The 56,785-nt window shown below is 62.2% G+C and carries 53 protein-coding genes (1 of these 53 cut by a window edge); 15 read left to right on the forward strand and 38 right to left on the reverse strand.

All coding sequences use genetic code 11. The features are described 5' to 3' along the window. Positions 1-274: 274 nt before the first annotated feature. The 22 genes from QSJ34_RS11205 to QSJ34_RS18565 all read right to left on the reverse strand — a co-directional run bounded on the left by QSJ34_RS11205 (position 275) and on the right by QSJ34_RS18565 (position 18,053). Positions 275-946: a DUF4145 domain-containing protein gene (locus tag QSJ34_RS11205; protein WP_285575187.1), complete on the reverse strand. Its 672-nt coding sequence runs from the start codon at positions 944-946 to the stop codon at positions 275-277. A gap of 730 nt (positions 947-1,676) precedes the next feature. Continuing rightward, a complete protein-coding gene (locus QSJ34_RS11210; protein WP_285575189.1) occupies positions 1,677-2,009 on the reverse strand; it encodes a YbjQ family protein in 333 nt (110 codons plus the stop codon). A gap of 531 nt (positions 2,010-2,540) precedes the next feature. Further along, positions 2,541-3,047 carry a hypothetical protein gene (locus tag QSJ34_RS11215; RefSeq protein ID WP_285575191.1) on the reverse strand — a complete coding sequence of 169 codons (507 nt, stop codon included), beginning with the start codon at positions 3,045-3,047 and terminating at the stop codon, positions 2,541-2,543. A 577-nt stretch (positions 3,048-3,624) separates the two neighbouring features. After that, positions 3,625-4,350, reverse strand: coding sequence for a GIY-YIG nuclease family protein (locus QSJ34_RS11220; RefSeq protein ID WP_285575193.1), 726 nt, complete (start codon positions 4,348-4,350; stop codon positions 3,625-3,627). A 563-nt stretch (positions 4,351-4,913) separates the two neighbouring features. Further along, entirely contained in the window at positions 4,914-5,315 is a 402-nt protein-coding gene (locus QSJ34_RS11225) for a VOC family protein (RefSeq protein ID WP_285575195.1), read from the reverse strand. Positions 5,316-5,475: 160 nt separating this feature from the next. Beyond that, a complete protein-coding gene (locus QSJ34_RS11230; RefSeq protein WP_285575198.1) occupies positions 5,476-5,985 on the reverse strand; it encodes a hypothetical protein in 510 nt (169 codons plus the stop codon). 551 nt (positions 5,986-6,536) lie between these two features. After that, on the reverse strand, positions 6,537-7,004 hold the full coding sequence (locus QSJ34_RS11235; RefSeq protein WP_285575201.1) for a hypothetical protein: 468 nt from the start codon (positions 7,002-7,004) through the stop codon (positions 6,537-6,539). Between the two features lie 142 nt (positions 7,005-7,146). Continuing rightward, positions 7,147-7,680 (reverse strand): hypothetical protein, encoded by a 534-nt coding sequence (locus QSJ34_RS11240; protein ID WP_285575203.1) that lies wholly within the window; start codon positions 7,678-7,680, stop codon positions 7,147-7,149. A gap of 135 nt (positions 7,681-7,815) precedes the next feature. Then, positions 7,816-8,367: a hypothetical protein gene (locus tag QSJ34_RS11245; RefSeq protein ID WP_285575205.1), complete on the reverse strand. Its 552-nt coding sequence runs from the start codon at positions 8,365-8,367 to the stop codon at positions 7,816-7,818. Positions 8,368-8,505: 138 nt separating this feature from the next. Further along, entirely contained in the window at positions 8,506-8,811 is a 306-nt protein-coding gene (locus tag QSJ34_RS11250; RefSeq protein WP_285575208.1) for a hypothetical protein, read from the reverse strand. Positions 8,812-8,911: 100 nt separating this feature from the next. Continuing rightward, positions 8,912-9,238, reverse strand: coding sequence for an Ig-like domain-containing protein (locus QSJ34_RS18560; protein ID WP_420798845.1), 327 nt, complete (start codon positions 9,236-9,238; stop codon positions 8,912-8,914). 790 nt (positions 9,239-10,028) lie between these two features. After that, the gene (locus tag QSJ34_RS11255; RefSeq protein WP_285575209.1) at positions 10,029-10,388 is read right to left on the reverse strand and encodes a hypothetical protein; all 360 of its coding nucleotides are present in this window, start codon (positions 10,386-10,388) and stop codon (positions 10,029-10,031) included. Between the two features lie 156 nt (positions 10,389-10,544). Further along, on the reverse strand, positions 10,545-10,919 hold the full coding sequence (locus QSJ34_RS11260) for a cupin domain-containing protein (RefSeq protein ID WP_420798847.1): 375 nt from the start codon (positions 10,917-10,919) through the stop codon (positions 10,545-10,547). A 790-nt stretch (positions 10,920-11,709) separates the two neighbouring features. Beyond that, positions 11,710-12,111, reverse strand: coding sequence for a hypothetical protein (locus QSJ34_RS11265; protein ID WP_285575214.1), 402 nt, complete (start codon positions 12,109-12,111; stop codon positions 11,710-11,712). Between the two features lie 127 nt (positions 12,112-12,238). Beyond that, the gene (locus tag QSJ34_RS11270) at positions 12,239-12,565 is read right to left on the reverse strand and encodes a hypothetical protein (protein WP_285575216.1); all 327 of its coding nucleotides are present in this window, start codon (positions 12,563-12,565) and stop codon (positions 12,239-12,241) included. 140 nt (positions 12,566-12,705) lie between these two features. Then, positions 12,706-13,128 (reverse strand): hypothetical protein, encoded by a 423-nt coding sequence (locus QSJ34_RS11275; protein WP_285575219.1) that lies wholly within the window; start codon positions 13,126-13,128, stop codon positions 12,706-12,708. Positions 13,129-13,298: 170 nt separating this feature from the next. After that, entirely contained in the window at positions 13,299-13,832 is a 534-nt protein-coding gene (locus QSJ34_RS11280) for a hypothetical protein (protein WP_285575221.1), read from the reverse strand. A gap of 154 nt (positions 13,833-13,986) precedes the next feature. After that, positions 13,987-14,505, reverse strand: coding sequence for a hypothetical protein (locus QSJ34_RS11285; RefSeq protein ID WP_285575223.1), 519 nt, complete (start codon positions 14,503-14,505; stop codon positions 13,987-13,989). A 167-nt stretch (positions 14,506-14,672) separates the two neighbouring features. Then, positions 14,673-15,638, reverse strand: a complete 966-nt coding sequence (locus QSJ34_RS11290; RefSeq protein ID WP_285575225.1) for a hypothetical protein — start codon at positions 15,636-15,638, stop codon at positions 14,673-14,675. Positions 15,639-15,793: 155 nt separating this feature from the next. Next, a complete protein-coding gene (locus QSJ34_RS11295) occupies positions 15,794-16,291 on the reverse strand; it encodes a hypothetical protein (protein ID WP_285575227.1) in 498 nt (165 codons plus the stop codon). 123 nt (positions 16,292-16,414) lie between these two features. Then, positions 16,415-17,206 carry a DUF3800 domain-containing protein gene (locus QSJ34_RS11300; protein WP_285575228.1) on the reverse strand — a complete coding sequence of 264 codons (792 nt, stop codon included), beginning with the start codon at positions 17,204-17,206 and terminating at the stop codon, positions 16,415-16,417. A gap of 439 nt (positions 17,207-17,645) precedes the next feature. Next, positions 17,646-18,053, reverse strand: a complete 408-nt coding sequence (locus QSJ34_RS18565; protein WP_420798846.1) for a VOC family protein — start codon at positions 18,051-18,053, stop codon at positions 17,646-17,648. Between the two features lie 636 nt (positions 18,054-18,689). On the opposite strand from QSJ34_RS18565, the gene QSJ34_RS11305 reads away from it, so the two are divergent. Continuing rightward, complete coding sequence (locus tag QSJ34_RS11305; RefSeq protein WP_285575230.1) at positions 18,690-19,703, forward strand: integron integrase; 1,014 nt, start codon at positions 18,690-18,692, stop codon at positions 19,701-19,703. A 655-nt stretch (positions 19,704-20,358) separates the two neighbouring features. Beyond that, entirely contained in the window at positions 20,359-20,730 is a 372-nt protein-coding gene (locus QSJ34_RS11310) for a metallopeptidase family protein (protein WP_285575232.1), read from the forward strand. A 148-nt stretch (positions 20,731-20,878) separates the two neighbouring features. Here the strand turns inward: QSJ34_RS11310 and QSJ34_RS11315 are convergent, their stop codons facing one another. Beyond that, a complete protein-coding gene (locus QSJ34_RS11315) occupies positions 20,879-21,676 on the reverse strand; it encodes an SHOCT domain-containing protein (RefSeq protein WP_285575234.1) in 798 nt (265 codons plus the stop codon). Between the two features lie 141 nt (positions 21,677-21,817). On the opposite strand from QSJ34_RS11315, the gene QSJ34_RS11320 reads away from it, so the two are divergent. Then, complete coding sequence (locus QSJ34_RS11320) at positions 21,818-22,708, forward strand: acyltransferase (RefSeq protein ID WP_285575236.1); 891 nt, start codon at positions 21,818-21,820, stop codon at positions 22,706-22,708. Between the two features lie 331 nt (positions 22,709-23,039). On the opposite strand, the gene QSJ34_RS11325 is transcribed toward QSJ34_RS11320, so the two are convergent. The 7 genes from QSJ34_RS11325 to QSJ34_RS11355 form a co-directional block, all read right to left on the reverse strand. Further along, on the reverse strand, positions 23,040-24,734 hold the full coding sequence (locus QSJ34_RS11325; protein ID WP_285575239.1) for a hypothetical protein: 1,695 nt from the start codon (positions 24,732-24,734) through the stop codon (positions 23,040-23,042). A 272-nt stretch (positions 24,735-25,006) separates the two neighbouring features. Continuing rightward, complete coding sequence (serC, locus tag QSJ34_RS11330) at positions 25,007-26,107, reverse strand: 3-phosphoserine/phosphohydroxythreonine transaminase (RefSeq protein ID WP_285575240.1); 1,101 nt, start codon at positions 26,105-26,107, stop codon at positions 25,007-25,009. Positions 26,108-26,204: 97 nt separating this feature from the next. Next, positions 26,205-27,077, reverse strand: a complete 873-nt coding sequence (locus QSJ34_RS11335) for an NAD(P)-dependent oxidoreductase (RefSeq protein WP_285575241.1) — start codon at positions 27,075-27,077, stop codon at positions 26,205-26,207. A gap of 11 nt (positions 27,078-27,088) precedes the next feature. Then, entirely contained in the window at positions 27,089-28,339 is a 1,251-nt protein-coding gene (locus QSJ34_RS11340) for a DUF1015 domain-containing protein (protein WP_285575243.1), read from the reverse strand. 201 nt (positions 28,340-28,540) lie between these two features. After that, positions 28,541-29,275 (reverse strand): response regulator, encoded by a 735-nt coding sequence (locus tag QSJ34_RS11345; protein WP_285575245.1) that lies wholly within the window; start codon positions 29,273-29,275, stop codon positions 28,541-28,543. Positions 29,276-29,306: 31 nt separating this feature from the next. After that, on the reverse strand, positions 29,307-30,581 hold the full coding sequence (locus QSJ34_RS11350; protein ID WP_285575247.1) for a glycoside hydrolase family 113: 1,275 nt from the start codon (positions 30,579-30,581) through the stop codon (positions 29,307-29,309). 111 nt (positions 30,582-30,692) lie between these two features. Further along, on the reverse strand, positions 30,693-31,940 hold the full coding sequence (locus QSJ34_RS11355; RefSeq protein ID WP_285575250.1) for a hemolysin family protein: 1,248 nt from the start codon (positions 31,938-31,940) through the stop codon (positions 30,693-30,695). Positions 31,941-32,036: 96 nt separating this feature from the next. Between QSJ34_RS11355 and QSJ34_RS11360 the strand changes: the two genes are divergently transcribed. After that, positions 32,037-32,270 (forward strand): hypothetical protein, encoded by a 234-nt coding sequence (locus tag QSJ34_RS11360; protein ID WP_285575252.1) that lies wholly within the window; start codon positions 32,037-32,039, stop codon positions 32,268-32,270. Here the strand turns inward: QSJ34_RS11360 and QSJ34_RS11365 are convergent. The 3 genes from QSJ34_RS11365 to QSJ34_RS11375 all read right to left on the reverse strand — a co-directional run bounded on the left by QSJ34_RS11365 (position 32,267) and on the right by QSJ34_RS11375 (position 35,865). After that, on the reverse strand, positions 32,267-33,826 hold the full coding sequence (locus tag QSJ34_RS11365; protein ID WP_285575254.1) for a heparan-alpha-glucosaminide N-acetyltransferase domain-containing protein: 1,560 nt from the start codon (positions 33,824-33,826) through the stop codon (positions 32,267-32,269). The two genes, QSJ34_RS11360 and QSJ34_RS11365, sit on opposite strands and share 4 nt — an antisense overlap. Before the next feature lie 31 nt (positions 33,827-33,857). Continuing rightward, the gene (locus tag QSJ34_RS11370; RefSeq protein ID WP_285575256.1) at positions 33,858-34,283 is read right to left on the reverse strand and encodes a GxxExxY protein; all 426 of its coding nucleotides are present in this window, start codon (positions 34,281-34,283) and stop codon (positions 33,858-33,860) included. A gap of 73 nt (positions 34,284-34,356) precedes the next feature. Continuing rightward, a complete protein-coding gene (locus tag QSJ34_RS11375) occupies positions 34,357-35,865 on the reverse strand; it encodes an amino acid permease (RefSeq protein ID WP_285575258.1) in 1,509 nt (502 codons plus the stop codon). 244 nt (positions 35,866-36,109) lie between these two features. Between QSJ34_RS11375 and QSJ34_RS11380 the strand changes: the two genes are divergently transcribed. Further along, positions 36,110-36,679 carry a ComF family protein gene (locus tag QSJ34_RS11380; RefSeq protein ID WP_285575260.1) on the forward strand — a complete coding sequence of 190 codons (570 nt, stop codon included), beginning with the start codon at positions 36,110-36,112 and terminating at the stop codon, positions 36,677-36,679. Positions 36,680-36,853: 174 nt separating this feature from the next. Here the strand turns inward: QSJ34_RS11380 and QSJ34_RS11385 are convergent, their stop codons facing one another. Next, the gene (locus QSJ34_RS11385; RefSeq protein WP_285575262.1) at positions 36,854-37,936 is read right to left on the reverse strand and encodes an NADH:flavin oxidoreductase/NADH oxidase; all 1,083 of its coding nucleotides are present in this window, start codon (positions 37,934-37,936) and stop codon (positions 36,854-36,856) included. 66 nt (positions 37,937-38,002) lie between these two features. On the opposite strand from QSJ34_RS11385, the gene QSJ34_RS11390 reads away from it, so the two are divergent. Then, positions 38,003-38,668: an ERCC4 domain-containing protein gene (locus QSJ34_RS11390; protein WP_285575264.1), complete on the forward strand. Its 666-nt coding sequence runs from the start codon at positions 38,003-38,005 to the stop codon at positions 38,666-38,668. A gap of 22 nt (positions 38,669-38,690) precedes the next feature. On the opposite strand, the gene QSJ34_RS11395 is transcribed toward QSJ34_RS11390, so the two are convergent. Further along, entirely contained in the window at positions 38,691-40,022 is a 1,332-nt protein-coding gene (locus tag QSJ34_RS11395) for a cyclic 2,3-diphosphoglycerate synthase (RefSeq protein ID WP_285575266.1), read from the reverse strand. Positions 40,023-40,174: 152 nt separating this feature from the next. On the opposite strand from QSJ34_RS11395, the gene QSJ34_RS11400 reads away from it, so the two are divergent. The 4 genes from QSJ34_RS11400 (at position 40,175) to QSJ34_RS11415 (ending at position 48,256) form a co-directional block, all read left to right on the forward strand. Then, on the forward strand, positions 40,175-43,057 hold the full coding sequence (locus QSJ34_RS11400; protein WP_285575269.1) for a DUF748 domain-containing protein: 2,883 nt from the start codon (positions 40,175-40,177) through the stop codon (positions 43,055-43,057). Between the two features lie 161 nt (positions 43,058-43,218). Beyond that, positions 43,219-43,812: a YfiR family protein gene (locus QSJ34_RS11405; protein WP_285575271.1), complete on the forward strand. Its 594-nt coding sequence runs from the start codon at positions 43,219-43,221 to the stop codon at positions 43,810-43,812. Between the two features lie 5 nt (positions 43,813-43,817). Continuing rightward, the gene (locus QSJ34_RS11410; RefSeq protein WP_285575273.1) at positions 43,818-46,025 is read left to right on the forward strand and encodes a sensor histidine kinase, YfiR-like protein-associated; all 2,208 of its coding nucleotides are present in this window, start codon (positions 43,818-43,820) and stop codon (positions 46,023-46,025) included. A 182-nt stretch (positions 46,026-46,207) separates the two neighbouring features. Further along, the gene (locus QSJ34_RS11415; RefSeq protein WP_285575275.1) at positions 46,208-48,256 is read left to right on the forward strand and encodes a TonB-dependent receptor plug domain-containing protein; all 2,049 of its coding nucleotides are present in this window, start codon (positions 46,208-46,210) and stop codon (positions 48,254-48,256) included. A gap of 17 nt (positions 48,257-48,273) precedes the next feature. Here the strand turns inward: QSJ34_RS11415 and QSJ34_RS11420 are convergent, their stop codons facing one another. The 3 genes from QSJ34_RS11420 to QSJ34_RS11430 all read right to left on the reverse strand — a co-directional run bounded on the left by QSJ34_RS11420 (position 48,274) and on the right by QSJ34_RS11430 (position 50,906). Continuing rightward, positions 48,274-49,617, reverse strand: coding sequence for a protoporphyrinogen/coproporphyrinogen oxidase (locus tag QSJ34_RS11420; RefSeq protein WP_285575277.1), 1,344 nt, complete (start codon positions 49,615-49,617; stop codon positions 48,274-48,276). Positions 49,618-49,627: 10 nt separating this feature from the next. Further along, complete coding sequence (locus QSJ34_RS11425; protein ID WP_285575279.1) at positions 49,628-50,227, reverse strand: lysophospholipid acyltransferase family protein; 600 nt, start codon at positions 50,225-50,227, stop codon at positions 49,628-49,630. A gap of 97 nt (positions 50,228-50,324) precedes the next feature. Next, on the reverse strand, positions 50,325-50,906 hold the full coding sequence (locus QSJ34_RS11430; RefSeq protein ID WP_285575281.1) for a peroxiredoxin: 582 nt from the start codon (positions 50,904-50,906) through the stop codon (positions 50,325-50,327). Between the two features lie 250 nt (positions 50,907-51,156). On the opposite strand from QSJ34_RS11430, the gene QSJ34_RS11435 reads away from it, so the two are divergent. The 5 genes from QSJ34_RS11435 to lon form a co-directional block, all read left to right on the forward strand. Continuing rightward, positions 51,157-52,458: an arginine deiminase gene (locus QSJ34_RS11435; RefSeq protein WP_285575283.1), complete on the forward strand. Its 1,302-nt coding sequence runs from the start codon at positions 51,157-51,159 to the stop codon at positions 52,456-52,458. Positions 52,459-52,571: 113 nt separating this feature from the next. Beyond that, on the forward strand, positions 52,572-53,519 hold the full coding sequence (locus QSJ34_RS11440) for a lysophospholipid acyltransferase family protein (RefSeq protein ID WP_285575284.1): 948 nt from the start codon (positions 52,572-52,574) through the stop codon (positions 53,517-53,519). An 81-nt stretch (positions 53,520-53,600) separates the two neighbouring features. After that, a complete protein-coding gene (locus QSJ34_RS11445) occupies positions 53,601-54,071 on the forward strand; it encodes a GreA/GreB family elongation factor (protein WP_285575286.1) in 471 nt (156 codons plus the stop codon). 18 nt (positions 54,072-54,089) lie between these two features. After that, complete coding sequence (clpX, locus tag QSJ34_RS11450; protein WP_285575287.1) at positions 54,090-55,334, forward strand: ATP-dependent Clp protease ATP-binding subunit ClpX; 1,245 nt, start codon at positions 54,090-54,092, stop codon at positions 55,332-55,334. 32 nt (positions 55,335-55,366) lie between these two features. Then, positions 55,367-56,785, forward strand: the 5' portion of a protein-coding gene (gene lon, locus QSJ34_RS11455) for an endopeptidase La (RefSeq protein WP_285575289.1). The gene runs 1,038 nt beyond the window's last position; the window shows 1,419 of its 2,457 coding nt (coding positions 1-1,419); the start codon lies at positions 55,367-55,369; its stop codon lies off the right edge, out of view.

A 56,785-nucleotide genomic window follows, 5' to 3' on the forward strand; every position in this document is an offset into this window, starting at 1 on the left:
GTTGATGAGTAAGCAATAACGCCATTCTTGGATTGCTGAAGTAATGAGAAATCGCACGGATCGGCGCTGGTAAATGACGAGACGACGGGCCTGCGTGACCCGCGCGCACCCAGAAGACCGCATTGAACGGGCGAACGAGGCCTAACGAAAACGGCTAACCGGCACCGCCTGCGCCGAGGCGCTGAACGAAGCCGAGGAAGCAGGGAGATGAGAGAGAGCGGAAGGTAATGCAGGCGGGGTCCGAGTTGAGCTAGGGGTTAGCACCTGACGGAACCTACGACTTATTCTCTGCGGCCTGGATAAGGGCGGACATTCTGATTTTTCGCTCTTCCCTTGCTATGTACCATTCACGTAATAGGGTTTCGACCAGTCCAATGAGTAACTCGGCTTCTTGAGGGTCGACATCGACTATTGTGTCGATGTCCTTTTCCATGTGTGCTCCAATGTTCCCCAGCTTCCTGAGGGAGTCGATTGCACTCCATGTGAGAGGATCAATGCGATCTCTGATTTGATCTATTTCATTTACCAATCGTCCCGGCTTAACTGACCAGAAATCTCGAAGAATTCCCTGCAAGCATCGTCGTGAAAGCGTTGCTGACGCTTTAGGGCTCAAGTCACGAATTAGGCAGGCTTCACGGTAGTCAGACAGAATAGCTACCGGAATATAAGTGGGGAAACTTTTTATGGCTGCACTTGGGACCAGATTCCAACTCTGAAGTTTTTCTCCCAAATCTTGATTGCCTGCTTGAAGGTTCTTTACGTGAAGTGCGGCAGTCAATGTGAACTTGTTACATTCTGGGTTTGGGCAAACGAAATAATAGGAGGCAAGAGACCGTGGCCCATCTGCGTTTGGAATCCATAGGCGATGCTCATTCGCCGAGAATCGATCATCGGTGATGGTCACATGTCTTTCGCAATGGGGGCAGGTCCAGTTTACGCCTGACATGTGGACTCCATTTGGAAAGTGCTAACGAATGAAGCTAAGCGGCCGCGCCTGCACCGAGGCAATGAGCGAAGCAGGGATAGCGAAATGTTGAGAGAGAGCGGAAGGCAATGCAGGCGGGGTCCGACTTGAGCGAGAGGTTAGGCGCTTTACTGAATTTTTGGTTAAGGTGAACGAAGGAGTTTGATGAGCCCTATAATTCCAGCCGGAATGCCGATTATTAGAGTTATCGCTTCGAATAACCATTTCCACCTTTCCCACCACGCTTTAAGTCTAGCGGCCTTGCGTGCGTTTTCTGGTGGGAATGGGTGATCTCTCCAACCCTTGAACCACGCCCATCTAGCTTCCTCAGCAGAATTGAAGATCTTGCTCTCATGGCTTGGATGATGGAGCCACCGCGGATAGAGTTTAGGGCTTTTTGCCATGGGAATAGCCTAGCGAATCGGGGGCTGTAGAGGATCTAGCGAATGAGCTAATCACCTTTCTTATGCTTGTGAGGCTTGAGCGATGGCGTATTCTTTGGAGTTTCTTTGTTATCGCGTTGACGCCGATCTGGCTTACCCGTTGATTTGGCGATTTTTTTTGGACCTGGCTTGATTCCCATGGTTTTCTCCTTTTTGGTTTTTCCGATGAAGAATCTACTCGACGTGGATGGTGAGCGCCTAACGAATGAAGCTCAGCGGACCAGGCGCTTGCGCCTGGGTCCGTTGCAGCGAGAGGTTAGGCGTTTTATTCACGACGCCCGCTTGGTAATCACGACAGCAGTTCCATAGCAAAGGACTTCTACGGCGCCGCCGCGAGGTTCGACGGATGAAGCATCGTAACGGACACCCACGATTGCGTTAGCGCCCATGGCTTTGGCGTGGGCGACCATTTCGTCGTAGGCCTGTGAACGAGTCTGTTCGCACATTGTGGTGTAAGCACCGATCTGCCCACCAATGATGTTCTTAAGTCCACCCAAAATGCCTTGTGAAATCGTCGGTGAGCGGACGATGATGCCCCGGACTAGACCCTTCGTTTCCACGATGTCATAGCCATCAACGGTGAAGGTGGTGGAGGCGATCATAAGAATCCTTTTAGTGGGAATTGGGTGAGGTTGGGTAAACGCCTAACGATTCGAGCTAACCGGATCCCGCCTGCGCCGTGGCGCTGAACGGAGCCGAGGAAGCGGGTGGATGAGAGAGAGCGGAAGGGAATGTAGGCGGGGTCCGAGTTGAGCGACCGGTTAGGCCGAACGCCGACCGACTGATGAACCGAGACCAAGTGACGGGCACGTTAGGCGGAGGTGGGCGGGTAAGGCCACGCAGCCGAATCCAACGGCCCAAGCGCTGAGAATGGAAAAGAGCGGAAGAACGGAAAGCCTGAAACAGTGGGAAGTGACGGTGAATAGATAACCCACTCTAGCGCGACGGGACCTCGGGGAAGTCATACCAGAAGAGGTTTTGGCCGAGCCCGCCCACGTCGGCCTAACGAAAGCAGCTAAGCGGCCCCGCCTGCGCCGAGGCGACGAGCGGAGCCGCGATAGCAAAACGATGAAAGAGAACGGAAGGCAATGCAGGCGGGGTCCGACTTGAGCGAGAGGTTAGGCGTGTGGACCCTATTTGGCTGCTGCTACGTGAAACTGCCAGTTTTCGGTGTCTGATACCAAGGCGTAGTCACCAGGCGTAAGAGGTTCAGGAAGGGTTAGAGTCCAAATTCCATCCGGTTGCTTAACTGGCTCTGGTGCTTTCTTGCCCGGATAGGGGATGGATTCTTCGTAGGCGCTGAACCCAGACATACCTTCCTTCAGGACGGCCTTAAAGTATTCCCCATCTTTCGACAAGCGGACCAAAACTGTATTGCGACCCTTCGTGGGGCGGATCTTTCCGAAAGAGATAGTTTCTGGCTGTGCCTCTACGGTCTTTTCCGCCGGTTTCATGAATGCAGTAAACGTCTTGGTGAAAAGCTGGACCACCTTGTTGTGATGGTGCGACCCAGGTGTTAACTCGACAGACCCAGTCTTAGAAATGAGTGTGATCTTCTCGTTGGTTCCACCCGGATTAAGGTTGATTGTGATCTGGGCGGCCAAGGGAACCGCAAGCAAGAGAGAGAAGAGAGCTTTCATTCTTAATCCTTGAGAGTTGCCCGGAGCCCGGGTTTGGTTGTGGAGAGTTGACGCCTAACGAAAGAAGCTCAGCGGACCAGGCGCTGGCGCCTGGGTCCGTTGCAGCGAGAGGTTAGGCCGAGCCCGAAGTAATGGTGCCCCGAGGGTGCACCACCTTGGGATTTGAGCCTGAATGGATGGGAGCGAAAGTTCATGCCGACGACCCCAAAGGGAAAGTGCCGGAGTTATTGCGTGGAGTTGAAGGATCAGGCGCAGAAGCGGCTTCAATGATGGCAGAAATCCATGGGCCGACTGTTGATGAGTAAGCAATAACGCCATTCTTGGATTGCTGAAGAATGGGGAATCGCACGGATCGGCGCTGGTGCATGACGAGACGACCGGGCCTGCGTGACCTACGCACACCCAGAAGACAGCATTGAACGGGCGACCGAGGCCTAACGAATGAAGCTAAGCGGCACCGCCTGCACCGAGACGATGAGCGGAGCCGGGATAGCGAAATGCTGAGAGAGAACGGAAGGCGATGCAGGCGGGGTCCGACTTGAGCGGAGGGTTGGGCGACTTGAGAGCGGACAAGAACTTAGGCTTTCATGTTTAAACCAAGTGGCCAAAGTGTTGATTTAGAAATCAACTCTGACTCGTAGGCCTTGGCTTCGGCTTCTGTAATGCCGAACGCAGATACATCATGGACTTGAATGACCCGCTGCCCTTGCATTTTTCTCATTGCTTCATGGAAGCGGGTTGATGACGCCTCCTTTGCCTTTTCAACATGCTCGCCGTATCTTTCCTGCCATGACCGTTTCGTGATGCCAACGTAGCTCATCCCAGGAATCGATTCGTAACCATTTCTGGATTTTGTCAGGAAGAAGATTCTTAGTTGCTCCTCAGGGCTGCCCGAAGCCATTATTTGGCGCACCTCATTTTCATCAAAAGCGGGTCGCTTATAGGTATGGCGGTAGACAAGGTAGTTACCAGTTGGCTGATAAACCGAGGAACAAAAAACCAGTGGAATGCAGGTAAGCGTGCTTCCACCAAAAACACGATGGCTGCTCTCTGCAAAGAAGGATATTCCGCTTAGGGCTTCTGGATCGCGCATCATGGCGACAATAGTGACTCCAGTATCAACATTGTGGTACCCAACAAGTTGTAGCCCTAAATGAGGACGATTGGCAGTAATCGAATCTTCAAGTTCCTGAGATAGTGACGAGATGCCCTCGTAGTGAGTAATTGTCTCCATAGCGACATCAGGATTGACTAGAGAGCCGAAGAAAAACCTGAGCGTGTCTGGATTAAATATTTCAGGCATGTGGTTCCAATCAAAATTGCGAAGTCGCCCAACGAAAGAAGCTCAGCGGACCAGGCGCTGGCGCCTGGGTCCGTTGCAGCGAGAGGTTAGGCCGAGCCCGAAGTAATGGTGCCCCGAGCGTGCACCACCTTGGGATTTGGGCCTGAATGGATGAGAGCGAAAGTTCATGCCGACGACCCCAAAGGGAAAGTGCCGGAGTTATTGCGTGGAGTTGAAGGATCTGGCGCTGAAGCAGCTTCAATGATGGCAGGAATCCATGGGCCGATTGTTGATGAGTAAGCAATAACGCCATTCTTGGAGCGCTGAAGAATGAAAAATCGTAAGGATTGGCGATGATTTGTGACGAGACGGCCGGGCATGCGTGACCCGCGCATACCCAGAAGACAGCCTTGAATGGGCGAACGAGGCCTAACGAATGGAGCTAAGCGGCCGCGCCTGCACCGAGGCAATGAGCGGAGCCGAGATAGCGAAATGATGAGAGAGAACGGAAGGCAATGCAGGCGGGGTCCGACTTGAGCGAGGGGTTAGGCCGCAGGGTAATCATGTTTGATTTGCGCAGACTACTAAGCTTCAGGTTGGGGAGCCATGTGGAGGACCCCCCACCCATGACCATCCAAGTCAACGAAGCTGTGTGTGTACATGAATCCGAAATCTTCTGGCTTATCGTGAGTTGAACCACCAGCCGCAAGGGCCTTGGCGACCAATTCATCGACCTGTTCACGGCTCTCACAGCTGAGAGATATCAAAACTTCGACGGCCTGACTGGTGTCGCAGATAGCTTTGGGAGTGAACTCACGAAACTTGGCGTGAGTGCCCAACATGACAGAAATTGCATCATTGATGACGATGCACGCAGCCGTATCGTCGCTGAACTGTGGGTTGTGCGCGAATCCAAGCGCCTTGAAGAAGGCGACTGATCTCTGGAGGTCAGCGACAGGGAGAGTAAGGAAAACCTGGTTGATCATGCCAATCTCCTTTGACCTGGTCGTAGTGACGATGGGGTTGCGGCCTAACGAATGAAGCTAACCGGCCGCGCCTGCACCGGGACGCCGAACGAAGTCGGGATAGCGAGAAGTCGAGAGAGAGCGGAAGACAATGCAGGCGGGGTCCGAGTTGAGCTAGGGGTTAGGCCGAACAAAATTCTGAATTGGTCGAGCAGAATTCCTTGATCGTCTTCTCAAGAGTGAGAGCGTTGTTGTATTCGAGATAGTCGATATCGATGGTTTCTGTATCGGAAAGATTGATCAAAATGCGAGAAGAAAGAAAGCGACCCTTCACTTCAACTTTCAGAACATCGGCGAATTCAGCAGGTAAATGTTTATTGCCTTTGATTCGGATAATCCGTTTGGATGTGAGTAGTAATGAAGATCGAAAATATTCTAGCGCCATGTATACGTTGACACTGGCGCCAACTGCAACGACTGCGCTGAACAACAAAACCAACCACTTGGGTTCATTGCGAAAAAGATCTAGAACGGCAACAGGGTTTATCATCGCATATACAAGGAGTGGGATAACTGCAATGGCTGGACAGCCACGGTTGAATAGTATTTGCAAAATGAGGGCATAAGGACGTTTCTTCGAACGAGCGAGAATGGTTTCGTCGGGGTCAAGATAGTTCTGAGGGTCAAGCATCACGACTCCGAACGAAATGCCAGCGGTTGCAAGAGGCCTAACGAAAGAAGCTCAGCGGACCAGGCGCTGGCGCCTGGGTCCGTTGCAGCGAGAGGTTAGGCCGAGCCCGAAGTAATGGTGCCCTGAGCGTGCACCACCTTGGGATTTGAGCCTGAATGGATGGGAGCGATAGTTCATGCCGACGACCCCAAAGGGAAAGTGCCGGAGTTATTGCGTGGAACTGAGGGAGTAGTCGCTGAAGCAGCCTAGATGATGGCAGAAATCCATGGGCCGATTGTTGATGAGTAAGCAATAACGCCATTCTTGAACTGCGGAAAATTGGGAAATCGCATCGATTGGCGCTGGAGAATGACGTAATGACCAAGCTGGCGTGACCCGCGTACACCCAGAAAGCAGCATTGGAAGGGCGAACGAGGCCTAACGAATGAAGCTAAGCGGCCGCGCCTGCACCGAGATGACGAGCGGAGCCGAGGTAGCAAAATGTTGAGAGAGAGCGGAAGGCAATGCAGGCGGGGTCCGACTTGAGCGGAGGGTTAGGCGCACGACGCTGATCATGGCCATTCGAAACCTTCACCAATCAGAGTTAATGGGCCACCTGTGTGGTAGATCTCAGACAGAATCCGATTTGCCAATGATTCGATATTAGCCCCAGTTACCTTGATAAGTGGGCATCCGTTCTCTGCGACCATTTCCACTGGTGTGAAGCCATTTCTGCTCATGAAATCAATCACAAGCGACTTGTCTTCGATGTTCTTTGGGGCGAGTAGGCACCAATTGAATTCAAGCTGACCGTTTGCCACTGAGTAATCGAGTGCAATATCAGAGTCCTTCAGATTGGGATCCGTTACGGCAATGACTTGAGCCCACGCCAGAGTGGTGTCGCCCACCCTTAGCTTTGATATGAGCTGTGGGATGTCTTCAGGCTGAATTTGCCATTCCTTGGCAATCCGAGACCGAATAAACACGACGAGACCAATAACCACGGCGAGGATGATGGTTCCGGTGAGGACTGAGTTCATGGTGGCGCCTAACGAATGGGGCTAACCGGCCGCGCCTGCACCGTGGCATTGAGCGAAGCCGAGATAGCGAAATGATGAGAGAGAGTGAAAGGTAATGCAGGCGGGGTCCGAGTTGAGCTGAGGGTTAGGCCGACTTTGGGGATCATTTTTTAGCCAGCCTTTGAATCAAATCAGAGAATGTAACCAGTTCGGTTAATGCAGAATCGCGATGAGCAATGCCAGTGCTGTCGATGAAGCGTTCTCGCGCGACGACCACGCCGTTTTTCATTTGAATGAGATCAATTGTTTCGGTGGTCGTAGAGAAATGTGCAACAGAGAGGCCAGGTTCCGCTGGAGCTGGCCGATACAGTTCTATTAATTTGTCTAAACCAATGAGATCGGCTGGAAGCAATTTGATTGGAATGTTGTTAATGGGGCCTTTCCTATCAATCCATTTTTTTTCCTTTTGAGACAAGATTGGGGCTCGCTCACTAATCAGAACTTCTGGATTGAGCCCAAATCGGAATAGAAGGTGATGGCTTGTATATCCAAAACACCCTTGTTCACTGTATTTAACTAAAACGGTATTCCCCGAAGACATCTCTGTGAATTTCCCAATATGCCCTTGCCCCCTCATAGGAATGGAGACGCAAAGGAAGGCCAAGGAGAGGAGGCGTATCGGAATAATCGAGTTCATGAGAGGCCTAACGAATGAAGCTAAGCGGCACCGCCTGCGCCGAGGCGACGAACGGAGCCGAGATAGCGAAATATTGAGAGAGAGCGGAAGGCAATGCAGGCGGGGTCCGACTTGAGCGAAAGGTTAGACCGCGCCTCACTGTTCATCTTGGGGTTGTAGCGGCGAATAGGACCATTCCAATGCTTGAAGGATAGCTTGGGACTCATGATCGAATTCGCTGTTATAGCAGTGCTGATGTGGGGATGGTACCAGAGGGTGACCTTCTGAAAAGCCTTGTTCTCGAAGCTCGGCAACGAATTTTGAGAGCGGTCCGTAGGCATATATCTGGTTGTGACGATCCCATACGATCGTCGCTTTCTCATTTGGTGAATGAACCCAAAGATCGTATCGACCATCAGACCCAAGGAAGACCCTGAATCTGGAGAGGAATGTTGAAACCTGCGAACTTGATAATTCTGGACTTTGATACCGACCTGCCATTCCCTCACCTCTGGGTGTATGGAGGATGTAAAGAAGGAAGAATGGTGGCTCGAGAAGCGAGGTGAGTCGCTCGAAGATATCGAAATCCTCAGAGGCAATTGCGGCAACGATTCTTGAGGTTCGGTCGTTTGCCTTTTCAATTTCATAGACCGGATCCGGTGCATATTCAATCCAGTTGTCCGAATCGAGGTAGCCAAGTCTATGCATGAAGCGGCCTAACGAGTGAGCTAAGCGGCACCGCCTGCACCGAGGCGACGAGCGGAGCCGAGATAGCTAAATGCTGAGAGAGAACGGAAGGCAAAGCGGGCGGGGTCCGACTTGAGCGGAAGGTTAGGGCGATGCGATTCAATATGAGATTTTCTGATAAAGCCGGTTACCTGCAAAGGCAAATAGCAGGCCAGACAGAATGAAGCGATTTCTCCATGTTCCGAAGCCAATGTAAGAACCTTGCAGCTCGATGAGAAGAACCCCGATTCCTGCGACTACTGCCGCGACCGACAGTCCCCAGTCAGTGAAGATTGTGAGGCGCTCCGATGATTTCCAGCCATCAGGGCTCGGAAGAAAGATCGGAATGAGAAAAACAGAGATGCCGATGAGCATTCCCAAGAGGATAAGCAAACCAGGTGCAGTCGTGAGAATGCTGCTCAACATTTGTAAGAGCCCTAACGCATGAAGCTCAGCGGACCAGGCGCTGGCGCCTGGGTCCGCTGCAGCGAGAGGTTAGGCGTTAACGGCGTTCCGTGAAAAGTCATTAAGGAGCGACAGTAATAGAGGCAATGTGAATTTCACTGCTCGTGGTCTTGGACGTAGCAGTGACTCTGGCTGAACCTGGTGACGACGGAGCCGTGTAGAGCCCTTGAGGTGTGATAGTGCCCTGGTCAGTGGTCCAGTTGTAGTTTTCGACCGGCTGCGGGGCTAGCCCAATGATTTGGAATTGCTGGGTACTGCTGACCTTGACTGTTGTCTGAGAAGGAGAGATTTGAAGAGCATCGTAAACTGGAGCAGACGCTGAATTACCTCTATGCCCCGTACAGGCAAGAAGTCCAAGCAGAAGAACGGGGATAAGTGGAATTCTCATTTCTATCCTCCATTTGATGTTCTGGTTTGGATAATAACGCCCTACGAAGAATTCAGAGAATCGGAATGAAGATATGACCTGAACCTCGTTTCCGCCAGGCCATAGTTAACGCCTAACGAGTGAGCTAAGCGGCCGCGCCTGCACCGAGGCGATGAGCGGAGCCGAGATAGCGAAATGCTGAGAGAGAACAGAAGGTAATGCAGGCGGGGTCCGACTTGAGCGGAGGGTTAGGCCGAAAGGGTGTTCGCATTAAGAATTACCAGAAATAGAAACGGCGAGTTGAGCGAACAAGAGCTTGAAGAGAATCGTAGGTAGGACCTGACGCCCAGGTAATTCGCCCTGATCGTTTGTGAAGGCGGATGGGGTCCTTGTGGGGAGTGCCTTCGATACCGATTTGTGGAAAAGAAGACCAATATTCGCCCTCATCTTTGAGGTTTGCTGGGAATCCACATCCACTGACATGAGTTTCGAAGTAAAACGAGATTATCTTTTCCGCATCAGTTTTAGATATTTCTGGTGCCAATTTGATTGCCAGGATTTCACGACCCTTTTCTCGAATCTGCGCTTGAGCAGGATTGGGTTGGCAGTTGAGCAGCGGTAGGACCGCCGTAAACACTGCTACTGAAAATTTGAAGGGTCTACCAGCCATTGGATGAGGCCTAACGAATGAAGCTAACCGGCCCCGACTGCACCGAGGCGCTGAACGGAGCCGAGGAAGCGGGAAGTTGAGAGAGAGCGGAAGGCAATGCAGGCGGGGTCCGAGTTGAGCTAGGGGTTAGGCCGGCCGGGACTAGCTGCCAAGTGACAGGAGCAATGAAAAGATAGCAATCGCAGCCGCAAAATCGATAAATAAATAGATTCTGAGCTTTTTTTGAAATGAATTGCCCTCGGAGACAAGGGGGAGCCAATTCGGCGTGGCGAAGGCGAGTTGGATCGCCAAAATCGTGCCCGCAATATTTCCGGAAGCCGACCTACCTTCTGGTGGTTCCCAGGAGAAAATGGCCCATGGCTCGCCTTCGTTTCTCCAGATTTCTTTGTTGCTTGTATACATCGATTCGAAAAGATTGCCCATGACACGCGGTATCAACACCCATGTCGATATCCAAATAGGGAAGATCAGCAAGAGCCCAACAATTTGAACAATTTTCATGGGCGGCCTAACGAATGGAGCTAAGCGGCCGCGCCTGCACCGAGGCGCTGAGCGGAGCCGGGATAGCGAAATGTTGAGAGAGAGCGAGAGGCAATGCAGGCGGGGTCCGACTTGAGCTAGAGGTTAGGCCGACGATGTTAGATGTTGGACCTGAGATTATTCTTGCCTGACGATATCGACCGAAATCTCTACTGCTGGAATCGTTCCTCTGTTCTCAAGCCAGTGCGTAGTGTTTCTATCTTCGGGCCAGCCGACTCCGGGCCCATAGTCTGTAGCGATGCCATTTCTATGATCGGTGATTGTGCCTTGCAATATATAAACGGTTCCTGGTCGATCCTTATGATCGTGAATTGGACCGAAAACGCCTCCTGGCTCGATGGTTACCATCCGCATTCGAAGTTTGCGCCCGGCCATGCCTTTGATCTCAGGGCCGAGATCAACCGTTGATAACAACTTCACCGTAACGCCCTTGGTTTCAGGGGCGACTTGCTCGTTGATCTTCGTGCTCTGCTCAGTGTAATCGTGAGGCATAAGAAAGGAATTCGTCGCTTTGGCTGGAGCACAAGCAAACAAGATTGCCAATGGAATCACAGAAAGGTTTCGCATGTGGCACCTCGGGATGTGGTTGAGGCCTAACGAATGAAGCTAAGCGGCCGCGCCTGCACCGAGACGACGAGCGGAGCCGAGATAGCGAAATGCTGAGAGAGAGCGGAAGGCAATGCAGGCGGGGTCCGACTTGAGCGGAAGGTTAGACGGCTCGAGACGAACCTAGAGATGTTGAACTTACTCTAGGCTTTGATGGCATTGATGAGAAGTGGGAACAGAAGGAGCAGGAAAAGGCCTATCAGAATGAGATTGCCTTTTGTGGGGTTGAAGTCTGCGATTACAACCTTCCAAGGCAATCGAGCGACATACCTGCCAATGACGATATCGAAAGTGGCCATAAACCCAGAAAGTGCCACACCAAGGAATAGCAGAGGCCCCGTTGAATGAAGGCCGAGAGTCGGGACGAGGAAATCGCAGACTCCGAAGGCCAGCAACGAGCCGGTAACAATGCTGACGCGTTGAGCGCGCAGCTTGCCTATGCGTGGGACGAGGAATCGCATTCTGGCGATGCCATGTATTGTCTCAACCCCGGCGAGGATGAGGCATATGCAAGTGACACGAAGAAGCGTTACCACCATTGAGGGAGCCGGCTAACGAATGAAGCTAAGCGGCCGCGCCTGCACCGAGACGATAAGCGGAGCCGAGATAGCGAAATGATGAGAGAGAGCGGAAGGCAATGCAGGCGGGGTCCGACTTGAGCGAGAGGTTAGGAGGCTCACTGGAAGAGACCCTTCTCGATCTTTACAGAACCATTTTGGTGAACCGAAACAGTTCTGGAGTCAGCCTTGCGTCCGAATTTCTCGGCGTAGAAGACAATGTAATAGACTTCACCACCAGTCTCTTCGTACCCACCTTCAGAGTAAATTCTCATTCCATTGGCTGAAAACCCGCTGAGTTGTCTTAGATCGGATGCGGAGAGTGAAAAAGTTTTCTTGAAGACGCGGATTTCGACCTTGGTGAGACCCTTCGGGCCTTCCTGTCCCATAACTACGGCATCGCCTGACTCCACTTTGAAATTGGACCAGGGCGAAGAACAAACTTGTGAAGAGTGAAGAGGCATTGGAGTAAGAACAGCGAAGATTAGAGCGTTGATCAAGAGGGCGGCTTTCGCTGACATGGCGTTGCCTCCTAACGAATGGGGCTAACCGGCCGCGCCTGCACCGAGACGATGAGCGGAGCCGAGATAGCGTGAAGCTGAGAGAGAGCGGAAGGCAATGCAGGCGGGGTCCGAGTTGAGCTGAGGGTTAGGCGCTGGGTTCAGCTCTTACGGTGCGTCGGCGCTGAATGAAATCTGAGACGATACTTGAAGCCAATATACCTGCGCCGCCCCAGATAATGATGAATACGAACTGCCAGGCGGCATATTCACCAGACGTACCGCCTTCAGCCCTAGCTGTATGCCAATAAAGGAAATATGCCAACAGAATGGGGACGCCGTAAAGAGCGATCCAGCGAATCAGTTCTGGCTTGATCCAGGAAGTTGCCAGGGCAGCAATGGCCGAAAGCACTCCAATAACCACGATTCCTGAGATAGGTGAGAACGATAGAAGGAATTGGTCGAACATGTGCATCAGTAGCGCCTAACGAATGAAGCTAAGCGGCCGCGCCTGCACCGAGACGATGAGCGGAGCCGAGATAGCGAAATGCTGAGAGAGAGCGGAGGGCAATGCAGGCGGGGTCCGACTTGAGCGGAGGGTTAGGCCCTGCCGAGCTACTTGGTTATTGCTGGTAGGGCGCAAAAATAACCTCGCTCGGACTCAATAGTGATGGTGCCAGCCTCTGGGTCAAACTCCATTCTGGACTTGGATCCTTCTTTGTCGGAGGTTCGAAAAACTATGTGGAGTACAACTTCACCTGAAAAGCTCGAATGGAATTCAATCAGCTTGGCATCTTCGACTGCTGATTGCGCGAGTTGTGGAATGCGAAATTTATCTTCGCCGTCTGACGGTCGAATCGAAGTGACCTTCCCGCTTTCTACCGTAAGGGTCATGTTGAGTTGGCCATGAATTTTCGCGACCTTGGCCAGGGCCGGGTAACGAAAGAAGGGAAGGTGCAGGAGTTGATATTTTAGGGGAATTATCTGAGAGAACAGGCCCGTGGAAGCAACAAGACTAATAATGAAGAATCGAATCATTGTGGCTCCCAATTTGCGTTCACGCGGGGTGGCCTAACGAATGAAGCTAAGCGGCCGCGCCTGCACCGAGGCGATGAGCGGAGCCGGGAAAGCGAAATGATGAGAGAGAACGGAAGGCAATGCAGGCGGGGTCCGACTTGAGCGGAGGGTTAGGGCGACCAGGACTTGATTCACTTGGTGATTGGTGTTCCGAGAGTGCCACCATGGAAAGGTGCGAGTGTTCGGAAACAATTATGTTTAAGATATACAAATTTGTTATCACCCAACTCGGTTCTTAATCTGGTGTACGCATTATTTTGAAGTTCATTTTTTCGGGTTAGAAAATTAACGGGGAAACCTGGAGCTGTCCATGTTGAGGACCCACTCCGACTCAAAGGGTGATTCTTTTTCCAGATAATTTCGTTGAATCGGCATTCGGCCAACAAGTCACTGTATTTTTCCTTGTACTCGATAACAACAGAGGTGATCGAATCGATTTCTGAGTGAGTCAACTCTAAAGATTCCGAGAGGGAGTACAGAATTAGAGCTGATTCTTCTGGTTTGCCAGCAGCTCTCCGCCGGGCTGCGTAGTCGGCATTTTTGGATGCCATATCAAACAGCCAATCAAATCCAATCTGCTCAGAAGGTGAAATGGACAATATGGGACTATCAGCAGCTTGAATGACAGAAAGGAGGGTTGTGATTAGAAGGGCGCTACGGATCATGGCTGAGTCCTTGGAGGTTTCTGGGGGAGGAGTGAGCCCTAACGGATGAAGCTCACCGGCCCCGCCTGCACCGAGGCGCTGAACGAAGCCGAGTTAGTAAGAAGTTGAGAGAGAACGGAAGGCAATGCAGGCGGGGTCCGAGTGCAGCGGAGTGTTAGGCATTGGCACCGAAAACTTCGAATTCGGCGTCGAGTTCATTCAGGTTGCTGATGAAGGTGGTAGATAGCGGAACACTGGCGAACTTAACGCTGAAACCGTCCGAGAAGACGTGATGATCCCAGGCTGCAAGGATTTCGCCTGAGCAGGAAATGAAGTATGGATCGAATTCGATGATTTTAAGACTACTTTGAAGGGCAATCATCGAGGAAACAGTGCCCTCAACCGACTCGCTTGAGACGATCGCCGCAGAAGAAGCCGAACGTTCAATTCCAAGAAGGTCAGAGGGACTTCCATACCGGGGAAAAACGAACCAGTTGGGCTCGAGTGCGAATAAGGCACGCAGCACGTTCTTCTGATTTTCCTCAGGCTCATCCTCTTGGAAGTGAATCGTCACAATTCGACGGCGATGACGGTCTGAGGAAAGTTGAGAACCAATTCCAACATTCCTCGGTGACAGAGTGATTCCACTCTGTGCGAGGAAACGGATGAACTCTGCTTCGGTTTGATGACTCATTGATTCCAATGCCTAACGAATGAAGCTAACCGGCCCAACCTGCGACCGAAAAGCTAAACAGAGACGAGAAAGACAGGAACAAGAGAGAGGAAAGCAGGCCGTGCAGGTTGGGTCCGAGTTGAGCGGAGGGTTAGGGCGCCGATGGTTTCGTAGGACTGTGAGCTTGGTTACTTGGCGATAATTGTTCCAGGACCAGCAAGACATATCGGCAGGTCAAGCCAGTTTGGTTTATCGGGCATTAATACAATTGCTTGAGCATTTTCGTTGAACGAGACGAGGGTGTAAGCAAATCGTGTTTGTCGGATTCCTTTTGTATAGGGAGATTTGTAACTGAGGCAACCATAGACTACCGGCGTGATCATTTTGAAATCTTTCCCCTCAAGTGCAGCCTCGATATCGGCGTTTGGGATAAAGACCATCTGGTTGAACAGCTTAATTGCTTCTGGAAATATTGCCTCCGCCTCGTGACCGGCATGTTTAATGATGGTGTCGCAGTAATCGGCCATACGCTCCTCCATCGAAGGACTCCCTGGACCAAGTAACGCAATTTCGGCGTGGAAACTCACGCTCGTTGCTGGCGAATGGCCATGGTTTCTTGAAGTGCTCTCTACGTTGAAATAAATTCCTTCAACGCCCAAGTGCGTCTTTCCTCTAGTGGGCTTTCCAAGTCGACACTCAACGGAAACCCAGGCACGGCTTTGGGCTTCGTTTGTTTCTCTGGCGACGAGGACCGCGTTCTGGGCAGCGTTGGTGGCCTTGTTATTCAGGCGAAGTGAGTAAAGGAGCGCGAACAGCCCACCTGCACTCAAAATTAGCCCCATGAGCGAAGTGAAGTAATTACGCTTGGCCCACTTGACCATGCTCTCCTGGGCATCCAGGTTGCGACTAGCGTAGCTGTCCGGTTTATCAGTTTGCTGCTGATCCTGCCCAATGACTTGTGTCTGAGCAGTGGGTTTGAAGCGGTCTTCGGTCACAGGAGGTTTAGTTGACTGTGTCTGCTGACTAACTAAAGTTTGACTCTGAGATTTAAGTGTTTGTGCGCTGGCAACATTGCTAAGTAATAGACCGAGCACCAGCAAAGCCATTATTTTCCAAACAGGAAATTGTCGTAAAACCGGATGATGGTTGCTCATGAGAGCCCTAACGAATGAAGCTAAGCGGCACCGCCTGCACCGAGACAATGAGCGGAGCCGAGATAGCGAAATGCTGAGAGAGAACGGAAGGCAATGCAGGCGGGGTCCGACTTGAGCGGAGGGTTAGGGCGCCGCGAGTGACCATTGGGCCTCTTTCAATCGAAGTTGGAATCCAGACGGATTTCTGAAACCCTGCCTGTGCTTTTATTGATTGTAATGATCAATTCATTGTAATCGCCGAGGCCAGGATCACCTGAGTACCAAAGCTCTGTACCAGATTTGGCCGGATTCTCCGAGCGGGGTAGACCTAGGATTTTGAGGACTTCAGCCTTGGACATGCCAACCCGAATTCCTTGGTCGAGAGGAATCGATGGCGACCAAACATCGATAGTCATTAGGGACTCATGACCACCTTTTAATTCCTCGAAGGTGAAGCGTGCACCTGAATAGGCGAAGACAATCCGAGCCCCATAGCCAACAATCGTGCCTTCATTCCACTTCAGGGAGACCTTGAGGGGTTTTCCGAATTTCTCGACTGTTGCCGTTTTCGATGCACCTAATCGAAGCCCTTTGAAGGAAGGATCCAACTTTTCAGACCCCGGTGAAGGAGCCTGCGAGATGAAGGCTAGGGCCATGAATTGCGGAAGGAACATTCGGCGGCCTAACGAAGAAGCTAAGCGGCCGCGCCTGCGCCGAGGCGATGAGCGAAGCCGGGATAGCAGAATGATGAGAGAGAGCGAAAGGCAATGCAGGCGGGGTCCGACTTGAGCGAGGGGTTAGAGGGCCTGGGCGGAATCAATGCTCTGTTCTCTTAGAAAATTTTGCAGTGCTAGGTATTGGGCTTTGTAACGGTCGCTCTTAATTTCTTTTGGACTGAACCAAAGGCTTATCTCGTGAACCTTCTCACTCCTTTCTCTGAAGAACAGAGGTGAGAGCTGGTGAAGGATATCAATTGATGTTTGATGCAATTTTTCATTTTGTTGAGTAAAAGCATTGATCGATAGTCTCATTGAGCCAATGATTACATCAACAAGGCTGCAGAAATGTGATTGTCCTATCGCCGTATAGTGAAAACCGAGTACGCGCTCTAGTTTCCGTTCGTCGCTATATGGTAGGTTTCCAGTTAACCCGACAGCCAGTTTTTCTCTTAAGTGTTCATCAATCTTTTTGTCTGAGAATCGGTCTATCAGGACCAAGCCTGCCTCATTCGGGCGAGCCAACCAGCAATCAAAATGGAAACATAGCGTATTAATGCCGAACCTACGAGCCTCATCGGATGATTTAGCTATGTCGTGAAGAAGAAGATTGATTAGCAAAATGCATTGATGATTGACTGCCGCCTGAATCACTTGCTTTTTCAATTCAATAAATTGTTCGTGAGAGAACCCTTGAGGCCCAGGGTTGAACTTCAAAATGTAATCTCGAGGTACACCAAGGGATTTCCTTATTCCTTCGATTTCAGAATGCAGAGCTTTGGCATTGGATGCAGGAATGACTAGGCCGCCATAAACGAAGAAATCCCCGCTCGATTTTTCTAGATTTGTTTCATCGCAGTAGAGCAAATGCATGAGGGCCTCTAACGAATGAAGCTCAGCGGACCAGGCGCTGGCGCCTGGGTCCGCTGCAGCGAGAGGTTAGGCGCGGCGTGAAATGGGTGCGAGTGCGACCCGAATTGCCGCGCCAAGAGTATTGAGAACTGAAAAGCAAAGAACGAGTGATGCAGCAAGAAGGCTTGAAGTGTCGGGCGTGGACCCAGGTTACCAACGCTGATTAGGAATGGCTGGGCGTTTCTGGGTGGGCCATGGCGATTGGTGTGACGTTGCGGCGCAATGGGACAAGCGCTCCAGCAGCGAGAAAAGCTTGGTTACGCCTAACGAATGAAGCTAAGCGGCCGCGCCTGCACCGAGGCGACGAGCGGAGCCGGGATAGCGAAATGATGAGAGAGAACGGAAGGCGATGCAGGCGGGGTCCGACTTGAGCGGAGGGTTAGACCGCGAACCACGGCGCTCATTTTGCACTAGTTTCGGTTGTTACAGGGCGATAGGTGCCGAAAGTCCAGAGGTGCCCTTCGATGTCTCGTGCATGGTACTCGCGGGAGCCGAAATCGGTATCACGAGGTGGGCTGATGATCTCTGCGCCAGCCGATTGCGCTCGTTCAAAATGCTCGTCGAGGTGGTCGACGAAGACGTAAATGGCTTGGGTTGAAGCTCCGAGAGAGTTAGGGCTTGTCATGGATTCTTCTGGTCTGACAGACCCAAGCATGACGATGTTTTCGCCGAGCTTGAGTTGGGCATGTCGTACGAATGGCCCCGAGTCCGGGACGGAGAACAATTCCTCGAAGCCAAATGAGGCACACAGCGATTGAATCGCGGTGCGAGCTTCTGTGTATCGGAGTATTGGGAAGATTGTCTGCACGCTTCACCTAGCGGGCTAACGAATGTGGCTAACCGGCCGCGCCTGCACCGAGACGCTGAACGAAGTCGGGATAGCGAGAAGTTGAGAGAGAGCGGAAGACAAAGCAGGCGGGGTCCGAGTTGAGCTAAAGGTTAGGCGCCTGTTCATGGTTTTCGGCTTTTCTTCACAATGAAGAACAGAGCCCATACCGCCGCTGCAATGGACCACTTGAGTAAAGGTTCATTTCCTCGTACCAGAATCCTGAGAAACCAGTGTTCGGAGTGTAGGAAATGGGACTTCAGCCATAGCTCGATCCCGGTGAGGAGAAGAACGAATGGGACAATGGCTAGAAGACAATAGATCAGGGACCGACGCTGCCATCGAATGAATCCTTTGATCTCTGATGCCGGAATAGTCATGGCGCCTAACTTTAAATTGGACGATTGGGTTTTGGGGTTTGGTTGTTCGTCTAGTTTGGGGGAAGGCGTTGGGGGTGGGGTAGGTGGCGGAGGGAATTAGGCGGATTGGGGTGGGGGTTGACGGGCGAAAAAAAAGCGATAGATTGAACTGTCCCCCGCTTGGATGCTGCGTGAGGCTTGGGAGGGCTGATCCCAAGATTAGCGTGTTAGGCGGCTGGGGGGAGATGGGAGCGGGCCCATGCTGGAAGGGATTAGGCAGACGGGTGGCGGGCGGATCGGGGAGGAGGAGACGCCACCACCGAAGTTCCTGGATCAGCTGCGGACGTGTCTGCGGGCCCGGCACTACAGCCTGCGCACGGAGGATTCGTACCTGGATTGGGTGCGCCGCTTCATCCTCTTCCACGGCAAGCGGCATCCGAAGGATCTGGGTGCGCCGGAGGTCCGGGCCTTCCTGAACCATCTGGCGGTGGAGCGCTCGGTCTCGCCCTCCACGCAGAACCAGGCGAAGGCGGCCCTGCTCTTCCTCTACCGCGAGCTGCTGCAGGTGGACCTGCCCTGGCTCACGGAGGTCATCCAGGCCAAGCGCCAGGCGCGCCTGCCCGTGGTGCTTACGCCGGGCGAGGTGCGCACGCTGCTGGATCAGATGGAGGGGAGCATGGCCCTGGTGGCGCGTGTGCTCTATGGCACGGGCATGCGGCTGATGGAGGGCCTGCGTCTGCGCGTGAAGGATCTGGAATTCGAACGGCGGGAGATCGTCATCCGCGACGGCAAGGGCGGGAAGGACCGCGTCACCATGCTGCCGGATTCGCTGGCGGCGCCGCTTCGCGCGCACCTGGAGCGCGTGCATGCCCTGCACGAACGGGATCTGGCGGAGGGATTCGGCGAGGTCTATCTGCCGGATGCCCTAGGGGGGAAGTTCCACGCGGCGCCCCGGGCCTGGGGCTGGCAGTGGGTCTTTCCCTCCAACCTGCGCTCGGTGGACCCACGCTCGGGCGTCGTGCGCCGCCATCACATCCAGCCGGAGAGCGTGCAGAAGGCCGTGCGGATGGCGGCCCGCGCGGGGGAGCTGGTGAAGCCTGTCACGCCGCACGTGCTGCGGCACAGCTTCGCGACGCACCTGCTGGCCGCGGGCCACGACATCCGCACGGTGCAGGAGCTGCTGGGCCACAAGGATGTGGCGACGACGATGATCTATACCCACGTGCTGAACAGAGGCGGGCGCGGTGTCGCGAGCCCCCTGGACGGGCTGTAAGGCCGATTTGAAAAAGAGGGTCAGCCACGGATGAACACGGATGGACACAGATAAATGGAAATTGAGGTGATTGGAGGTGGGTGATCTTGGCTTTTCAGGGCCAGGTGAGTTTCTGGTTTTTTTGAGTGGATGCCGGAGAGATGCAAGTCAGGGGGCGGGGGGCAAGCTCAGTCCTGAAAACATGGCTCAAAGCGACGACGCAAGGCCTGCACGGGCTTTCTTCGGAGACCAAGCGCCCAAAGAAATCGCCGCGGCGCTAGCAACGACGGGGCGCGGCGATCTTACGAAGCCATCACCGTCCATCTCCGTTCATCACCGGTTTCTTGCTTTGTCGCTTGTCCGGCGCGTCAGTCGGGATAGGGAGCGCCGGATGGGGGTGTTTCCTCGGCTTTTAAGGCGCGCCATGGTTTCGGCTGGTCGACGCTTGAAGCCGGAGGCAGAGGTGTGGGGCCACCCTTCGATCCCGTGAACTTGGTTCCAAGCGGCATCAGGCCGGCATGCACAGGCTTCCTCTGGCACCAAGCGGTCGATAAGTTCGCCACCCGCACGACCCGCGAAGGGGCCGGCGATTCCGAGCAGGCAGAACGATCCTTCGCACCCATCCGCGTTCATCCGCGGCCCATCCCTTCTTCTCCAGGGGGAGTAACCTCGTCCCATGCACGTATCGGATCGCACCTTCCGCAGGCTGGTGGACGAGGCGCTGGCGCTGGTGCCGGAGGAGTTCAGGCCCTATCTGAAGGGGGTGCCGGTGATCATCGAGGACTGGGCGGCAGACGAGCTGCTCGATGATCTGGGTGTGCCGGAGGACGAGACGCTGTACGGCCTCTACACGGGCCACGCGCTGACGGAGGGGCCGCCCCTGCCGGGCGACCTGCCGCCCCGCATCACCATCTACCGGGGGCCTCTGCTGGAGGACTGCGTGGACGAGGCGGACCTGCGAGACGAGATCGCCACCACGGTCATCCACGAGATCGCCCACCACTTCGGCATCGGCGAAGAAAGGCTGGAAGAGCTGGGCTGGGATTGATCGTGCGTCGAGGAGAAGGATCCGCCACGGAGGCACGGAGCACACGGTGGGATCACGGAGGGGGGCACGGGAAGCACGGCACCGCTTTGCACGCCTCGTGCTTTTCTCCGTGTTTACCTCTGCGCCTTCCGTGTCTCCGTGGTGTCCTCTACAGCGTCTTCAGGATGGCTTCGCGCTTCTCCTGGTATTCGGCTTCGCTGATGAGGTTCTCCTCGCGCAGTTTCTTGAGGGCTTTCAGGCGCTCGGTTTGGGCCGCGTAGAAGGCGGCATCGCGGGTGGGCTGGGGCTCGGCCTTGGCGGCGGGTGTGGGCGTGGGAGCCGTCGCGACGGGGCCTGGCGCCGCGGCTTGAGACGTCGCGGGGGGCAAGGCCTGAGGCAGGGGCAGGGCCAGCCAGTCGCCGCGCAGGCGGGTGGCGCCGGGGGCCTGGAGGCTGGTGCCGGGCGCGGCGGCCGTGCGCGAGCCGTAGACGAAGGTGGGCAGGGTGGCATCGGCGGCGAAGCGGTCCATGAAGGGCAGGCGAACGTCGTGCACGATCAGGTTGAGGGCGCCTTCCCGCACGAAGAGCCGCGCCGTGAGGCCCTGGCCCATCTCCAGGAATCCGCCGCCGCGCTTGTGGGTGCTGAGCAGGATGAGATCCTCGCCGGGCCGCGCGGCGGCGAGGGCTTCGCTGAGGGCCTTGGACAGCGGCTTCAGCTCGTCCTTGGCGAAGAGGGCCGTGGGGGCCTCGTCGAGGGTGGCCTGGACGGGGCCAAGGGTGGCCACCAGGGCCTCGGCACTGAGGGTGGCGGGGTGGGCGTTGGCGGGGGCGCCGGGCTCGGCGGGCACCAGCTTCACCCAGGTGAAGTCCGCGAGCTTCCACTGGGTGCGGCGCGATTCGGCGATGGCCTGGGGTGCGGCCAAGGTCGAGAGCAACAGGGTTCCAAGCATCCAGGTCTGGGGCCGCATGGGATTCCTCAAAAGGGTGTCCCCAGCATAGCCCCAGGGCCTGTTTTCAACGTGGGGACGGGCAAGGAATTCCGATGCCGGGGCCCCGGTGCCATCCGTTATCCTGACCGATCCGGCAGCCGGGTCCGGACGGGGTGTCGGATGCTCAAGCGTGTCGGGTCCATGCTCAAAGGTGGCCTCGCCAGTTCGCTGCTGGTGGCGAACGTGGTGGCGGTCTTTTCGGGCATGATCCCCGTGGCGCTGCTGAAGCTGACCCTGCCCTTCGGCGCCGTGCGGCGGGGCGCGGACCGCCTGCTCAACGCCCTGGCCGAGGGCTGGATCGCCGTGAACGGATGGTGGATGGCCCTGGTGCGCCGCATCCGCTGGGACGTGTCGGGCCACGAGGGCCTTCGCCGCAAGGGCTGGTATCTGGTGAGCAGCAACCACCAGAGCTGGGTGGACATCCTGGTGCTGCAGAAGGTCTTCCACCGCCGCGTGCCCTTCCTGAAGTTCTTCCTCAAGCGCCAGCTGCTCTACGTGCCCGTCATGGGCCTGGCCTGGTGGGCCCTGGACTTCCCCTTCATGAAGCGCCGCACGGGCAGCCGTTCGGCGGATTTGGCCACGGCCCGACGGGCCTGCGAGAAGTTCCGCCAGATCCCCACCTCGGTGATGAACTTCCTCGAGGGCACGCGGTTCAGCCGCGCCAAGCACGCCTCCCAGGGCTCGCCCTACCGGCACCTGCTGAAGCCCAAGGTGGGCGGCCTGGCGACGACGCTCTCGGCCATGGGCGAACGCTTCGACGCGCTGCTCGACGTCACCATCGTCTACCCCGACGGGGTGCCCAGCTTCTGGGACCTGCTCTGCGGCAAAGTGAAGCAGGTGGTGGTGCGGGTGCGTGAGCGGGAGATCCCGAAGGATCTGCTGGGCGGGGACTACGAGGGCGATCCCGCCTTCCGCGCGCGCATGCAGGCCTTCGTGCAGGCCATGTGGGCCGAGAAGGACGCGCGCATCGAGGAGATCGTCCTCTCGCTGCGGAGCCGCGCTGAGGCTTAGGGCATTCCTGGCGCAAAGACGAAGGAATGTTGAAAGCGGAGGAGAGCGGAGAAGCTGAGGAGAGCGGAAGATGCACGACCCCTCACTGCCAACCCTCTGCTGTCCTCCGCCCCTCAGCTGCCCTCCGCTTATGGAATTCTTTTGATCCTTTGCGTCTGGACAGGGAGGCGGCGGAGTGCGGGAGTGATCAAAAAGGAATGTTGAAAACGGAGGAGAGCGGAGAAGCTGAGGAGAGCGGAAGACGCACGGCCCCTCACTGCCAACCCTCCGCTGTCCTCCGCCCCTCAGCTCTCCTCCGCTTATGGAATTCCTTTTGTTCCTCTGGTCCTGCTCAGATGAGGAGCAGGGTGCCGAAGGGGGATCCAAGCAGGGGCGGGCGGCCGGGGATGCGGTCCTCGTAGAGGCCCGCCAGGCCGGCGTCGGGATGGTACGAGTTCTTCTCGGGCAGGGCGAGGCCGTGGAAGCAGACCTGGGCGCAGAGGTTGGAGACGAGGGCGGCCTCGTCGCCGGCCTTGATCTGGGCGGTGCCGAAGGCGCGTGAGGCGGCCTTGTGGTGGTGGAGGTGCTTGCGGACGCGGTCGAAGAGGCCCGCGTAGGCTTCGAGCGGAAGGGGCGCGCCGAGGCGCTCCAGGCGGTCGAGGGTGGCGAAGATGTGCAGCAGCACCTGGACGGAGAGGCGGGAGGAGGCCGGTTCGTCGCGGAAGCGCGCGTGGATCGCGGCGAAGGCGTCGAGCGGGCCCTGGAGCCGCGTCTTGCTGTAGCCCGCGGCGTGGGCCAGGTGGGTGCCGAAGAGGAGGGTGGTGCCGCGGTCGCCCAGGTCGTAGGGGGCGCAGCGGGCGGCCTCCAGGACGGTGTCCAGGGCCTGGCGGACGAAGCGGTCCATGAGGATGCCCGGCGAGAAGTTGCGCACCCGCGCCGCGTGGGCGAGGACGAGGGCCAGGCGGAAGGACTGGCCGTCGCGCACGCGGGCCTCCGCCAGCACCTCGGTTTGGATGCGCTGGACGGCCTCGAAGAGGCGGATGCGATGTTCGGCCTGGGTCTCGTCGCCCGAGACGCCGCCATCCACGAGGAAGACGTCGGCCGTGTAGGGCAGGTGCCAGCCCGAGGCGGCCACCGTGGGGGGCAGCAGCGCGCGCATGCGCTGGGCCGCGGCGGCCAGGCGGTCGCGGTTGCACCAGAGGTAGGCCTTCTTGGGATCCTCGCGGAAGGCGCGCAGCAGGCGCACGAGGACGCCGATCTTCGCGCGGAGGGGCTGGAGGTCGGCGAAGGCCGGGATGCGGTCGAAGGCCGTGAGCAGGTCCTCGTACTCGCCGACGACGCTGGAAGGGCGGTCCCCCGCGGCCATGCGGCTCATGAGCAGGGTGAGGAGGGCCGAAGGGTCCTCCTTGAAGTGGGGGAAGCTCGGGCCTCGGGCGCCGGTGCCGAAGGCAGCCTGGAGGGCGCCCTCCAGCAGGGCCATGACGGGGGCTTCGGGCAGGGCGGCCTCGCCGGCGGGCGTGAGGCGGAAGTAGCCGAGGCCCTCCACCTGGGTGCCCGGGAGGATCTCCTTCTGGGCCTGGTCGATCTCGCGATCCGTGTCCGCCAGGCGGTCGAGGCAGTCGCGGCCCTCCACCACCAGGTAGTCGAGGATGCGGTCCAGGTGGGGCACCACGTCGCCCGAGGCGCTCACGCCCCTGATCTGGAGCCGGAGGACCTCCAGGTGCGAAAGGAGCTGCACGGCGTCCGGATCGTCGGCCTTGGGCCCCGCAGGCGCACCAATGGGGAACAGGCCCGCCAGCCGCGACTTGGGGGCGAGGCGGCGCTGCAGGCGGTCCACGCAGCCCTTGGCCTCGACGATCTGGCGGTGGGTCTCCTGCAGGGCGGCGTAGCGGCTTTCCAGGCTGGCCTGCTTGGGCCGTTCGTCCTTGAGGATCAGGCCCTGGGCGACCAGGTGGTCGAGGGCCTCGCGGGAGATGGCCTCCGGCGGCACGGACTCCGCGGCGGCCAGCAGCTTCAGGTGATCGAGCCAGGTCGGGGAGGTGTCCATGCGGTGAGGAGCATCCAGGAAAGCGCGGGGCTTGCAGGTCGTCGGCGGGAGAAGGGTAAGGTCCAAGCATAGGCCCAGCGGGAGGCTTTGGAAAAGCGGGTTCACCGCAGAGAGCGCAGAGAACGCGGAGAACGCGGAGAAAAGCTTGGGAAGCCAGGGATGGACACGGATGAGGTCGGTGATGCGACCTCATTCGCGCACATTCGCGTCATTCGCGGTTAAACAAAGGACCCGGCCTGGGGCCGGGTCCTTTGCATTCGTGGTTGTGGGTCTCAGCCGTTGACCTTGACGAACTGCTCCATGAAGTCGACGAGGGTCTTCACGTTGTCCACGGTGACGGCGTTGTAGGTGCTGACGCGGATGCCGCCGACGTCGCGGTAGCCCTTCAGGCCCACCATGCCGGCCTTCTTGGCCTCCTTCACGAACTGATCGTCCAGCTCGGGCGTGGGCAGGAAGAAGTCCACGTTCATGACGCTGCGGTGGGCCTTCTCGGTGACGAAGCCCTTGTAGAAGCCGCTGTGCTTGTCGATGCAGCCGTAGAGCAGCTCGGCCTTCTTCAGGTTGTTGGCTTCGATGGCCTTCAGGCCGCCGATGCTCTTGTTGTAGGCCAGCACGTTGCGCAGGATGTAGATGCCAAACGTCGGCGGGGTGTTGTAGAGGCTGTTCTTCTCGGCGTGGATCTTGAAGCGCAGGTAGCTGGGCAGGTCCTGGGCCTCGCACATCTCGAGGAAGTCCTCGCGGATGATGGTGAGCGTGACGCCCGAGGGGCCGAGGTTCTTCTGGGCGCCGCCGTAGATGAGGCCGAAGGGGCTCACGTCGAAGGGACGCCACATGAAGTCCGAGCTCATGTCGCAGATGTAGGGCACGTTGCCGACCTTGGGAAACTCGTGCCACTGCGTGCCTTCCACCGTGTTGTTCGACGTGAAGTGCACGAAGGCGCTGTCCGGGCCGACCTTGATCTCGTCGGCGTGGGGCAGGCGGCTGAACTTGAGATCCTTGGTGCTGGCGGCCACGCGCACGCGGTCGCCGGCGACGAGCTTGGCTTCCTTGGTGGCCTTCTCCGCCCAGTTGCCCGTGACGATGTAGTCGGCCTTCTTGTCGTTGCGCAGCAGGTTCATGGGGATCATGCCGAAGCTCAGGTGCGCGCCGCCCTGGAGCATGAGAACCTTGTAGTTGTCGGGCAGGCCCATCAGCTCCTTGGTGAGGGCGATGGCCTCCTCGTGCACCGCGTCGTACTCCTTGGAGCGGTGGCTGACTTCCATGACGGACATGCCGGTGCCGGCGAAGTCCAGCAGCTCAGCCTGGGCGCGCTCGAGGGCGGGCAGGGGCAGACCGGCGGGGCCGGCGTAGAAATTGATCACGCGATGGGTCATGGGAACCTCCAAAAGAATGGAACCGCGAATTTCGCGAATGGGCGCGAATGAAAACGGGTTATTGATTCGCGTTCATTCGCGTCATTCGCGGTTTCTTTTAAGCTTTGAAATCCTGAAGGATCAGCACCACCTCGTCGCCGATGCGGCCGAGGTTCTCTTTGGAGCTGGCGCCGATGTGGGGGGCCATGAAGACGTTGGGGGCGCCGAGCAGGGGGCAGTCCGCCGGGGGCGGGTCGCTGGGCCAGACGTCCGTGCCGTAGGCGCGGAGCTTGCCGCTGGTGAGGGCGGCCACCACGTCGGCCTCGACGATGCACTTGCCGCGGCCGGTGTTGATGAGGATGGCGCCATCCTTCATCTTGGCGATGAAGGCGGCGTTGACCATGCCGCGGGTCTCGTCCGTGAGCGGCGTGTGCATGCTGATGACGTCGGCCTTGGCGGCCAGCTCATCGAGGCTCACGAGCTTGGCGATGGGGTGCTCCTTGAGGAAGGGATCGAAGGCGATCACCTCCATGCCGAAGGCCTGGGCGCGCTTGGCGACTTCGCTGGCGATGGCGCCGGCGCCGATGAGGCCGAGGGTCTTCTTGAAAAGCTCCGTGCGCTTCAGCTCGTTCTTGAGGAACTTGCCCTCCTTCATGGAGGTGTGGGCCTCGATGAGGCGCGCGGGGATGGCGACCATGAAGGCCATGGCCATTTCCGCCACGGCCACGCTGCTGGCGCGGGGCGTGTTCACGGCCTTGATGCCCTTTTCGGCGCACACCTTTTTGTCCACGTTGTCCATGCCCACGCCGCCGCGGATGACGAGCTTGAGCTTGGGGGCCCTGGCCACGAGGTCGGCGTCGACCTTGGTCTTCGAACGGACGAGGAGGACCTCGGCCTCGCCGAGGGTGGCCATGTCGGAGCTGACGGTGCCGAAGGCCGCGAGGCGCTCGGGCAGTTTGGCGTCGAAGGCGTCTGCGATGAGGATGTTCATGGTGTCTCCGATCAGCCTTCGTACATCCGGACCAGGAGGCCGGAGCGCAGCTTGGGTTCAAACCAGGTGGACTTGGGGGGCATGACTTCGCCGGCGTCGGCGACGTTCATGAGCTGGGTGAGCGAGGTGGGATAGACGGAGAAGGCCACGGCGTAGCCTTCCTTCACGCGGCGCTCGAGCTCGTCCATGCCGCGGATGCCGCCCACAAAGTCGATGCGGGTGTTGGTGCGGGGATCGTCGATGCCGAGGATCGGGTTGAGCAGGTTCTCCTGGAGGATGCTCACGTCGAGGCCGCGCACGGGATCGCTGGCGGGGAAGCTGCCGGGCTTGGCCTTCAGCTCGTACCAGGTGCCGCCCAAGTACATCCCGAACGTGGTGGGCGCCTGGGCCTCGCGGTGGGTCGATACCGCCACGTCGAACTTCTCGCCGACCTTGGCGAGGAAGGCCTCGGGGCTGAGGCCGTTGAGATCCTTCACGACGCGGTTGTAATCCATGATCTTGAGCTGGTCGTGGGGGAACACGACGGCCATGAAGCTCTCATAGGGCTCGTCGCCGTCCACCGTCAGGCCCTTGGCCTGGGCTTCGGCACGGCGCGCCTGGCCGTAGCGGATGGCGGCGGCGGTGCGGTGGTGCCCGTCGGCGATGTAGAGGGCCTCCACGCCGTTGAAGAGGTGCACCAGTTCGTAGACGACCGTCTCGCCGGAGACGACCCACACGGTGTGGCCGATGCCATCGGGCGTGACCACGTCATAGACCGGCACCTGCTTGCGCACGTCGTTGACGATGTGATCGATGTAGGGCACGGCCTTGTAGGTGAGGAAGACGGGCTCGGCGTTGGCGGCCTGCTCGGTGACGTGGCGGGTGCGGTCGTCCTCCTTGTCCTTGCGGGTGAACTCGTGGCGCTTGATGGTGCCGTTCTCGTACTCGGCCACGGAGCAGAGGCCCACCAGGCCCGCCTGCACGTGGTCGCCCATGCGCTGCTGGTAGACGTAGAGGCAGGGCGTGTTCTCGTGGAACAGCGTGCCGCTCTCGATGAGGCCGCGCAGGTTGGACACGCCCTTGGCGTAGACCTCGTCGGCGTGCACGTCGATGCCCGCGGGCAGGTCGATCTCGGGGCGTCCTACGTGGAGGAAGGAGTGGGGGTTGCCCTTGGCCAGCTCGGCGGCCTCCTGGGTGTTCACCACGTCATAGGGAACGGCGGCCACCTGGGCGGCCAGTTCGGGCCGGGGGCGATACGCGCGGAAGGGCTTCAGCTGGGACATGGACACCTGCCTAGGAAGGGGCCCCCACGGGGCCGCACACGCGCCATTATTCCGTGAGAGGCCCCTTTTCGACGACCCTTTGGTACGCTTTTGACGAAAGTCCTGAAATGTGATATTTTTATAGCCCCTTTCCCCGCAAACGGGGATTTGCGTTGACGGCCCGTCAAAGCGCTCCCGCGGGTGCGGCCGCGTGGGGACGGATCAGGCCTCGCCGAACTCGGGCCGCCGGTTGTCCGTGAGCAGGGCGGCGTTCATGAGCAGTTCGGTGAGGGGCAGGTCGATGGTCTGGTCGACCCGGCAGGTCTCGACGAATTCGATGTCGGGCCGGTCCCAGGTGAGGATCTCATAGGCGGCGGGCAGGCCTTCGTCGGCCTTGTAGGCCGCGTGCACCACCTCGCCGTTCTTCAGGTAGAGCAGGCCCATGCCGGCGTCGGATTTGACCGTGAGGGTGCAGGACTTCTTCTCCCAGCTCAGCAGCTGGAGGATGCTGTTCAGCCCGATGCCGCGGATCATGCCGCTGGGCTCGAACTGGGCCGCGGCGCGGATGGCGTCCATGAGCAGGGTGAGCCGGGGCGGCTTGGTGAGGATGCGGATGGCGCCCAGCTGCAGGGGCGTGTTCAAGTGCTGGCTCGGCTCCAGGCCCGTCATGACGATGATGGGGATCTGGGGGTAGAGGCGGCTGGCCTTGGCGATGAGGTTGAAGCCGTCCATGACGGGCATGTTGAGGTCCGTCACGAGCACGTGCACGGGCTCGTTGCGGAGCATCTCCAGGGCCTGGCCGCCGTTCTCGGCCATGATGATCTTGAAGCCCTGCAGCCCCTTCAACCCGGCCCGGTAGAGGCTCAGGGTGGCGCGGTCATCCTCCACCACCAGCAGGGTCTTGGTGGCCGGGGTGCTGGCGAGGGATTGGGGGCGCGGACGGCTGGGCAGGCTCATAGGCTTGGTTGAGCATACAATCGGCAGGGAATCAGCGCTCCTCTCCTTTTGGCACGCGACGGGCCGGGGCGGGCTCCTTGGCGAGGATGGCCCGGGCCTCGGCGGCGTCGGCGGGACGGCTGGCCTCCCAGTCCAGCACCCAGGGCGGCAGCTCGGCGTCCTCGTAGTCGCGCACTTTCCGGTGCCAGCTCACGAGGCTCTGCACCACGGCTTCGTGGATGTTCTCGGCCCTGGGCGGGATGTGGCCCTCCCAGATGGGCTCCTTGAAGTAGGTGCGCAGGGTCGCTTCGGCGGGTTTGCCCCAAACGGCGTAGGTGCGGTCCAGGGGGCCGCCGATGGGCTTCTGGTTGAGGTTCTCGCCGTAGAGGTAGTAGAAGACGGCGTCGCCGTCGCTCCAATGCCGCAGCACGCCGAAGGCACCCTTGAGCAGCTGGTTCTGCAGGGCCAGGTCCAGGGGCTTGCCGGTCCGGAAATCCCAGGGGCCCACATGGGCGTGGGCGACGGAGGGATAGCCCACCTCGGTGATCATCACGGGCTTGGGCCCCCGGGGGCCGGCGAAGCGGGCCGAGAGCGTGCGGGCCTTGTAGACGATCCACCACCAGGCGTCGCGGATCTGATCGGCGCTGGGGTATTCGTCGTATTTGGCGATGGGATCGTAGGTGTTGATGCCGATGACATCCAGGCAGTCGCCGAAGGTGAAGCTGTCGTGGCTGTCGAAGTTCACGCTGTAGATGAGCTTGCCCTTGTAGACCTTGCGGACCTCGGAGGCCAGGGCCCGCCAACGCTCGGGGAAGGCATGGGTGGAGGCCATCTCCGTGCCGAGGCTGTACCACTCCACGCCGCCCTCCTGGGCCAGGGTCGCCAGCCGCACGTTGAAGGCCGTGTAGTTCTTCCACCAGAGGTCCCAGTCGTCGGGGGCGATGTTGCCGCGCCACCAGTCGGCGTTCTCGGCCTCGTCGCGCATGTTGATGGTGGGGAAGAACATCATGCGCAGGCCGCGCACGTGGGCCTGGTGGAAGGTGCGGCGCAGGCTCTCCTCCGTGGGGCTGGAGGTGGGGTGGCGGTGGATCTCGTTGCTGTGCCCCGTGTCCATGCGGTAGATGGCCTGCAGGCTGACGCAGGTGGCGCCGGTCTCGGCGATGCGGTCCAGCTCCTCGTGGTAGTCGTAGTCCGGCACCCCCGCGTAGAGCCCCAGCACCATGCCGCGCGGCTGGGGCACCAGGGCCTTCCGCCGCATGCGCCGCACGAAGAGCAGGGTGAGGGGCAGGGCGAGGATGGCGATGAGGATGAGGATGCGACGGATCATGCAGGCAACTCCGATGTCCAGCCTAACGGCTGAACCTCGGAGATAGGAACTGCTTCGCAGTTCCATGTTTTTCCAATCTCGCAAACCGCAGGTTTGCGAGCTGGCCGAACCCTAGTTTCGTTCGATCCGTACCTGCACCACCCGCGCGCCTTCCATGCGCAGGACGGTGAGGCGGGCGCCCTCGACCTCGACGATTTCCTGGGCCCGGGGCACGTGGCCGAGGCGGGCCATGATCAGGCCGGCCAGGGTGTCGAAGCCGTTGCGCTCCCAGGCCAGGCCCAGGGTCTGGGCCACGTCGTCCACGTGGGCCTGGCCCGAGACGAACCAGACGCCCGGCGCCTGCTCCACGAGGCCGGCGGGGGCCTCGTGCTCGTCCTGGATCTCGCCGAAGACCTCTTCCAGCAGGTCCTCCATGGTGACCAGGCCCGAGACGCCGCCGAACTCGTCCACCACGAGGGCCAGCTGGGTGCGGGCCCGCTGCAGGTCGCGCAGCAGGTCGGCCACGGGCTTGCTCTCGGGCACGAAATGGGGCGGTTTCAGCAGGGTGGCGAGGGGCAGCTGGGTGCCGTCGGGCAGCTGCATGAGGTCCTTGAGCAGCAGCACGCCGCGCACGTGCTCGATGCTGCCTTCGTAGACGGGCAGCCGGGAATGGCGGCTTTCCGTGAAGGCCTCCCAGGCTTCGCGCAGGCTGGCGTCGATGGGCAGGGCGACGATGCGGGTGCGGGGCGTCATCACTTCGCGCACCACCGTGTCGCCGAAGGAGACGACGTTGCGGATGAGTTCGCGGTCCTCGGCTTCCAGGATGCCCTCGGCCTCGCCTTCCTCCAGCAGCGCCGTCACGGCCTCCTCGGTGGTTTCCTCGTCGTCGTCATCCTTGGCGCGCTCCTCGGCGTGGCGGCGCTCGATCATGCGCGCGAGGGGATCCACCAGGGGGCCGAGCAGGGCCTGGGCGGGGGCGTAGAGCGGGAAGAGCTGCGTCAGCCAGAGGGCGGGATCCCGCGAGGCGAGCAGGGCGGGCAGGAGCAGGTCCAGCAGCCAGAGGCCCACGAACATCAGCAGGCTCAGCGTCCAGGCGCCGCCCGGCAGCGAGGGGTGGAGGGGCCAGAGCAGCAGCAGCAGGATCAACAGCAGCACCCGGTTCCAGAAGCCCAGCCCCATGCCCAGGGCCTGGGGTTTCTCCAGCAGGGCCGCCAGGCGGGAATCGGCGATGGCGCCTTCCTCGAGCAGGCGGCGCCGCTGCAGCGAAGGCACGGCGTGGAAGGCCGACAGCAGGACCGCCATGGCGGCACGGTAGATCAACACCGCGAGGGCGGCGTAGAGGTGCCAGGTCGGGAGGGCGGTGACGCCGATATCAGTCATGATCCGATTCATCTTAGGGCCAATCAGGGCCAACGGGCGCCCCCGGTCCGGCCCGCGCGGGCGGAAGGCCTAAAATAGAGGCAGGAGGTCCCGCCGGTGGCAACGAATGACCTTCTCCTGATCGTGGTCGCCGCCTTTTTCGGCTACCTGCTGCTGGCCATCCGTCAGGACGAGAAGCGCAAGGTGGAGCGGCGGACGCGCGACCTCGGCCCGCCGGGGGACCTCGAACGGCGCTCGATGGAGCGGCGGCTGAGCAGCCCGTCCCTGGTCTGGGCCTTCCGCGCCATGGGCCGGTCCCTGGGCCGGCACCTGGGCGGGCGGCGGCTTTAGCGATTCTCGCTGCGAGCGAGGATCAGCCGGGTGAGGTCGGCCTTGGCTTCCGGGCTCAGCCGCAGCTTCCGGCCCTCGGCTTCGCGGAAGTATTCCTCGGGATCGCGGCAGAGGCCGTCGGGCGTGGGAGTCAGGCCCTTGCGGGCGCGGGCGGCATTCAGGAAGTGGTAGGGCTCCTTGGCCAGCTCGGGGCTCTGCAGGAAGTGGCGGAAGGTCCACCAGCCGCCCAGCACGAACCAGATGCCCAGCAGGGCCACGGCCCGGTGCTGCAGGCGTCGCATGATGTCGGGCGTGTGGCGCACCTTCTGCCAGGCCACGCCCGCCCAGAGGTTGAGCCCGATGACGGCGGCGGTCAGCAGGAGGGTGCCGGTCCAGCCCAGGCTGCCCCAGCCCAGGCCCGTGAGGGCGAGGACGGGCGGCGCGAGCAGCACGCTGAAGAGCAGGTTGAGGTGCAGCATGTAGAGCAGCAGGGATTCGTTGCTGGCAGCCTTGATGGGGTTCGAGCCCGCCCCGTGGGGGCGCACCAGTTCGATGGCGCCCATGAACGACCCGCCGAGGAGGATCCAGCCCAGACGCGCCGCGACGCTGGGCAGGGTGGTGTTGGCGATGGCACCGAGTTCGCTGTAGGTGAAGGCGCCCGCCCGGCCGTGCAGCATCCAGATGCCGTTCTGCTGGATCCACCGGCCGCCCCAGAGCCAGGCCTGCTGGGCCGACGAGCCCCAGGCCAGCAGCCCCGCGCCGATGAGGGCCAGGAGCGCGAGGAACCGGGGTTCGCTCCAGCGGGCCTGGCCGACAGACGCGGTGGTCGGGCTTTGCCCGTCCGCCGCGTGGGGGAGCGCGAGGGGGGACGCAGAGGGTGCGGAGCTGCCGGGCGGTCCACCCTCGCCCCTGATGGCCTCCACGCGCAGGTGGCGGTAGAGGCCGCCGAGGAAGGCGCCGAAGGCGGGGAAGGCGAACCAGGGGAAGAGCGGGAAGAGGGCCTGCACGCCGCGGTCCGCGTTGCCATTGAAGAGCCCGCGGATGGGCAGCCACAGACCGTCCGCGACGCCCGTGGCCCAGAGGTGGGGCGACACCAGGGGCACGAAGAGCGCGAGGATCAGGGCGAGGCCCGTGAAGATCCGCGGGTTTCGCACCAGCCGGGCCAGGCCCTGGAGGATGAGCAGGGAGAAGACGATGCACTGCAGCACGTCGACCTTGAAGAGCTCCCGGGCCTTCTGGGCCGTGTTGAGCACGGTCCAGTCCGCGGCGGTGATGCCGGGCGCGTGCAGGGCGTAGGCGCAGAGCAGGATGAAGCCCAGGCGGCGGGCCGTGTCGGGCCAGAAGGGCCGCAGCGTGCCGTCGGTTCGGAAGGTCGAAATGGCCAGGCTGCATCCCGCGGCCATGGTGAAGCTGGGCGCCACCAGGCCGTTCAGGTAGTTCAACCAGTCCGGGCGCAGCCCCGGGTGCAGCCAGACGTTCACCACGTGCACTTCGATCATCACGATCACCGCCCAGCCCCGCAGCTGGTCGATCCAGTCGCAGCGGCGGGAGGGGGTCAGGTCGTTCCATAAACTCATGACTCGAACTCCCATGTCCTGAGGCTTTTCATCACTGTCCATCACCGTTCATCACCGGTTCCATGTTTTCCACAGCTCTGCTGTCACTCCGGTCCAGCATCAGGCGGCGGATTTGGATCCTTGGTTTGTCGAAGTTCATCAGCAGGCAGATTTTCAATCCGGTGGCTTTGAGGTAGTTCAGGCATTGGGCCAGATGGACGTCATCGAGGTCCCGGCAGGCTTTGAGCTCGACGAGGACCTGGTCTTCAATAAGCAGATCAGCCACATACTCACCCACCTTCACCCCGTCGTAGTGGACGACGATGCTGTGCTGCTGGGAGAGGTTGAACCCTGCCTTCCTGAGTTCATGAACCAGGGCGTTCTCGTAGACCTTCTCCAGGAAACCCGGGCCAAGCTCATTGGCCACGCGGTAGGCGCAGCCGATGATCCTGGATGTGAGTGGGTCGTCTTCTGGCATGGAAGGCTAAAAGAATGGAACCGGTGATGAACGGTGATGGACAGTGATAAAAAAACTGAATATCGATGTTTATTTAACGGGCCTGGTTCCGCATGACGCTGTGCCTCCTGCCATAGGCGAAGTAGATGACGAAGCCGAGGGCGAGCCAGGCGATGAGGCGCCACCAGTTGGCCACGGGCAACGAGAACATCAGCATGAGACAGGTGAGCACGCCCATGATGGGCACGAAGGGCACCCAGGGGCAGCGAAAGGGGCGCTCGGCTTCGGGGTGCTTCTTGCGCATGATCAGCACGGCGGCGCAGACGATGACGAAGGCCAGCAGGGTGCCGATGTTGGCCAGGTGCAGCAGGGCGTCGATGGGCAGGAAGCCCGCCAGGGCGCCGACGAAGGTGCCCACGAGCATGGTGGACTTCCAGGGGGTGCGGAACTTGGGGTGCACGTCGCCGAAGGTGGCCTTGGGGAGCAGGCCGTCGCGGGCCATGGCGAGGAAGACGCGGGGGCCGCTGAGCATCATGACGAGCAGCACGGAGGTGATGCCGCTGACGCCCGCCGTGGCGATGAGGCCCTCGGCCCAGCCGATGCCCTTCTGCTTGAAGGCGGTGGACACGGGGGCGTTGATGTCGAGCTGGTCGAACTTCACCATGCCCGTGAGCACGGCCACCACGGCGATGTAGAGCAGGGTGCAGACGAGCAGCGAGACGATGATGCCGATGGGCACGTCGCGCTGGGGGTTCTTGGCCTCTTCAGCGTGGGTCGAGACCGAATCGAAGCCGATGTAGGCGAAGAAGATGATGGCCGCGCCGGCCATGGTGCCGATGGGCGCGCCGCCGCCGTCCACCATGCCCGCCACGCGGTGTCCGAAGAAGCTGATGCCGGTCCAGCCGAAGGGTGCGAAGGGGTGCCAGTTGGTGGTGTTGATGAAGAAGGCGCCCACGCCGATGACGAAGAGCACGGCCGCGACCTTGATGGCCACCATGACACCGTTGAAGGTGGCGCTCTCCTTGATGCCCTTCACGAGGATGGCCGTGATGATGGCCACGATGATCAGGGCGGGCAGGTTCATCACGGCGCCGGTCGAGGCGAAGTGGCCCGTGGCCGGATCGTACTTCCAGGGCGATTCACTCAGGAGCTTGGGAATGTGGATGCCGATCTTGCTTACGGCACTCTGGAAATAGGCGCTCCATCCCGTCGCCACGGCCGCGCTCGATACGCCGTATTCGAGAATGAGATCCCAGCCGATGATCCAGGCGAAGAGTTCGCCCAGGGTGGCGTAGGCATAGGTGTAGGCCGATCCCGCCACGGGCACCATGGCGGCGAATTCCGCGTAGCAGAGCGCGGCGAAGATGCAGGTGATGCCGGCGATGACGTAGGAGAGCATCAGCGAGGGGCCCGCAATGTTGTGGGCCGCCGCGCCCGTGGCCACGAAGATGCCCGCCCCGATGATGGCGCCCACGCCTAGGGCCGTGAGCTGCACGGGTCCGAGGACGCGGCGCAGGCGGTTCTCGCCCTTGGCCTCTTCGAGGAGCAGGGCCAGGGGCTTGCGCGCAAAGATCTGCGAAGTCGGGCTTGAATCGTTCGACATGAACACAACTCCATGCGATCCGGGGGATGGGTCCCGGAAGGGATTCCAGGGGATGGGCCAGGGGGGCTTCCGGCGATCCTAGCAGATAAGATGGCCCATGCTTCCGGCCTCCCTTCGATCGCACCTGGCCCGAACCGCGGCCCGGACGCGGGGTTCCCTGCTCCTCTGCCGGGGCTGCCTTGGCCCGGTGGGCGAGGGATCCGAAGCCGGGCTGTGCGCCCGCTGTTGGGATGGGCTGCGACCCTTGTCAAACAACCGCTGCCCGCGCTGCGCCCTGGTGCATGGCGACGAAGCCTGCCCCGAGGCCACGGCCTGGGAGCTGGGCGACGCGCTCTGGGACTACCACGGCGGACGCCCGCCCCTGGGGGCCCTGCTGCTGCCGGGCATCAAGCAGGGCGAGGCCGGCTGGCGCCAGGCCCTGCTGGGCCGCGTGGCAAAGGCTCCGCTGCCCGCCTGGGCGGCTGAGGTGGACGCCGTGACCGCCGCGCCCAGCACGCTCCACCGGCGGTGGCTGCGGGGCTTCGATCTCGGAGGAGAGGCGGGTCGCCTGATTGCCGGGCGCCTGGGTCGCCCCTTCGAGGCGACGCTCACGAAGGGCTGGCTCGCGGGCCGTCAGGCCGCACGGACCGAAAGCGAACGGCGGCGCCTGCGCCGCAGGGCCATCGCGCTGCGCCGGGGCTGTCTTCCGCGGGGCATCATCCTGTTGGTGGACGACGTGTGGACCACCGGCACCACCCTGTTGCGCTGCGCCCAGGCCCTGATGGAAGGTGGCGCCGGCGAGGTGCGCGTGCTGACGCTGTTCCGGGCGCTGTAGGTGCGCCAGATTTAGACAGGGAATTTCGAGAAAGGAATTTTTGAAGCAGAGGAGAGCGGAGAGGCGGAGGAAAGCGGAGAAAAATCAGGAGCCACGAGGCGTTTCTCAGCTCTCCTCCGCTCCTCCGTTTTACTCTGCTTATTCCATTCCTTTGATCCTTGTTCCGGATGGCTCCTATCGGATCGGCACGGGGCCTTTGGCGGCGCGGGCGTACGAGGCGGGCCAGGGGACTTCGGCGCCGAGTTGCTGGGCCGCGCGCAGGGGCCAGCGCGGGTTGCGCAGCAGCTCGCGGGCGAGCAGGACGAGGTCGGCGGAGCCTTCCGCGAGGATGCGCTCGGCCTGGTCGGGTTCGGTGATGAGGCCCACGGCGCCCGTGGGCAGGCCGGCTTCGGCGCGGATGCGGGCGGCGAAGGGCACCTGGTAGCCGGGGCCCAGGGGGATCTTCGCCAGGGGGGACAGGCCGCCGGAGGAGCAGTCGACGAGGTCCACACCGAGGGCTTTGAGTTCCTTCGAGAGCGCCACGGACTGATCGAGATCCCAACCGCCCTCCACCCAGTCCGTGGCCGAAAGGCGCACGAAGAGCGGCAGGTTCGCGGGCCAGGCGGCCCTCAGGTCGGTCGTGATTTCGCGGAGCAGGCGCGTGCGGTTCTCGAAGCTGCCGCCGTAGGCATCGCTGCGATGGTTGGAGAGGGGCGAGAGGAACTGATGCAGCAGGTAGCCGTGGGCGGCGTGCAGTTCCACCACCCGGAAACCCGCATGCAGGGCCCGTTTCGCGGCATCGACGAAGGCCTGCCGGATGCCTGCGAGGCCCTCGGCATCCAGGGCCGTGGGCATCGTCCAGGAGGCCTCGAAGGGTAGGGCGCTGGGCGCCACGGGGGTCCAGCCTCCGGCCGAGATGGGAATGCTGCCGCTGCCTCGCCAGGGCGCGTGGGTCGAGGCCTTGCGTCCCGCGTGGGCCAGTTGAATGCCGGGCACGGCGCCCTGGGAGGCGATGAAGCGCACGATGGGCGCCAGGGCTTCGGCCTGCTCGTCGTTCCAGATGCCCAGATCCTCGGGGCTGATGCGGCCCTCGGGCAGGACGGCCGCGGCTTCCGTCAGCACGAGCCCCGCTCCGCCCTGGGCCAGGCCCCCCAGGTGGACGAGGTGCCAGTCATTGGGCAGCCCTGCCTGCGCCTGGTACTGGCACATGGGCGAGACGGCGATGCGGTTGGGCAGGCTGAGGCCGCGGAGGGTGAGGGGTTCGAAGAGGTGGACCATGGGGACTCCGGGCTCAGAATGGGGCCCCTTCCCCATTCTGAGATAGGGTAAGGCGCGAGGTGGTCGGTGGACGATCCAATCCGGATCTGGATGGACGATCGGGAGGCCCGGGGATCGGGCATTGCGAACTTGTTCGCGGATATGAAGGACGTGTCACTCGCGGTGAAACGGCTCCGGGTGGGGGATTACGTGATTGAAGGCAAGGCCGTGCTGGAGCGGAAGCGGGTGCCGGACTTTTTGGGGAGCCTGTTTGACGGGAGGCTTTTCGCGCAGGCCAAACGATTGGCCGATTCTCCATTGCGAGCCTTCCTCATTCTGGAAGGTCCGGCTTCGGAGTGGACTCACCGCCACATCCAACGAGAGTCCGTCCAAGGCGCCATGCTCACGCTATCGGTGGTGTTCGGTATCCCAGTGCTGCGATCCCAGGGCGAAGAGGAGACTGCACGGTTGATCCGGTACACGGCCCGGCAGCTCCAGGCCACGTCTTCGGCCCCGCCGAAACGTCCAGGGCGCAGGCCCGTCGGTAAAGGGGCCATCCAACTACGGGTGCTGACGAGTTTTCCGCGGATTGGATCGAAGCGCGCCCTGCGCCTCATCGAGCATTTCGGGACCCTTGAACACATGATGGCCGCCACCTGCGCGGAACTGGCCGCTGTTCCAGGCATCGGCAAGCGAACGGCCCAGTCCATTCACTGGGCCGTTCACGAAGACTCTTTGCCTTACCGCGTGTGAATCGTGGGGCCAGCCCCGCGATTCACACGTGCGCCAGCACCTTCAGCGCCTTCTCGACCTCGCCCTTCAACTGGCCGGGCTTCACTTCGGCCAGGTCGTAGGTGGCGCGGATCATGGGCTTGTTGACCTTGAGCACGCGGGTGATGTCGATGGGCGTGGCCGAGAGCACGACGTCGCAGGGGGTGGCGTCGATGGTCTTCTCCAGATCCTTCACCTGGGCATCGCCGTAGCCCATGGCGGGCAGGATGCCCTGGGCATTGGGGTACTTCCGGTAGGTGGCGGCGATGGAGGCCACGGCGTAGGGCAGGGGGTCGACGATGCGGGCGGCGCCGCAGTTCTTGGCTGCGACCACACCGGCGCCGTAGGTCATGGAGCCGTGGGTGAGCGTCGGGCCGTCCTCGATGACGAGCACGTTCTTGCCCTTGATCATCTCGGGCTTGGCGCAGGATACCGGGCTGTTGGCGCGGATCACGACGGCCTTGGGATTGAGTTTCGCGGCGGCGGCCTCGATGCCCTTGATGTCGAGTTCCTTGGCGGAGTCGCACTTGTTGATGACGATGACGTCGGCGCGGCGGAAGTTGGCTTCGCCGGGATGGTAGATGGACTCGTGGCCCGGGCGCAGGGGATCGGCGATGACGATGTGCAGGTCGCAGGCGTAGAAGGGCAGGTCGTTGTTGCCGCCGTCCCAGAGGATGACGTCGGCTTCCTTCTCGGCGTTGCGGATGATCTGCTCGTAGTCCACGCCCGAGTAGATGACGAAGCCGTTGTCGATGTGCGGTTCGTACTCCTCGCGCTCCTCGATGGTGCACTTGTGCTTGTCGAGGTCGCTGTAGTCGGCGAAGCGCTGGCAGGCCTGCTTGGCGAGGTCGCCGTAGGGCATGGGGTGGCGGATGGCCACCACCTTCTTGCCCAGGCCCTTCAGGATGTTGCTGATGTAGCGCGTGGTCTGGCTCTTGCCCGCGCCCGTGCGCACGGCCGTGATGGCGATGACCGGCACCTTGGACTTGATCATCGTCTTGTCGGCGCCCAGCAGCTCGAAGTCCACGCCCAGGGCGATGCACTGGCTGGCCAGGTGCATGACCGTTTCGTGGGTCACGTCTGAGTAGGAGAACACCGCCACGTCGGGCTTCTCGCGCTTGATGACCTCCGTCAGCTCGGATTCATCGAAGATGGGGATGCCGTTGGGATACAGCTTGCCGGCCAGTTCGGCCGGGTAGCGGCGCCCCGCGATATCGGGAATCTGGGTGGCGGTGAAGGCCACCACCTGGTAGTCCGGGTTGTCCCGGTACACCGTATTGAAGTTGTGGAAGTCGCGTCCGGCGGCTCCCAGGATCAGCACTCGTCGTGTCGCCATGACACTATGCCTTTCGGTCCAGCGGGAGGCCGACACGCTCGGTGGTGGCAGTCCTGGCCATCCGCGACCCAGGGAGGATAGCCCCCTTCATGGGCCGATGAAAACGGGAATGTGGCCTGAATCACAGGCCTCGAAGCGTCTATGCTTTTCCCATGCCAATTCCTCCTGTCCTCTCGGCCTTTTTTCGACGCTGGCGCCGGCTCATCCTTGTCCTGACGGGCATCTACGCCCTCTGGCTGCTGGTGGGGTTCTTCCTCATCCCGGCCCTGGTCCGCCCCCGCCTCGAGCAGGCGGCGACCAAGGCCCTAAAGCGCCCCGTCACGGTGGCGAAGCTGGGCTTCAACCCCTTCACCTTCGGCACCACCCTGCAGGGCCTGCGGGTGGCGGAGCCGGGCGGCGGCGACTGGATCACCCTCCGACGCCTCTACGTGAATTACGACGTGTGGCGCCTGCTGCGGCACACCCTGGCCTTCTCACGCATCGAGGTGGAGGGCCTGCTGGTGAAGACTTCGCTGGATGGATCGGGCCGCCTCAACTTCCAGGACCTGCTGGAAGAAGAAGGTCCGAAGGAGCCTGAATCCAAGGAGGCCTCCACCTGGATCCTGGACGTCGGCCGCTTCCAGATGACCGAAGGGCGCCTCGACTTCTCGGATCGTTCGGCGGCCTCGCCCTTCCACACGGTCGTCGGCCCCATCGCCTTTCAGGTGGATCACATCCGCACCGAGGTGGGCCACCGCAGCGGCGTCTCCCTGGAGGCCTGGACCGAAGCCAAGGAGCACCTGGCCTGGAGGGGCGACCTCAGCCTCCAGCCCTTGAGTTCTAAGGGCAGCCTGCTCATCGAGAACCTCTCCCTGCCCAAGTACCGGCCCTACGAGCAGGAGCAGGTCTCCAGCGAGATCCGCAGCGGCACCGCCAGCCTGCACGCCCAGTACCGCTTCGCCTGGGGGAAGGAGCATCGCGAGGTCGGCTTGTCGGACCTGGGCTTCACGCTGAAGGGGCTGAAGGTGGGCGAGCGCGGCGTCGCCGAGTCCGCCGTGGAACTGCCGCTGCTGGAGATCTCGGAGGGTCGCGCCGACCTGCTGGCGCCCTCGGTGGAGCTGGGGGCCATCCGCGCGGAAGGCGGCGTGGTGCGCCTTCAGAAGGCCAAGGACGGCAGCCTCAACCTGGCCCGCATCTTCAAACCGATCAAACCCAAGGAGAAGAAGGAGGACGAAAAGCCCCTTCAGATGCTCGTTCGCGAGCTGGCGCTGAAGGGTTTCCAGCTTGGATGGGAGGACCAATCCCTGGCCCGTCCCGCGAAGACCGAGGTCAAGGATCTGAACCTGCACTGGCACGGGCTGTCGCTGGATCCGGCGGCCTCCAGCACGGTGGCCCTGGATCTGAAGGTGGGAGAGGGTTCGCTATCGGCGGAAGGCAGCCTGGCCCCGCTCAAGACGGCGGGTGATCTGAAATTGAAGCTCGCGGGCCTGGCCCTGAGCCCCTTCGATCCCTACCTGGATTCGGCCCTGGACCTGCGGATCGCCTCGGGCCAGGTGGGCGCCGAGGGCCGCGTGCGCTTCGCTTTTGAAGGCCGCAAATCGGACGGTCTGACCTATCAGGGCGGGGCCTCCGTGCAGGGCCTGGAGGTGCGCGACGCCAAGCTGGGCGAAGCCTTCCTCCGCTGGAAGCAGCTCAAGGTCGCGGGCGCGGATGTCCACACGGCGCCCCTGGCCCTGGCCATCCAAGCCGTGGACTGGACGGACATCGAAGGCCGCCTCGTCGTGCAGCCCGACGGCAGCACCAACGTAGCCCGAGCCCTGCGCTTGGAAACAACCCCCAAGGAGGGCGCGAAGCCTGCGCCCGTGACGGCCTCGGCCCTGCCCGCCACGCCGGCCTCGGCGCCCGATATCAGCATCACGAAGCTGGGGATTTCGGGCGGGCGCCTGAGCTTCATCGACCGCTCGCTGCAGCCCAACGCCGCCCTCGTGCTCAGCGATCTGGAGGGCTCGTACCTGGGCCTGTCCAGCCGTCCCGACGTGGCCTCCAAGGTGCTCTTCAAGGGCAAGGCGGGCGGTCTCGCGCCCATCACCATCTCGGGCCACGCCATGCCCCTGCGCAACGATCTGGATACGGACGTGGCCCTGAAGATCCAGGGCGCCGATCTCACGGACTTCACGCCCTACACGGGCAAGTACCTGGGCTACACCGTGCAGAAGGGCAAGCTGGACGTGGACGCCCGCCTGCGCATCGACCACCGCAACCTGAAATCCGAAAACGCCGTGAAGCTCGACCAGTTCTACCTGGGCGACAAGGTGCAGAGCCCCGACGCCACGGGCCTGCCCGTGAAGCTGGGGCTGGCAATACTACGCGATCGCAGGGGCGTCATCGCCTTCGACCTGCCCATCGAAGGCAGCCTCGACGATCCCGACGTGAAGTACGGCAAGCTCGTGTGGAAGGCCATCTTCGGCCTGCTCGGCAAGATCGCCGCCTCGCCCTTCACGCTGATCGGCAACCTCTTCGGTTCGGATGCCGGCGACCTCAGCAGCCTGGGCTTCACGCCGGGTTCAAAGGCCCTGGATGCGGCGGCGACGACCAAGTTGCAGGCCCTCGCCAAGGCGCTGCAGGAGCGGCCGGAACTGCGGCTGGAGGCCGAGGGTGCCGTGGATGCCGATCAGGATGGCGCGGCCCTGCGCAAGGCCGCGCTGGAAACCCTGCTGCGGCAGACGCGGATGAAGGCCCTCAAGCTGGCGGAGGAATCACCGGTGCCCGCCGCCGAGCGGGAGCGCTGGATCGGCGCGGCCTTTGAAACAGCCTTCCCCCAGCCCCCGACGCCGAAGGGCGCCAAGCCCGCGCCGCCGCCACCACCCGCGGAAATGGAGCAGCGCCTGCTGGGCACCCTGAAGGTGGAAGCCGTCGACCTCGACCAGTTGGCCGATGGCCGGGTGAAGGCCGTGCTCGGCTGGCTGCTCAACACCGCCAAGGCCGATCCCGAGCGCGTCTTCGAGGTGCAGACCGGCAAGGCCAAGGGCCCGGCCGTGGTCTTCTCGCTGAAATAGGAAGCCATCCGGAGCATCGGCTGCCTGGCACAGGGCTGTGCAGACACCGATGCTTCCGAGGGGTACCATGGCCGCACAGTCATCCATCCGGCCGGGGCAGCCAGTGCCCTATTTCCTTGAGGACGCTGGATTCAGAACTCGATCGGGAGGCGCACCACCAGATGAGCAGATGTCGGGGAGCGGGGGCTGGACAGGGGAGACGGGGCCTTGCAGGCATCCTCCTTCTGGCCCTGCCCTGGACGCCGGCCCTGTCAGCAGGGGCGCCCGAGGCGTATCTGCGGCCCCAGGCTTTTGAGGAATACGAAACGCGGGCCGCCCTCCTCCTATCGGTGGCCAAGTTCACCGAATGGCCCGGGGAGGCTTTCCGGGAAGGAGATGCCTTCGTCATCGGGGTGCTGGGCGAGAGTCCCATCGCCGCGGCCCTGGAACAGATGTCCGGCCTCACGCTGCAAGGCCGGAAGGTGGTGGTTCGTCGCTTCCGAAGCAGTTCCGAGCTGCAAGCCTGCCATGTCCTCTACTTCGCGCGGGCAGAGGAACGGTCCATGGCCCAACTCAAGGACAGGCTGGCCTCCCGCTACGTTCTCACCATCGGGGAAACCAGCTTCTTCCTGGGCTTCGGGGGCGCCATCCAGCTCTTCCGCGAGGAGGGCGGGCGGCTCCGCTTCGTGCTCAACCGGTCGGCCCTCGACCAATCCCGCCTGCGGGTCGCCCCCCAGGTCCAGAAGTTCGCCAAACAAATCTACATCCAACCCTAAATCCCGTGAGCCACCTGACCCACACCTCCCTGCGCCACAAGCTGATCCTCGTGATCATGCTGACGGCTGGAATGGCCCTCCTGGCGGCGGGCATCTCCTTTGTGGCCATCGCCAGGTCGGAATTCCGCGCCTCCGTTCAGCGCGAGCTGCAGCTGCTGGCCGAGGTGATCGGGGAGGGCAGCGCGGCGGCCCTGGAGTTCAAGGAACCCGCCGAAGCGAACCGGCTGCTCGCCAACCTCCGGGTCAACACCGACATCGTCGAGGCGGCCATCCTGGACCGGAATGGCCAGCCCTTCGGGACCTATCGCCGGGAGGGCAGCGGTCCCGTCAGCCTGCCAACCGACCTGCACGGGCGGACCTTCCAGTTCGAGTCGGGGCGCATCTGGCTTGCCGCGCCCATCGTGCATTCAGGCGAGCGGCTGGGAACCATCTACCTGCGTGCCGACACCAAGGCCCTCACCACCCGCCTGCTCTGGGTGGCCGGAACCACCCTGCTGGCGACCCTGCTCATCGCCTCGGCGGCCATGGGGCTTGCCTTCAAGATGGGGAAGCTGGTCTCAGAGCCCATCCTCCACCTGACAGAGGCCGCCCACCGCATGGCCAAATCCAAAGATCCGGGGCTGCGGGTGGCCCGGGAATCCGAGGATGAGGTGGGCTCCCTGGTGGATGCCTTCAACGACATGCTGGACCGGCTGGGAGAGCGCCAGGCCCGGTTGGAGGAAGCTCAGCATCTGGCCCGCCTGGGGAACTGGGCGATCCAACCCGGCCTGCAGCACACCGAGTGGTCTGAGGAGACCTTCCGGATCTTCGGCCTCGAGCCGGGTGTCCACCCGATACCAGACCAGGAGGCTTTTCGCGCCCTCATCCATCCGGAGGATCTGGTTCCGCTGGAGGCCGCCTTCCTTCGCTGCTGGAAGGAGGCTGGCCGCTTCGAGATCGATCACCGCATCCTCCGCCCGGATGGCAGCCTCGGCTGGGTCCACACGTCGGGCATCTGCCTCCGGGATGGGGAAGGCCAGCTGATGATGCGCGGCACCGTCATGGACATCACGGAGCGCAAGCATGCCGAGGCGGCCATGCTCCAGGGGCAGAAACTCGAAAGCCTGGGCGTGCTCACCGGAGGCATCGCCCATGACTTCAACAACCTGCTGGGGGCTCTCCAGGGCTACCTGGACATGGCCCGGATGGATCTGCCTGAAGGGAGTTCTGCGGAGAGCTATCTCGGCAAGGCGGAGCGGGTGATCCAGCGCGCCTCCGAGCTCATCCGCCAGATGCTCGCCTATTCGGGGCGGGGCCAGTTCCAGGTGAAGCCCCTCGATCTGGGCCAGCTGGTGAAGGAGATGGGCCATCTGCTCTCCATCTCCATCCCCAAGAAAGCGGAACTGGTGGTCCAGACGGCGGATCCCCTTCCTGCGGTGGTCGCGGACGCTGCCCAGATCCAGCAGGTGATCATGAACCTGGTGATCAACGCCGGCGACGCCCTGAAAGAGCAGGGGGGCTACATCAAGGTGCGCACCTATGCGGAGTCCCTGGATGAGGAGAGCCTGGCCGCCACCTACGCGGGGCAGGCCATGGTGCCGGGTCCTTTCGTGGTGCTGGAGGTCGAGGACAACGGGCATGGCATGGACGGAGATACCCTGGCCCGCATTTTCGACCCCTTCTTCACCACCAAGTTCAAGGGCCGGGGCCTGGGCCTGGCGGCCCTTCTCGGCATCGTGAAGGGCCATAACGGGGGCATTAAGGTCTACAGCGAAGTGGGACAGGGCACGACGTTCAAGGTCCTCCTGCCCGCCTCCCAGGAGGTGGTGGCCGCGGCGGAGGAAAAGGTCCAGGAGGATGCCTATCGGGGATCCGGAACCGTGCTCCTGATCGATGACGAGGCCAGCATCCTTTCGGCCACCGGGGATTTCCTCAAACGGATGGGGTTCGAGGTGCGGACCGCCAGCAATGGCTTGGAGGGTGTCTCCCAGGTCCTGGAGCACCCGGGAGAGTGCCGGCTGGTGCTGCTGGACCTCACCATGCCTCAGATGGACGGAGTCGAGTGTTTCCAGCGCATCCGCGAACTGGAACCGGGCCTGCCCGTCATCATGACCAGCGGATTCAGCGCAGGCGAAGGCATCGAGGGACTCTGGGACCAGGGCCTGTCCGGCTTCCTGCAGAAACCCTACAGCCTTGCGACGCTTCGCGCCAAAGTCAGGGAGACCCTCGGATGAGATTTCGCCTCGGGGCAGGTCCAATATTCGCATCGGCCGCCGAGGCGGCCGATGAAGCGGGCAAGCGCCCGAGGTCTGCCATGGGTCATGGGGATGGATGGAGGCGATGCACCCTTTCCGCAGGGCTCCTGCTGGGAGGCCCGCTATCGGCTTCGTCCTTTTCTGCAGCGGGCGATGCCCAGGTGAATGCCGGTCCCCAGCTGAACGAGGTGCGCGGCCTGCCCCAGATGAGCCTGGAGGAGCTGCTTTCCGTGAAGGTGTCCGTGGCCACCCGAACCGAATCCACGGTGCTGGAGGCGCCATCCATCGTGTCGGTGTTCACGGCCGATGACTTCCGGCGGATGGGGGCCCGGGACCTGAGGGATGTGCTGCGAACGGTGCCGGGCTTCGAGCTGGGCATCCGCAGCCAATTGGGCTACACGGAATTCGGGGTGCGGGGCGTCATCACGGACAACACCGAGAAGGTGCGCATCCTCGTGGATGGCCTGCCCGTCAACGAGAACCTGGAAGGCAGCGGCACCATCATCTTCGGCGACATGTCCCTGGACAACGTCCAGCAGATCGAGATCATCCGGGGGCCCGGCTCGGCGCTCTACGGCACCAACGCCTTCCTGGGCGTGATCAGCATCCTCACGAAGGATGCCTCCAACTCCGGTGGGGCCACCACCGTGTCGGCCCGTGGCGGCAGCTTCAACACCCGCGAGGGCAGCGTACTCAGCGGATGGTCCGGCGGGCGGTTCCGGATCTCGGCCTACCTGCACTACCTGGATACCGATGGACCCGCGCCCTCTGTCGCGCAGGATGCCCTCCAAGTCTTGGCGGGTCCGCCCGACTTCTCGGCCCTGAACCGGGGCATCTCCCTGGCGGGCACTCCGGCGGGCCACATCCACGCCTTCCGCAGACAGCTCAGTGCGCAGGTCAAGCTGGACTACCAGGGCCTCACCTTCAACGGTGTGTTCACCAATGCGCACAAGGGCCCCTATCTGGGCACCTATTTCGCCGTGAACGAGCATTCGGACGCCCACCCCAGCCAGGCCCAGGGAACCCTGAGCTACACCCTACGGCCCGCGGAGGACTGGGTGATCGAGCCCCGGCTCTACGCCTTGCACTACATCGCCGACAACCGCTGGAACGACGCCCCGAACGGGTACCGGATGCCCGATGGGCAGGGCGGAACCGTCGACTACACCCAGGGGAGCTACGAGATCAACCGGGCCACGCAGCAGACCCGGGGCGCCGAGGTCAAGGCCACCTGGTCCCCGGCCGGGCCCCACCGGGTCATCCTGGGTGGTTCTCTGGAGGAGCAGAAGCTTTACGCCCTGACCAACTTCGCCAACGTCCCTGGCTTCGGGCTGGATCGGATGGTACCAACGCCCTCCATCATGCGGAAGGAACCGGTCCGCACCCTGTCCTCGGCCTACCTGCAGGACCAGTGGGCGCCCGCCCAGGCCTTTGCCCTCACCACGGGGTTGCGGATGGACCGCTACAACGATGCGGGGACCTCGATCACGCCCCGCCTGGCGGCGGTCTGGAGGCCGGATCCGGCCTGGCACGTCAAGCTCCTCTACGGCGAGGCCTTCCGCGCTCCGACCTTCGTGGAGTCCTACCTCTTCGCCGCCAACGGTTTCATCCAGGGCCGTGAGGACGTCAAGCCCGAGACCATCCGGACTGGGGAATTCGAAGTGGGCCGTCGCCTGGGTTCCGCGGCCCTCTGGCGCGTCGTGTTCTTCGAGAACCGCATCACGAACCTGCTCAACCTGGTGCCCGTACCCGGCGGACTCCGGTATCAGAACCTCCCCGAGGTCACCACCGTCAAGGGGATCGAGACCGAACTGACCCTCACACTCTCCAGCACGCTGAGCGGCTACGTGAACGCCTCAGGGCAGAGCGGGCGGAACGGGGCCACCGGCGAGACCCTGGTGGGCATGGCCAACTGGCGCGGCAACCTCGGCCTCAATGCGGCCTTCTCGGATCGCCTGAACCTTCATGCGGCCCTGGGCGTGGTGGGACCGCGACTGCGGGGCACGGGGGATGCCCGCCCCGATCTCCGGGGATATCGGACCGTGGACCTGGCTCTCACCTTCACGCCTGTTCCCGCCCTGGATCTCAGCCTCTCGGCCCACAACCTCTTCGACGCCGACCAGCGCTTCCCCTCCGTGTCCGTGCCCCTGCCCGGGGACCTGCCCTGGGAAGGGCGTTCCATCCAGGCGGGTCTGAGCTGGCATTTCTGAAGGCCGGCCCGCCTCGATCAGCGCTTAAGGGTCTCCGCCCAGGCCTCGATGCCTTCGGCGAGGTCGGGAACCCCGGGCCCGAAGCGGGCGCCGCCCAGCCAGTGCAGGTTGGGCGGCAGTTCCTGGAGCAGCCGCGCCGCTCGGGCGCCGTGGCCCGGTTCCAGCAGGGGGAAGGCGCCGGGGGCCTGCTCCAGGCGCGTCTGGACCGGGGGAGCCAGCTCGGGCAGCCAGCGTTGGAGCTCCTGGAAGACGCCGGGCCAGGCCTCCAATTCCGCCTCCACCGGATAGGCGCCGCCCAGATAGGCGCGCAGCTGCAGCAGGCCGGGCACGCCGCGGGGATCATCGGCCGCGAGGCCCACAACACCCAGCAGGCCACGGCCTTCGAGCGGATGGAGGAGCAGCCCGAAGCCCCGCTCGCAGCCGGGGACGGCCGGATGGCGGCTGTGCCAGACGCGCAGATCCAGGTGCGGAATCCCGCCGAGCCGATCCGCCGCGACGGGCGCCAGGGGCCGCAGCAAGTCAGCGGCGACGCGCGCGGGAAGGGCCAGCACCACGGCGTCCACGTCGAGACCGGAATCCTCGCCCCGGATGCGCCAGCGCCCGCCGGGCAGGGCTTCCAGGGTCCGCACCGGGTGGTTCCTCCGCACGCACCCGAGGGCCTTCGCGAGGGCGCCTGCCAGCGCGCCTGTGCCGCCCGCGGGCAGGCGCGTGCGTTCGCGGCCCGCGCCTGGCCTTCCGCTCAGTCCTGCGCCCGGTCCTGCGCCCAGTCCTGCGCGTAGTCCGCCGAGGAGCAGTCCGCCCCGCGCTTCCAGGCTGCGGAGACGAGGCAGGGCCTCCATACCGATGCGTTCCGGCGGCGCGGCGAAGACGCCCGCCACCAGGGCCGGCAGCAGCTCCCGCGCGAAACCTTCGCCGAGGCGGCGGGCGAAGAAGGTGTGCAGCGAATCGTCCACCATGCCACCGGCGGGAATGAAGGGTTCCGCCAGCATCCGGAGCTTGGCGGCGAGGCTCAGCCCGGGGGCCTGCAGGAGCCCCCCCAGGCTGGCCGGGCTGGGATGACGCCGGCCCCCCTTTCCCAGCCACCGGGGGCCCTTGGGAGCGGTGGGACGCAGCTCGAGGTTCAGCTCGCGCAGCACGCGGTCCAGGGCGCCGCCCCGCCCCACGAGCAGGCCCTGGGGCCCGCGTTCCAGGCTTCCGGGTTCGCCGTCGGGCCCCGGCCAGGCGAGGGTCTGGGCCCATCCGCCCACGCTCGCCGAGGCCTCCCAGACCTCCACCTCCAGGCCCGCACGGTGCAGGTGCCAGGCCGCCAACAGGCCGCTGAGGCCGCCGCCGAGGACGAGGAAGGTCTTGGGGGCGGTCACGCGTCCGGCCTCAGGCGAGGGGGCGGGTCCGCAGTCCCCGCACCTCGCGGAACAGCGCCTGGATCAAGGGCAGATCCTGCTCCAGGTTGCCGCTGGGCGAGAAGGGGGGCATCAGGTGGATCACGTGCTCCGCGAAATCGAAGGACACGGGGAGGATGGGCACGCCGGCCCCCACGGCGATCTGGTAGAAGCCCGTCCGCCAGCGGCTGACGCCCTTGCGCGTGCCCTCAGGCGCCAGCCCGAGAATGAGCGCGGGAGAGGATTCGAAGGCCTTCACGCAGGCCTCCACCACGCCATGGCTGGCCCGGCGGTCCACGGGGATGCCGCCCAGCCAGCGGAGGAAACCCTTGAACGGGGCCTTGAAGAGCGAGTGCTTGCCGAGCCAGGAGACGCGCAGCTCAACGGCGAAGACCAGCGCCACGCCCAGGGGGAAATCCCAGTTCGACGTGTGGGGCGCCACGACAGCCACGCACTTGGTGGCTTCGGGGAACGCGCCTTCGACCCGCCAGCCCGCCAGGCGCAGGTAGGCCTTCCCGAAGGCCCGCCAGAACCAGCCGCGGTCCTGGCGCAGGATCGCGGGGGGCAGGGGATGGGCGGCGGCTGGCTTCAAGGGCACCTTCTGAGGCGGGCATCCAGAGTAGCCGGGACTTTTGGTAGACACGAAGCGGGCGCCGCCAGGCGCCCGCTTCGCACGTTCTCGGTCGACTTTACTTGGAGGCGACGTAGGCCTTGAGACCAGCAGCATTGGGCTTCATGGCCTTTTCGCCCTTGTGCCAGTTGGCGGGGCAGACTTCGCCGTGCTCTTCGCTGAAGTCCACGGCGTCCAGGAGGCGCAGGACTTCTTCGACGCTGCGGCCCAGGTCGTTGTGGTTCACGGTGATGTGCTTGAGGATGCCTTCCTTGTTGATGATGAACAGGCCGCGCAGGGCGATGCCGGCGGGCAGCAGGACGTTGTAGTCCTGGGCGATGGTCTTGTTCAGGTCGGAGACCAGGGGGAAGGTCACGCCCTGGATGCCGCCCTCCTTGCGGGGGGTGTTGACCCAGGCGTGGTGGCTGAACTTGGAATCGACGCTCACGCCGATGACCTGGGTGTTGCGGGCTTCGAATTCCTTGATCGCGTCGGCGAAGGCCAGGATCTCGGTGGGGCAGACGAAGGTGAAATCGAGGGGGTAGAAGAAGAGAACGACCTTCTTGCCCTTGTAATCGGACAGGGAGACCTGCTTGAACTCGCCGTTGACCAGGGCGTCGGCCTTGAAGTCGGGTGCGGGCTGGGTCACGAATGCGGCCATGATGCCTCCATTTCGGGGGGGATCCCCGTGGGTTTCGGTAGGAAGAATCAGGCTACGCCGGGGCACCAGGGGGTTCAAGGAAATTGTCTGACCAAAATGGTCGACTATATCAAACCCATGGGTCAACTGATTGACGGGATCGGGGGATTTTTCCGTTTCGGATTTCCAGAGTGTCAATGCCGAGGCCGGCACCGGGGCCCGGGATGCAGGCACGTGCTAGGCTGCGAGGTTTGGGATCCGAGGCATCCGCATGCAGCCCATCCAGCTATCCATCTTTTCCGAAACGGCCCGCCTCAAGCAGGTGGTGGTGCACAACCCCGGCCCCGAGGTGGACCAGATGGTGCCCGGGATGATGGAGAAGCTGCTCTTCGACGACATCCTCTATGGCGACCTGGCCCGCCACGAGCACGCCCAGTTCCGCCAGGTGCTGGCGCGGGTGGCCGACGAGGTGCTGGATATCCAGGATCTCTTCATCGAGGCCCTGCACGACGAGGGCGTGAAGCTGGGCTTCATCGAGGATCTGCGCCGGCTCGTGGGCCTGCCGGACGACACCTGCAACCTGCTGCGCGACATGAGCTCGGCGGACGCGGCCCGCAGCGTCATCGGGGGCCTGCCCTGGGAGGACATGCCCAGCCATACGCCCTGGGAGCAGGAGTTCGACTACCGGGTCCGTCCCATCCCCAACCTCCTCTTCATGCGCGATCCGGCCTCGGTCATCGGCGACGGCTACAGCGTGAACTCCATGGCCACCTGGGCTCGCGAGCGCGAGCCGCTCATTCTCAGCTACGTCTTCCGCCACCACCCGCGCCTGAAGCACCACACGGACCACGACAAGTGGTTCGATCAGGTCACGCCCCTGGTGCGCGGCGACATCAAGGCCCCCGTGAGCATGGAGGGTGGCGACATCCTCGTGCTCAGCCACAAGGTGCTGGCCGTGGGCTGCAGCGAGCGCACCCAGGCCGACGCCATCCAGCTGCTGGCCGAAAGCCTGCGGGCCCACAGGGCCGAGGATGAAAGCAGCTTCGACCACCTGCTCATGGTGCTGATGCCCAAGAAGCGCAGCGCCATGCATCTGGACACCATCTTCACGCGCACCAGCGAGGACGAGTGCCTCGTCTATCCGCCCTACTTCCTGGAGGGCAGCCGCGAACTGCTGAACGTCACAAGCATCGATCTGCGCCATCCCGAGCTGCGCATGAGCACCCACCCCAGCCTGCTTCAGTCGCTCAGGGCCGTGGGCATCGACCTAAAGCCCATCTTCTGTGGCGGCAAGGATTCCATCCTGCAGCAGCGGGAGCAGTGGACCGACGGCGCCAACGCCTTCTGCCTGGCGCCGGGCGTCATCACCAGCTACGGCCGCAACCTGGCCACCGCCGAGGCCCTGGACCAGGCGGGCTACCGCGTGGTGACGGCCAAGCAGGTGCTGACCGACGAAAGCCTGGATCTGCTGGACGGGAACAAGTACCTGGTCCAGATCGAGGCCAGCGAACTGAGCCGGGCCCGGGGCGGCCCCCGCTGCATGACCATGCCCCTGGCCCGGGCCGGAGCCTGATGGATCCGGCTATTTGGTCATCTAAACCATTGAAAACAATAGTCAAGCGAACCTGAACCCGGTTGCTGTTAAGCTGCCTCTTCGCTCCTCGTTCCCTCGAGGCGCTTTTTTTTATGGCCCCCATGACCCCGAACCCCACCCCCACCCTCCGGCACCGCCTGGAGTACGGGACCTTCCTCCTGCTGGAGGGCATCCTCGGCCGCCTGCCCTGGGCCACGGTGCAGGCGGTGGGCGAGGCGACGGGCCTGCTCTTCTACCTGGTGGATCCGCGGCACCGCCGCATCGTCCGGGAGAACCTGCGCTTCGCGGACCTGGGCCTGGACGAGGCCCAGACCCGGGCCCTTTCCCGGGCCTGCTTCAAGCATTTCGGCGCCCTGTTCGTGGGCCTGCTGCGCCTGCGCCGGGCCACCCCCGAAGAACTGGACCGCTGGATCAAAGTGGAAGGGCTGGAGCACTTCGACGCCGCCCAGGCGGGTGGCAAGGGCTTCATCCAGCTCACGGGCCACTACGGCAACTGGGAGGCCATCGCCCTGGCCCAGAGCCGCCACGGACGTACCCTGGATGTCATCGGCCGGGAACTGGACAACCCGCTGCTGGAGCCCATTTCCAACGGATTCCGCACGAAGTTCGGGAACCGGGTGATCTTCAAGGATGGGGCCGTGCGGGAGTCCCTGAAATCGCTGAAGGCCGGTCGGGGCGTGGGCTTCCTGCTGGACCAGGACGCCCTCACCATGGGTGTGTGGGTGAAGTTCCTGGGGCAGTGGGCCTCCACCTTCGGCACGGCCGGCACCCTGGCCACCCGCTTCAAGCTGCCGGTGCTGCCGGTCTTCAGCTGGCCCAACCCCGACGGCACCATCACCGTGCGCTTCGAACCTCCCTTCGAGGTGCCCGTCACCGGCGACGCCGCCGAGGATGTCCGGGTGGCCACCCAGATCATGACCAGCCGCATCGAAGCCCAGATCCGGAAGGATCCCCGCTGGTGGTTCTGGATGCACCGCCGCTTCAAGACCCGCCCCAGCGCAGGCCACCCCCTTCCCCCGTCGCTTCTGTCCCAGGAATGAGTAGAATGGCTCTCAACCTCCCCTGACTGACCCGGGCCCCACGGCCCGCCTTTTTTTGACCCTCCTTTCCCGGAATGCCCCATGCCCAAGCACGTGCTCGCCAAGCTCGAGAAGGAACTGAAGGACATCAAGCAGGCCCTCCTGGTGGACATCCCCCAGGAGATCGCCCGCGCCGCCGGGCAGGGCGACCTGTCCGAGAACGCCGAATATGAACAGGCCCTGGCCAAGCGCGACATGTTCCAGAACAAGATGGTGACCCTGGAGAAGCGCATCGCCGAGGTGGCCAGCCTGGACATCAGCCGCCTGCCCAAGACCCGGGCGGCCTACGGCTCCAAAGTCACGATCCTGGACCTGGATTCCGAGGAGGAGTTCACCTACACCCTGGTGCTCCCGGAGGAACTGGATGGCCATCCGCAGCATCTCAGCATCAGCTCCCCCATCGGCAGCGCCCTGGTGGGCCAGGAGGAGGGCAACGAAATCCGCGTCCTGATCCCCGCGGGAGTCCGGCGCTTCGAGATTCTGGAACTCAAGACCATTCACGATGTAGCCTAGACGTCCCCAGGAGGGGAGATGAATAAGTACAAGCGCGAGCAAAAGTGCTCCTTCTGCGGCAAAGAGCCTCACGAGGTGGAGCAGCTCCTCGCCGGGCCCGAAGCCTTCATCTGCAACGAATGCCTGGAGGCTGGCCAGCTGCAGCTGCGCATGAGCCGCCAGGGCAAGCCCCTGGGCAAGCACGAGGCCCGACTCAGCCGGCCCAAGGAGATCAAGGCCTTCCTGGATGACTACGTCATCGGCCAGGAATCCGCCAAGAAGCGCCTGAGCGTGGCCGTCTACAACCACTACAAGCGCATCCTCACCCCCCGCAAGGCCCTGGGCGCCACGGAAGTCGAGCTCTCCAAGAGCAACATCCTGCTGCTGGGCCCCACGGGCACCGGCAAGACCCTGCTGGCCCAGACGCTCGCCCGCTTCCTGGACGTGCCCCTCGCCATGGCCGACGCCACCACGCTGACCGAAGCCGGCTACGTGGGCGAGGATGTGGAGAACATCCTCACCAAGCTGCTGCAGGCCGCCAACTACGACGTGGAGCGGGCCCAGCGCGGCATCGTCTTCATCGACGAGATCGACAAGGTGGGCCGCAAGAGCGAGAACCCCAGCATCACCCGCGACGTGTCGGGCGAGGGCGTGCAGCAGGCCCTGCTCAAGCTGGTGGAAGGCACCGTGGCCAACGTGCCGCCCCAGGGCGGGCGCAAGCATCCGCACCAGGAGTTCATCCAGCTCGACACGAGCAACATCCTGTTCATCTGCGGCGGCGCCTTCGTGGGCATCGAAGACATCATCAAGCAGCGCATCCGCGCCAAGGCCGTGGGTTTCGGCAGCACGCCCTCCTCCAAGGAGGACAAGGAGAACCTGCTGCGCCTCGTCGAGCCCGAAGACATCATCAAGTTCGGCCTCATCCCCGAGCTGGTGGGCCGCCTGCCCGTGGTGGCGGGCCTCTCGCCCCTGGACCGCGAAGCCCTCGTCGCCATCCTCACCCAGCCGAAGAACGCCATCACCAAGCAGTTCGTGAAGCTCTTCGACATGGACGACGTGGACCTGAGCTTCGAGGACGGCGCCATCGACGCCATCGCCGAGCAGGCCCTCACCCGCAAGCTGGGCGCCCGCGGCCTGCGCAGCCTGGTGGAGCAGATCCTACTGGAGCCCATGTACGAGCTGCCCTCGGACAAGCGGACCTCCCGCGAGGCGCTCCGCATCACCCGCCAGAAGGTCGAAGAAGTGCTGGGCCTGCCCTCGCACCCCATCTCGGCCGCAGGCTGAACCGAGGCCACCTGCCCTAAGGCGAACTGATTATGGCCGTTCCCAAGACCCTCACCCTGCCGGCCATTCCCATCCGGGACATGGTGCTGTTCCCCGGGGCGAGGGTGCCCTTCGTCGTGGGACGCTCGGCCTCGGTGCGCACCCTGGAGCTGGCCATCAAGGCGGGGGACCACCTCCTGATGCTCACGCAGAAGGACGCCAAGGTGGAGACGCCGGGCCAGGATGATCTCTTCGCCATCGGCACGTTGGCCCTGGTGGAATCGGTCATCGCCCTGCCCAAGGACTACTACAAGGTGGGCGTGAAGGGCATCGCCCGGGTGAACCTGCGCCGCTACGACGACAGCGGCGAGGTCATCCAGGCCGAGGCCTACCTGCTGCCCGAGCCCTCCCATGCCGCGGGGGAATCGCTCCAACCCTTCCACCAGGCGGTGGAGGCCTTCCTGGGCCGCAACTCCGATGCCTCACGGCTGCTGAGCCTGGACCAGATCCGCGAACTGCCTCTCGGCAAGGCCATCGACACCGTCGCCGGCCTCGTGCCCGCGGAGGTGAAGCAGAAGCAGGAGATCCTCGACCAGCTGGAGATCGAGCCCCGCCTCGAGGCGCTCATGCGCCTGCTGGAACTCGACGCCGCCCGCTCGGACGTGGACCGCACCCTGGACGAGAAGACGCGCCAGCGCCTCGACCAGGACCACAAGCAGTACGTGCTGAACGAGAAGATGCGCGTCATCCAGCAGGAGCTGGGCAAGAAGGAAGAAAAGGACGAATCGACCCGCCTGAAGGACCAGATCGAGGCCGCGGGCATGAGCGCCGAGGCCAAGGCCAAGGCCCTGGAGGAGCTGGAACGCCTGGAGGCCATGCCGCCCCAGAGCGCCGAGGCCACCGTGAGCCGCACCTACCTCGACTGGCTCGTGGCGCTGCCCTGGCAGGCCCTGGCGGATGAACGCCTCGACCTGATGGAGGCCGAGCGGGTGCTGGACGAGGACCATTCGGGCCTCGACAAGATCAAGGCCCGCATCCTCGAACACCTCGCCGTCATGGCGCGGCTGCGGAACGTGCCGCCCAAAGCCAGAGACGGGGCCGGGGAACCCAATGAGGACCGCGCCCCGCTGCGCGGCCCCATCCTCTGCCTCGTCGGCCCTCCGGGCGTGGGCAAGACTTCGCTGGCTCGCAGCATCGCCCGGGCCCTCAACCGCCCCTTCGTGCGCCTGTCCCTGGGCGGCGTGCGGGACGAGGCCGAGATCCGCGGCCACCGGCGCACCTACATCGGCTCCATGCCGGGCCGCATCATCTCGCTGATGAAGAAGGCCAAGGTCCGCAACCCGCTCATGCTGCTGGACGAGATCGACAAGATGGCCTCGGATTTCCGCGGCGATCCCAGCAGCGCCCTGCTGGAAGTTCTTGATCCCGAGCAGAACGCCAGTTTCCAGGACCACTACCTGGACGTGGGCTTC

The sequence above is a fragment of the Geothrix limicola genome, from assembly GCF_030268085.1.
GTDB lineage: Bacteria > Acidobacteriota > Holophagae > Holophagales > Holophagaceae > Geothrix > Geothrix limicola.

Bases quoted from the DNA above. Each gene is read 5' to 3' on its own strand.
- QSJ34_RS11235 (WP_285575201.1), bottom strand. From the start codon at position 7,004: ATGAACTCAGTCCTCACCGGAACCATCATCCTCGCCGTGGTTATTGGT.
- serC (WP_285575240.1), bottom strand. From the start codon at position 26,107: ATGACCCATCGCGTGATCAATTTCTACGCCGGCCCCGCCGGTCTGCCC.
- QSJ34_RS11335 (WP_285575241.1), bottom strand. From the start codon at position 27,077: ATGAACATCCTCATCGCAGACGCCTTCGACGCCAAACTGCCCGAGCGC.
- QSJ34_RS11265 (WP_285575214.1), bottom strand. From the start codon at position 12,111: ATGTCAGCGAAAGCCGCCCTCTTGATCAACGCTCTAATCTTCGCTGTT.
- QSJ34_RS11395 (WP_285575266.1), bottom strand. From the start codon at position 40,022: ATGGCGACACGACGAGTGCTGATCCTGGGAGCCGCCGGACGCGACTTC.
- QSJ34_RS11325 (WP_285575239.1), bottom strand. From the start codon at position 24,734: ATGGACACCTCCCCGACCTGGCTCGATCACCTGAAGCTGCTGGCCGCC.
- clpX (WP_285575287.1), top strand. From the start codon at position 54,090: ATGAATAAGTACAAGCGCGAGCAAAAGTGCTCCTTCTGCGGCAAAGAG.
- QSJ34_RS11320 (WP_285575236.1), top strand. From the start codon at position 21,818: ATGCTCAAGCGTGTCGGGTCCATGCTCAAAGGTGGCCTCGCCAGTTCG.
- QSJ34_RS11225 (WP_285575195.1), bottom strand. From the start codon at position 5,315: ATGATCAACCAGGTTTTCCTTACTCTCCCTGTCGCTGACCTCCAGAGA.
- QSJ34_RS11405 (WP_285575271.1), top strand. From the start codon at position 43,219: ATGAGCAGATGTCGGGGAGCGGGGGCTGGACAGGGGAGACGGGGCCTT.
- QSJ34_RS11295 (WP_285575227.1), bottom strand. From the start codon at position 16,291: ATGTTCCTTCCGCAATTCATGGCCCTAGCCTTCATCTCGCAGGCTCCT.
- QSJ34_RS11275 (WP_285575219.1), bottom strand. From the start codon at position 13,128: ATGATTCGATTCTTCATTATTAGTCTTGTTGCTTCCACGGGCCTGTTC.
- QSJ34_RS11210 (WP_285575189.1), bottom strand. From the start codon at position 2,009: ATGATCGCCTCCACCACCTTCACCGTTGATGGCTATGACATCGTGGAA.
- QSJ34_RS11400 (WP_285575269.1), top strand. From the start codon at position 40,175: ATGCCAATTCCTCCTGTCCTCTCGGCCTTTTTTCGACGCTGGCGCCGG.
- QSJ34_RS11280 (WP_285575221.1), bottom strand. From the start codon at position 13,832: ATGATCCGTAGCGCCCTTCTAATCACAACCCTCCTTTCTGTCATTCAA.
- QSJ34_RS11435 (WP_285575283.1), top strand. From the start codon at position 51,157: ATGCAGCCCATCCAGCTATCCATCTTTTCCGAAACGGCCCGCCTCAAG.
- QSJ34_RS11230 (WP_285575198.1), bottom strand. From the start codon at position 5,985: ATGCTTGACCCTCAGAACTATCTTGACCCCGACGAAACCATTCTCGCT.
- QSJ34_RS11370 (WP_285575256.1), bottom strand. From the start codon at position 34,283: ATGCCAGAAGACGACCCACTCACATCCAGGATCATCGGCTGCGCCTAC.
- QSJ34_RS11385 (WP_285575262.1), bottom strand. From the start codon at position 37,936: ATGGTCCACCTCTTCGAACCCCTCACCCTCCGCGGCCTCAGCCTGCCC.
- QSJ34_RS11240 (WP_285575203.1), bottom strand. From the start codon at position 7,680: ATGAACTCGATTATTCCGATACGCCTCCTCTCCTTGGCCTTCCTTTGC.
- QSJ34_RS11440 (WP_285575284.1), top strand. From the start codon at position 52,572: ATGGCCCCCATGACCCCGAACCCCACCCCCACCCTCCGGCACCGCCTG.
- QSJ34_RS11270 (WP_285575216.1), bottom strand. From the start codon at position 12,565: ATGCACATGTTCGACCAATTCCTTCTATCGTTCTCACCTATCTCAGGA.
- QSJ34_RS11350 (WP_285575247.1), bottom strand. From the start codon at position 30,581: ATGATCCGTCGCATCCTCATCCTCATCGCCATCCTCGCCCTGCCCCTC.
- QSJ34_RS11365 (WP_285575254.1), bottom strand. From the start codon at position 33,826: ATGAGTTTATGGAACGACCTGACCCCCTCCCGCCGCTGCGACTGGATC.
- QSJ34_RS11305 (WP_285575230.1), top strand. From the start codon at position 18,690: ATGCTGGAAGGGATTAGGCAGACGGGTGGCGGGCGGATCGGGGAGGAG.
- QSJ34_RS11250 (WP_285575208.1), bottom strand. From the start codon at position 8,811: ATGTTGAGCAGCATTCTCACGACTGCACCTGGTTTGCTTATCCTCTTG.
- QSJ34_RS11300 (WP_285575228.1), bottom strand. From the start codon at position 17,206: ATGCATTTGCTCTACTGCGATGAAACAAATCTAGAAAAATCGAGCGGG.
- QSJ34_RS11285 (WP_285575223.1), bottom strand. From the start codon at position 14,505: ATGAGTCATCAAACCGAAGCAGAGTTCATCCGTTTCCTCGCACAGAGT.
- QSJ34_RS11290 (WP_285575225.1), bottom strand. From the start codon at position 15,638: ATGAGCAACCATCATCCGGTTTTACGACAATTTCCTGTTTGGAAAATA.
- QSJ34_RS11220 (WP_285575193.1), bottom strand. From the start codon at position 4,350: ATGCCTGAAATATTTAATCCAGACACGCTCAGGTTTTTCTTCGGCTCT.
- QSJ34_RS11445 (WP_285575286.1), top strand. From the start codon at position 53,601: ATGCCCAAGCACGTGCTCGCCAAGCTCGAGAAGGAACTGAAGGACATC.
- QSJ34_RS11340 (WP_285575243.1), bottom strand. From the start codon at position 28,339: ATGTCCCAGCTGAAGCCCTTCCGCGCGTATCGCCCCCGGCCCGAACTG.
- QSJ34_RS11255 (WP_285575209.1), bottom strand. From the start codon at position 10,388: ATGAAAATTGTTCAAATTGTTGGGCTCTTGCTGATCTTCCCTATTTGG.
- QSJ34_RS11245 (WP_285575205.1), bottom strand. From the start codon at position 8,367: ATGCATAGACTTGGCTACCTCGATTCGGACAACTGGATTGAATATGCA.
- QSJ34_RS11355 (WP_285575250.1), bottom strand. From the start codon at position 31,940: ATGACTGATATCGGCGTCACCGCCCTCCCGACCTGGCACCTCTACGCC.
- QSJ34_RS11315 (WP_285575234.1), bottom strand. From the start codon at position 21,676: ATGCGGCCCCAGACCTGGATGCTTGGAACCCTGTTGCTCTCGACCTTG.
- QSJ34_RS11310 (WP_285575232.1), top strand. From the start codon at position 20,359: ATGCACGTATCGGATCGCACCTTCCGCAGGCTGGTGGACGAGGCGCTG.
- QSJ34_RS11345 (WP_285575245.1), bottom strand. From the start codon at position 29,275: ATGAGCCTGCCCAGCCGTCCGCGCCCCCAATCCCTCGCCAGCACCCCG.
- QSJ34_RS11205 (WP_285575187.1), bottom strand. From the start codon at position 946: ATGTCAGGCGTAAACTGGACCTGCCCCCATTGCGAAAGACATGTGACC.
- QSJ34_RS11375 (WP_285575258.1), bottom strand. From the start codon at position 35,865: ATGTCGAACGATTCAAGCCCGACTTCGCAGATCTTTGCGCGCAAGCCC.
- QSJ34_RS18560 (WP_420798845.1), bottom strand. From the start codon at position 9,238: ATGAGAATTCCACTTATCCCCGTTCTTCTGCTTGGACTTCTTGCCTGT.
- QSJ34_RS11215 (WP_285575191.1), bottom strand. From the start codon at position 3,047: ATGAAAGCTCTCTTCTCTCTCTTGCTTGCGGTTCCCTTGGCCGCCCAG.
- QSJ34_RS11430 (WP_285575281.1), bottom strand. From the start codon at position 50,906: ATGGCCGCATTCGTGACCCAGCCCGCACCCGACTTCAAGGCCGACGCC.
- QSJ34_RS11260 (WP_420798847.1), bottom strand. From the start codon at position 10,919: ATGCCTCACGATTACACTGAGCAGAGCACGAAGATCAACGAGCAAGTC.